Raw genomic sequence first — 57,671 nt, 5'->3', positions numbered from 1 at the left:
TTGCCTTCCGCATCCATCTGATTGATTTCATAACAGAAGTTGCCGGAATGCAGCGTATCCGTCTTGTGCATGAAGCTTAACTGGTAACGTTCGTTCGGCTGTACTTCAACAGTCTGTTCGAGCGAAGCATCGCCGGCATCCGCGCCGGTCTTCGTGATCTTCGCCGCTTTGTTTCCAGCTTCCGCTTCTTCATAAGTCAGCGCGAATTCCGCATTGCCTTCTTCTGTTGCATTGGTTAAGGTCCAGCCTTCTTCGCTTTCCATATCGCCGTTAACCAGCAGGCTTGCATCACTGCCGGCTGTCGGCGTGATCCAATCACCATAGAAGCTTAACGTTGCGATCTGGCTTCCGCCTTCAACTGCGTCCAGAACGAGCTTCACATATTTGACTTCGCCGTTCAAAGCGATTTCTGCCGTGTCTTTTGTACCGCTGGCAACCGCGACGTAATCCGTGCCGTTGACCGAAGTTTCAACGCTGAAGTTTTCCGGTGCTTTTTCGCCCCACTGGATTCCCAGTTTCTTCGCGTTATACGGACGATCCAGCGTCAGAATGACTTCCTGTTCGCCTTCCCCGGACTGCCAGACTGTTTTTTCATCGCAGTCAACCATGTTGTAAGGATGGGAATCGTCAGCTGTGCTGGTCGCCGTGACATCCTGGCCCAGCGCGCGGTCATGCTCGATCATCGGCGCCGCTTCGTCCAGCAACTCGATATCCGCAAACATCAGATCATGGTCAGCCATATCGGAGTGGTAAGTTTCGACATGTGTAATGTTGATGTTTTTCGTCGTGATGATGTTGTCCACGGTCATGACCTTCATCGAATCGTCAGTGCCGTTGAACGAATCAAACCAAACACCGTCTTTACCGTTGGACACATTATAATTATCTTTGAAGATATCGTATTCATACAGACTCTGGTCGGCGTTGAAGTCCGCGACTAAGATCTTGTACGGAATCGGATCGGCAGCCAGTCGTTCGATGATTTCTGTGAACTGACGGCGGCGCAGATCGTTGTTTTCCCAGCTGGTATGCGTGACATAGAAAGCAATCTGCTTGCCTTCTTTTTCAACAACGACGCGTTCCAGCGTTTTGGTGGCTTTACTGCCCGTGCTCTCAATTGGAACTGAGCTGATTTCCTGGAATTCTAAAGAAGAAGTCGTGCCGACGCCGAAATAGCCGTCAGCGAAGTCACGTCCCTTGGCGAAGTGGACGTAGGGGTAATTGTCATTGACAAAGTCCTGAGCCATGTCGTAGTCGTTGCGGGTGTTCAGGATATCGATTTCCTGGAAGCCCATGATTTCGATTCCCCGTTCATGAATGATGTTGGACATTTCCTTGATGTCCGGATGCGCCTTGGAATCGATGTTCCATGTCGCGACACGCATCGTTGTGACGTCGGAAGATGGCGTCGGAGTCGCTTCTTTTTCCGGAGCGGCCGGTGTTTGAGAACAGCCGGTGACTGCGGTCAAACAGAGCAAACCAGCTGCCAGAAGTGCAGAGAGTTTCTTCAGTTTCATTTTTCTTTCTCCTTGTTTCGCGCCTGATAGCGCTTCCACACCAGATATCTTAGCGCAGTTGGTAAAAATTGTCCAATAATCAATTCTAATCTATAAGCTATTATTCATTATATATAAGTATGTTTTATAGATCATCCTGCAGCCGTTTTTTCACTGGTGTTCCAGTTCTTGTCCCTGAGTCTCCCGTCAGCCAAGAATTCCGCCAGATTACGCTGTTTTTTCCACTTGTTTTTTTCCACTATTCTTACGGCTTAACAGAAAAAATGACGAACGCTGAACTTGACTTGATGCGTTGGTTCTGCGCTCTTCGCTTTAAACTTGGACAGAGAGGATCGCTGAACTGGTTGTCCGGTCGCCGCTAATCACGATCCATCTCAAGAAACTAAATACCAAAAACGCAGAAAAAGACCGGTCGGCAGTGGATTCCTCCCTCTCTGCCTGATAGTTCGCCGGTCTTTTTCTGTTTATTTACATGTTATTTCTGCCGGACTTCAAAAGGGAAGCTCCGCAGTTATTCTTTTATTCCTGGAATAAGGAAGCCATCGGCTCCAGCTTATATTCCGCCGGTTGTTCGTCAGTCATCACCTGAATCAGCTGCAAAGCCAGATCCAGCGCCCGCTCATCAGTTCTGAGGATTCTCCCGTTCAGCTCGTCGAACACCGCATACGTCGCCTCCATCAGCGCTTCGTCTTCCATGTTGACATCCGTGGTGGAATACTGTCCCGTACTTGGATTGTAGGTTGTATTCAGCCAGACCTGAAGCTCAGGGAAATACGCATTGCATTCATAATTCGTATGGTTGCCCATCGTTGGGCTGCGGTCCAGAGTCACGTTGATCAGGAAATTCCCGTCCGCGCCCGGAATCACATCGCGCACCGTTTCATCCAACCGGTAGCCGCGGTCGATATACAGCTTGTTCGTTCCGACCTCCTGCGAAATATTCAACGTCGGAAAATCGGTAGCCTGCGCTGTCAGCGAAATCCCTTTCTGTTGAGCATACGTCCGCTCAATGACAGCGCGCCGGCCGGCATATTCGGAATAAGCGTCCGATTCAGCGACGATCGCATCCATAAGCGCCAGCTTTTCCTCATCGATCTCAAACGTGAGATCCAGAATTTCAAAAACGTTGATCTTCACCGGCGAAGCCATCGCGTATTGCAGATAAGGTACCAGATCGCCCAGCGTTTCGCCGCCGGACATCACCGCGAAATGCAGCGCCGGCCGCTGATCCTCAGGCAGGTTGTCCGTCGACAGATAGCCTAACAGCTGACCCGGATTATAGATTTCTTCGCCTTCCGTGCGGTATATTCTGTCATTCAAGCCGCCGTAGAACGCACTGATCCCCAAGCTCGGATGATCAACCACGAGGTACCGCCGGCCCTGTTCATCCTCGCCGATCTCCCGGATCGTACCGCCGGCCATGGCCAAAACCGGAATTTGTGTGCGGTCTTCAGTCTGATCGTCGATCAGATCCCAGCCGATCACGCCGTAATCTTCGCTGAGTTCATGGGTTTCATTCCAGGCCACTAACGGTGCGACTTGCTGCGCACCCAGCGGCAGAGAACTGAAGCTTTCCGGACAGCTGAACCGTCCGTCTTCCAACACCGCGCACGTGGAATTCTGGACAATTTCCTGCTGATCATAAAGCAGGACATAATCGACAAACTCATCCCAGAACGATTCAGGAAGTCCCAGCTGATCCGCCGCACTGTTGATCCAATACCGGCCCGAGTTCTTATCGTAAACAAGCTGACCGGAATCCGTCCCGCCGATCTTCGTGAACTGCGCTACCAGCTGATCGGAATTCGATCCATAGCTCAGCGAAATCGGTCCTAACGGCTCGAATATCGTGCAGTAACTCAGCGTTGTCAAATGATCCCCCAGCGCCAGATTGACGTTGTTCAGCGCCTCCGGAATCACTGATTCATCGACATATAAATGGTAAAACAGATCGCCTAAACCCGCGCATTGCTCCGCACCCCAGGCTGCGGTTTCCAGCACTGCCGCCTTTACTTCCGCGTTTTTAAAATTATACGCCACAGTGACTTTGCGCTCCAAATTCTGCTCGCCGATCACTATCACAAGATCCTGATCCATCATCGGAATAATCGACCATTGATACTCGTTATACGGTTCGTTCAGGTTGACCGTCATGAGCACGTTTTCAATATGCGCGTCTTCCGCTTCCTTCAGCAGAGCGTTGATCTCCCGCTGATCCTTGCCGAAAGCCGGATTGCTCAATAACGGCACCGCTAAAAGCAGGCATGCCACAATCCCGGCCGCCAGCACCCAGAACGTTGGTTTCTTATAATTCAGGATATTCTTGATCCTGAGCTTTGTGTTGCTTTCGCTGAACGACAGCGCGGTGATCGTCGGCTTCGACGCAAACTGCAATAAAGTCATGCCGTAATTCACCCGGCCGCCGCTTCCCAGCCGGCCCAGCACCGCTTCATCGCAAGCCATTTCCATATCCTTGCTCATCAGGATATAGGCATACCACAGAAGCGGATTGAACCAGTGGAACATCAGCAGCAGCGAACCGATCATTTTAAACACATAGTCATGCCGCCGCAGATGCACGCGTTCATGTGTCAGCACATATTTGCGCTGGCGGGAATCCAGATCCATCGGCAGATAAATTTTCGGATGGATCAGACCGTAGATAAACGGTGAGCTGATGGCCTCGCATTCGTAAATATTCTGCCTGACCCGCATCGCATAGCGCAGCCGGCGGCGCAGCGTTAAACTGTTGGCGATCAATAAGCCGGCATAAGCGATCATGCCGATCACCCAGATCACGCTGCCAACTTGTAAAATGGGGGAAATCGGCGATGCCGGGGCAGACGTCATCGCTTCCGTCCCGGTCTGACTGCCGGACTGCGGCAAAGCTGCGCCGGAAGACACCGGTTCCTGACCACCGTGAACGCTGGTTTCAGAATTTATGCCTGTTCCGGACAGATTCGCCGCCGGATCCCCAGTCTTGATCACCGGCCGCGGAACAGCCGATACCGGCTGATTGGCGGAAGGTACGACAAACTGCACCCCGCCCCGCTCGGAAACGGAGGGATTCGCCACCGTCAATACGCTGACCCGGCTGGTAAAGGAAAACGGCAGCACCAACCGGATTAAAACGAACGTCCACAGAGCATAGGAGAAAATCTTCGGCGCTTTCTTAAGCAGAAGACGCGCGATCATGACCGCGACAGCGACGATACTGGCGGCCAGACTCATGTTGAGAATTGTCTGAAAAAGAGTCGTCAGCGTGTTCATTTTTGCTTTTTCTGACGGTCCAGCAATTCTTTCAGTTCGTCGATTTCTTTTTCAGACAGCTTGCGGTCCTGCAAAAAGGCGGTGACAAACTGCGGCAGCGAGCCTTTAAACACCTGATCGACCACTTCGCCGCTTTCCTCGCGTTCACATTCGTCACGTTTGTAAAGCGCCCGGACGATCGATTTTTCATTGGCGATCACGCCCTTTTCCTGCAGTCGCTTGATGAAGGTATAGGTCGTCGATTTTTTCCATCCGAACTTCTGATCGCACACAGCGACCAGCTCTCCAGATGAAACCGGCTCCCGATCCCACAACAGATCCATAAATCGAAATTCCGCGGATGTTAATCTCATGTCTGATCCTCGCTTTCTGTCTATTTCTACCCAAAGTCTACATTTGTAGGCTTTAATTGTCAAGTCTTCTTTTAACCCCGTTTGCGTTCCCGGCTGGATTTTGAAGAAAATGCAAATCCGCGGAGATGGCCGCTAATAAAAAAGAAATGGCAAAACACCCGGGAAGTGATTTTTTCTCCTTCACGGATCTGAAAGTACGCCTGATCGGATCTTTCTGGTTTGCACGCTGAAGCGCTGACCGGCACAGCCTGATAAAATTCAGGATGGATATCCATTTCCAATTCACGGAAAAACTTTAACAAATTCATCACACCCGGCGCAGCTGAAATTTCCCCAAAAACGCCCAATCTCCCGCCAGAGGAAAGGAATGAACCGGGATCCGCTTTTCCTGAGCGAAGAACTCCCTGCCCTTTTTTCCCAGCGTCGTCCCATGATTGCCGGGTTGCCCTTCCTCTTGTTCTTTCTTATAATATAGGTTAAAGGACAACGATATCACTATGGAAATCACAGAACGGGAAGCAAAGCTTCTCAAAACTTTAAAAACACATAAAAAACCGGTCAGCTGTGATAAACTGGCTGATCTTTGCGGACTGTCCGCCGACACTGTCCGGCGTGAGCTGGGTTTTCTGAGCACCAGTCTGAAATCCGACACAGGCTGCCGGATTACCGGCCAGCGGGGGCATGGATATCAGCTGATCGTCGTAGAACCGCAGCTGGCCGAAACCTTTTTCAACCGCCTGGCGCAGCAGTATCAGTGGGATGAACAAAGCGACGTACGGATACTGACAGCGTTGCTTTTATGCCGGATTCTCGCTTCGCCCAAGTCGTTGACATGGCCGGGACTGATTGAAGAATTCCAGATTTCAGAGGATTGGCTTCCGGAAATCATTCTGATCGCAAAGACGCAGCTGGCCACGTTTGAACTGGCGCTGCAGCCGGAAGGCGAAGGCAAAAACGTCCGTTTTACCGTGCGCGGAAGTGAATTGCAAAAACGGTACTGCCTGATCTGGCAGTCGCTGCTGCTCGCCAGCAAGCCGGAAGCGGGACTGAACCGGATTCCTGTGCTGCCCGGCGATTTCCAGCGGGAGCAGCGAACGGTTTCCGCCTTATGGCCAATCATTCAAGAATGTCTGAAAGCGGTGCCTTCGCTGACGTTATCGTATTCCGACTGCCAGGCTTTAATCGCCGGGCTGATTCTCTGTCATTGCCGGCGGGATCCAATGCTGCGGCTGACGCTGACTGACGAACAATGGAAAATGCCGCGTGATCGCCAGGCGGCCGCTTTTGTCGACGCCTTATTTCAACGGCTGGATCCAACCGTTTATCTCGATTCCGAAGAAAACCGGCGTTTTTTAGAAGTCCTGACGACGGCGCTTCGGGATCTGAGCATTTCAATCGTGGAAGCCGCCGCAGCTTCATCGACAATTGCCGCGCCGATTCTCAACCATCTGGCACGGCGTTATCCCTTCAAGTTTCTCAAGAATCCAGCATTCCAGAAGAACGTGTCCGGCTGGCTGACCCAGCTGGATATCCGTCGGGCGTTTGCGATGCCGCCGTTTCCCCTGATCGTTAATGATTGGCTTTGCGATCCCTTAAGCGAGGGGCTGGCGCTGGAACTGACCCGCTGTATTGAGGACTGCTTCCATGCTCCGCTGTCCTATGACTTTAAGCAGCAGGCGGCTAAATGTCTGCTTCCTTATCTTAAACCTTTGAGTACTGAACCGATGTTTACCGTCTGGATTGTCGCCCGCCAGGGGCTGGGGGCGGCGCAAAAATGGCTGGATCGGATCAATACCCATTTTCCGACGCTGTCCGGCACCGCTCCGCTCTTTCTGTTCAAGCCGGTAGAATTTACCGTGTTGTTTCAGCAGTCCAGCAACGCTTCTGATCTGATCTGGACGGATATCCCGAATTTGCCGGGAATTCCGCCGGAAAATGTTTTCTACTTCCCAGCCCTTGCGCAAAAGCGATACACTGAAGCCAGCTTTGATCCATACACGCCGCTGCGCGACTGGCTGAACCGCAACTTCAGAGTCATTGCCGGTACGACGCGGATCCGTCAGAAAAAAGAACTCAACAAGGTTCTGGATGACATGCCGGTCTCATTAGCAAGGCGGGTCAATCCTGCTTCCAAAATCAACCGCATTCCCACCGCCAATCATATTGCGTTTCTCGGCGGGGAAACGGCGGCGCTAGAAAAAAGTGAAATCTATTTCTGGATCAACGACAAATCTGTGGTTTGGGACGAACAGGATGTCCGCTTCTTCTTCTATTACCGCTGCGCTGCGCCGCTGGAAAAAAGCTGGCGTCAGCTGCAATGGCTATGCGAACGCTGGCTGCGGCTGCCGCCGTCCAAGCTGGTCAAAGCGGCTTCGATGACGACGTCGAGTTTATATGATCTGTTGATCGACACTTCCCGGAAACGTTAGAGTGATGGCGAAGGGGGAGTGTGGATATCCCCTTTTATACCTTCTGAAGGCCAGGCTTCCTTTAAGCCCAAGAATTTACCAAATTAAAAAACAGACGATGTTCCTTGGCAGAAAACGATCTGTTCCCACAGCGTCAGCTTGGTCTGACCCGAAGGAACATCGTGAAGGAATCCTGTCTGTTTTTTTCCATTATTTTCCACAGAGGGGGAAGAAAGAAAAGCTGATAACGACTCTATTCTTATTCCGGATTCTGGAAAGATTCATGGGATAAAAATATCGGCTGATCCCTCAACTAAAAAGTTTAAGTTTATTCGTCCGGCAGAATCCAGTTCGGGAACTGGAAGCGCAGCAATTCCATTACCGACTCCACCTGACCTGGATCCTCGATTGAAAGAACAAGCCGTGGAAATTGAGCCCTGCCCGATGATTGTTCAGTGAATTCCGGCTGCCAGATCTTGATGAAAAATGGAATTTCACTCAGTTCTTCAATCGTGGGATCCCGGTCTAACGCATCCAGCATAGCCAACAGCGAAGCGTCCCATTGCAAATTCACATTCACAGAGGAAATAGCGGTTTCTCCCTCATTCTTAAAATAAGTTTCAAGGACACGCTGCACCCGCACGGTGTCGACGTTGCCGCGCATGCCTTGATTATGGAAGAAGTAATCCCGGTAGAAGTATCCGGGATAGCTGAAATAAATCGGATAATCAGGATAGTCTTCCTCCGCGACGTAACCATCGCAGCCTCGTTCCGAGCATGTCATCTGCTGGATGACAAACCGGCGCTTAAACTGTCTGGATAAATTGCGCAGAACACTGCGTTCAATCTGTTGAGGCCGGGTGAAATCCATTCGTTCAAAATGATCGATCAGAAGCAGCGTTCCAGCCACAGCCGTCAGGATCATCAAGATTCTGATGCTTTTTGATTTCTTTTTCATTGTTTTCCAGCTTTTCTAACCCGTTTCAGCGTCCCAGCACTTCATAAAGCGAACTGTGGTCCCATGCCGCAGCTTGTCCCTGCGTGATGATCTGAATGATCTGCTCGCTGAGATCCAGCGCTTTTTCATCAATCCGCTGCGTCTTTTCCAGCAGTTCCTCGATCTGAGCCGTGACTGCGCTGCGCATCTCCTCGCTTGCATCCATATAACTCATCGTAACGTCATTTTGAATCAGAATTCGTTTCTCAGGATTATAAATCCCTTCCGCATAATATAGATGATAGCTCAGATCGACGTTCGCTGTGATCGCCACCGACGACTTGCCTGCCTCCTGTTTAATTGTGACATTCAAGATCAATTCCAGCGGTACGTCAGGAAGGACTTCGTCCATCTTTTCCTTAAATAAGTAGCTCCGGCTGACTTCCACTTCCCCCGTCGAAGCGTTCTGAACAATCGTCACGGTGGAAAAATCGTTCGGCTGCGCGGTAATCATGATCTCCGAAATAACCGAGCCATAGTTATGTTCTGCCTTCGGTGTAAAGCCCGGCATATATTCCTCGAACGCGTCGCTTTTTTTAACCACCTGTTCAATTTCCTCCCATTGCGTCTTGTCAATCGCATAGGTGGCGCTGACACGGATTGGCACTTCGATATGCTTGGCCTGAAGCATCGAATATTCCAGATAAGGCCGGCTGTCGGCAGCGGCATGATTGTTTTCCAGCATGGCAAAATGCACATGCGCCGTTGCCGTGCCGTCATCCTTCATAAAGCCGATGACCTGTCCCGGCTCCACCTCCCGCCGCGTTCCCAGCCAGACTTCATCGCTTAATCCGCCATAGAAAGTTTTGCGATGGCCGTGATTGATAATCATATACGTTCCCCATGGCTCATTATGACCGATTTTCTCAACCCGGCCGGCGGCCGCTGCCAGCACTTCCAGATTTCCTGTCTGACTCGCCATGTCCAGTCCCTGAACTCCATAATCCAGCGAATCAGAGAGAATTTCCGGCTGCGTAACCGGATAGACGTACGGGATCGCCTCAGGAATGCGATAATAATCATTAGGACAGAGAATCGTGTGATCGTCGCGGATATAACAGAGCTGCGTCTGATCGACGGACTGTTCATAAAAGCCTGCCGTCTGGGCCGCAATTTCCGCAAGCCGCTGATCGCTGATCGCAGTCTGGCTGAACGCCCCCGATTTTAAATCCAGCTGGTGATTGTCCCGGTCCCAGAGAAGCTTGTAATCCGGTCCCATTTCGATATAGAACTGACGTTCGTCCACAGGGCCATAGCGAAGCTGAAAAGGCTCAAATTCCGGAAAGGCCTGACATTCGTTAATCGCGATCAATTCGCCGCCGGAGGTTTCCAGCGCTTTATCCCGGGCTTGTTTCAAAACTCTTTCATCGGCATAGAAACGACCGGCGATCTGTGCTGCCTGCAAGCACAATTCTTCGCTCAGCGCACTGTCCGCGTCAGGCAGATAGGCCTTTACCAGTTGATCCCGCGCCAGATCATAGACTAGCTGTGCCTGCGGCAGGCCGTCCTGATCTAAAAACACGATGATTTCCTGGCGGTTGTTCAGCGGCAGCAGTGAGCATTCGTAGGCGTTCAACGCTTCCGGCAGGTTCGCCAGCACCGTGACTTCCCGTCCCGCCCGCGGATTGGCTTCCAGCAGTTTTTCCAGCGCTGCCTGGTCATGGCCGAAGCTCTTGGGTGTTCCCAGGATGAAGGACATCGCCGCCGCGCCGGTCAAGAGGAAACCAAGCAGAACGACAGCCGCCAGAACGATGAGCTTCTTATCGCTCCGCGGCTTTTCACCTGCGGCGTTTTCGTTTTCCGTTTCCGAAGGAGTCCCGGAGGGCTGCGGTGAATCACTGAAGCCGATGGCCCAAAGATTCTGCGGCGCATGAAGCTGGCGCTGAAGGCGGCGGTACGCGATTCTCTCAGCGAATGTCAGCTGACTTTCAACCGCGGTATTGCAGCGATGTTCCAAGCGCTGAATCCCTAGACGGTAAAGCAGCCAGGCCCCGGGATTAAACCAGAACACAAGTCGGAATACAACCAGGACTTGTTTTATGAACAGATGATGATGCCGGAGGTGATATCGTTCATGCGCAAGAATCCAGCGGCGCTGATCGTCCTGAATCTTGGCCGGTATGTAAATGCGCGGATCATTGCCTCCCGCCGCAAAAGCTGTCGGCGTGTTCAGGATAAACACATCGGATTGCGCTGTCGATTGAACCGGAATCTTCCGGAGCTTCATCCGATCACGAAGATAGAAAACGAAAGATACCGCGATCCCCAGCATCCACAGGCCGAAAACCTGCTTTAAAAATAGACAAGGCAAAAAGCAAAGGAAGATCGCGATGCTGAGCATGAACATCCGACAGGCCGCTTTTCCATGTGAATTGGCAGAGCGTGTGATTCTTGATTTGATCCCGAAGAAGGCGGCAAGGCCTAAACCTGCCGCGATAATAGCGAACTGCTTCATTTCTACACCCTCGTTTCTGCTTATTTTCCTTCCATGTTCAGCGCCTGGTTTACCGCCTCAATTAAGGCTTCTGAACTGATGGTCGCACCGCCGAGGGTATCCACCGCGGTTGTCTGCGATTCAATGATCCGCTTGACCATCCGATCACAAGCGTCATCGCCTAAGCCTGGGGTTTCGTATTGATCGACTCCGATTGCCGTGATCAGGCCATTTTCAATTGTCACTGCGACCTCGATTTCACCCCAGCGCCCATCAGCCGAGCCATAGTAAATCCCATCCTCTGGAAGCTTCGATACCATGCGGTTGATTTCCGCCTCCGTCATGACCGGGCGTTCTTCCTTGGCTGCCGAATTTTCGCTGACCTCAGAATTCACCGGAATGGGCGTCGGCGTCATCTCTGGGTCAGGCTGTGACTTTTCCCCCAGCCCTTCATGTCCGGTATTGTTGAAAGCGCAGCCGCCGATCAGAATTAAAATCAGGATGAAGATCCCCGTCTTTCTCATTCCCATGTGAATTTTATTTTTCTTTGTCATGAAAACACCCCCTGTTTCTCTGTGGTTACTCCTTGATCTATCTTAAGTCTATAATCGTAGACCTGGAATGTCAACTTCTTATTTTGGTAAAGAATGGGATCTCCATTTTTATAGAATCGATATTTCTTCCTGCATCTTTTACCAGCTTTATTTTAGAAAGGAAAAAAATGAGGCAGGCATTTTATCCATTTCGAATATTTTGTTAATTCATTTCTTTTTCTGATATAATTTTTTAGAGGTGATTTCATGTTCATTCTCAATAAATTTTGTCGCTTTTTATGTATTCTTCTCATCATATTCACTTCACTTTTTAACGTATTTATCTCTGTTCCTCGAATTTATATGACTTATTATTATTGGAATTCTGAAAATATCCTTTATTCTTTCAATGAACCTTCTGATTGTTATTTCAATCAGACTCTCCCCATCGCGCTTTGTTCATATAAAAAACACACGAATACGGATATTGGCAAAATACCTTATTATTACTATACGCATCATCCTACCTGGAGCTTATTTGATTTTCTGTCTAACACGCCTATTGAATGCACACAGGAAAATATGATTCCAATTCAGTCCAAAATTCTTTCCTACGCCTATTGTCAGGAGATAACTTCGGGGTACCCGGATATCGGCTGTTTTATAAGGCGGATTGGCGATTCCGGTGAGAAAAAAAACTTAAACCCCTCGCACATCGATAAAAATAGATCTGGGATTTATGAAGTTAAACTCGTTGTCCATGAAGATACTTTTGATGAAAAAGATGAAATTATTATGATGGAAAGAATCATCAAAATTTTCCCAAACCACTTTCAAACAAAGGGCTGTTTCATCGATTATGTTGATGACAATACAATCATTGAGCCTAATTTAGAAGAATTTGGATCTTATAAAGAAAAGACTATAAGAAGCTCAACTCTTAGTTCCCGTGATTCCTATTTTACGAATCAGCAATATTGAGCACAAAAACTCTCAATTGCAGCATAAGAATAGAAATTTATAGTTTCTCTCATAGATTGCCTTACATCCTTGGAATAAGCAGATGAAACACTAGAATCATCTTTCTATTCTTGGTAGAAGAAATGTCATGGAAGCTAATTCTATTATTACGTTCTATGCAAAAAAATGAGAACAGAACTGAGAAAGATGAAAAGGCATAACAAAAATAAGGAATCCGAAAGCTGAACGATTTCTTTAAGGTCATAACTTATTGATATAGATCCTGAATTTATTTCTAAATCCGGTATCTCTCCGGATGCTTTATTTTGATTCGTATAGATTGTTATCAGAAAAGAGGGTTTTCCATGAAAAGAATTCTTTTGATCCTTATCCCTGCTTCGGTTTTTTTACTTTTTATTCTCATGATCAACACTTGTGATTTTTCAAGTCCTTCTGATACTATAAGCAGCTCTATTTCACCAGACAATTTACAAACAGTATATGAAGTGCCTTGTCTTAACTGTTCCGAAGACGATCTTAAGAAACTTGTTGACTTAAGACCTTATTTCGATCATGCAATAAAATCCTATTATCATGATGCGATACAACCTTTATTCTTCAAAAAATCGTCTTATAATTCAGAATTATATTTAGAGTATACCGACAAAAAGCATCAATTTTATGAAGGTATTATTTCCTTAGATTATTTATTATCTCCTGAACAATATGCCTTGTATTACCCGATTGAAGAAAGTCTTTTTGACGAGGATTATGGAACCATTACAGGAAAAGAGCTTGCACCTTATTTTTTTTGCAGTAGCTTAAACCAATTTTTCATAAACTTGTCAATTTACGAATATTTGGAACCAAAATTAGATGCCATGTTCCCTTTTCCTTATATTTTCACTCACACGATTCAATTTGCTGGTCTAGGTCAGTATAAACCTGATTTGAATGCTACAATTGACTCTTGCGAAGTTTATTATCCTGTTTTTACAAAAGAACAAGCTATTCACTATTTCCTTTTTAAAAATGATAGCACAATATATATCGGGATAAATGAAGAAAATATCAAGGACTTTGACATCGAAAAAGTAAAATTGGGATTAAGACAAATGGTTCTTCCGGAAAATAATCACTTTTTCTCAATCGATATCAAACTTTATACTTTTGAAGATATAACCAAGATTCAACCTTACGAATTGTATCAAACTCCGAAAGATCAACTATATCAACACTATCATATAACTCGTGATGATCTTTGCAAAGTTCTCCCATGTACCCCAAACCATCTTATCAGTGACAGAAGTTTTTAAGATGATTTTTACCAGGCTCGATAAACAAGGCCTTTACTCATAATACTTATATTTTATTGACTTTCAGTATTGTACCTTCTATTTCAGTATCCTACAATTTCTCTTGTTTCCAACCTTAATTATTCAAGGAAGTCTCCCTCACTTTGCGATCGTTTCATCCTAGAGTATTCACATTGATCTTTTTCGGAACATTTTGATCTATTTCAAATCCTGCTTCCACGGATTCTCTTTAGGCTGCAAGAAGAATAAAAAAAGCCGCAACCAGGCTGCTGACACAAATCAGAAACCTTGGTTATGGCTTTTTTATTAAATCTATGAAGTCTGTAACTTATTTCGCAATCGCTGCGGAAGCGGCGTTGCCTGCGTTATATCCGCTGGTTACTGCCCAGCCGAACAGCGTAGCGCCCATGTAGACGTCGCCTTCCAGTCCGCCGACAACTTCACCAGCTGCGTATAAGCCTTCAACCGGCTGTTTTTCCGTGTTCAGCACCTGCATCCCGTCGTTGATGCGCAGTCCGCCCAGCGTCGCATAGTAACGGATATACTGCTGCAATGCGTAATATGGACCTTCTTCACTTAACGGTGCGGTCAGTTCGCGGCCGAATTCATCTTTTTCACCCTTGGCTGCCGTTTCGTTGAACTTCGCCGCCGCTTCGGTTAATGCGCCTTCCGGCAGGTTCATTTTCTTCGCCAGATCTTCTAACGAATCCGCTTTGACCATGAACGGATTGCCTTCGCCGTCGTTGGCCAGCCACTTTTCAACATCTTCATCCGAATAGATCTTCGATCCCGTCATGCCCTTGTTGAAAGCGTCGAAGGATGTCTGATCCATGATCAGATACTGAGTTGAGTTCTTCTTCATTTCCTGCATCAGATCCCAGGCGTTGCCCTTTTCATTTGCGAAGCGCACGCCGTCCTGATTGACCAGGAACGCTCCGGAAGCGGAATAAGCTGCACCGACACCCGGGTTGCAATACTGGCCTAAGCCGCTTGGCAGAATCATCGAGTTGGGCTGCGTATTGACGAATTCCATGTTGAAGGTATCCGCGTTCACCGCTTCTGCCATCTTCAGGCCATCACCCGTTGCGCCCGCATGACCGGCGTAAACGAACTGCTTATAGGCTTCCGGAACCATTGCATCATTAGCGCCGAAGCCGCCGGTGGCCAGGATCACCGCTTTGGCGTTGATCGTATAGTTCTTTGCGTCGTCGCTGGCTTTTACCCCCTTGACTACGCCGTTGTCCACGATCAGTTCGGTAGCCGGCGTATTCGTCATCACCGTGCCGCCCGCTGTTTTAAAGGTATCCGCTAAGCTGGAAACCACACCTGCGCCGCGGCCGGTGCCGGAATAACTGCGGGTTGGCTTGCCATCTCTTTCATACGGAACATTCGCGCCGTCTTCGGAAACCAGCCAGTCGAACGCCGCGCCGGTCGTATTGACATAAATATCCAACGTCGCTTCATCATTGTTATTATGACCATTTTTCAACATATCCGCTTTCAGCTGTTCCGGTGAATCTTCAAAACCGTCTTCCTTCTGCCACTGGCTGCCTGTGGCCATCGTGCCTGCACCTGCCATGGCGCTCGCGCCGCCGACAACGCCCGTCTTTTCCAACAGGATAACATTATTGCCGTTCTGCTGCGAAGACAAGGCCGCGGTCAGACCGGCTGCCCCGCCGCCCACGACGACGATATCCGCGTCCAGCGTCACTTCTTCTTTTGTCGCCGAAGAAGATTCGGCGGATTTTGTCATTTTATCCATATCCGCGCCTGCCTGGGTTAACGCATCTTCCATCGCTGCTTTAAAACCATTCGACGTGACCGTCGCGCCGGATACGCCGTCGATGCCGATGGACTGGCTGTCCAGAACCTTCGTGACTAACTCCGGTAACGCTGCCGCGCCGATTCCTTCTGTTTCTGAATGCTCGATCACCTGGATATCCGTGATCTTTTCCGCGTCTACCGTGACTTCCAGCGTAATATCGCCGTGGAAGCCGGCTGCCGAAGCTTTATAGGTTCCCGCTTTCATGCCGCCGGCGGCTTCCGGCGCTTGGGTTGAGCACCCCGTTGTCAGCAGCATCGCCGCCAGAACGAGGGCAACTAATTTCTTCATTTCTTCTTTCCTCCTTTATAGACGATCGTCTACCTTTATCTATTTTATGGATTCCGAAGCGGATGTCAATCCTTTTTTGTGAAATTTTTATATTTTTCAAGGATTTTTTGACATTAAAAAAGCATTGGATTTCAGCGTTCTCCAATGCTTTTGGGAAGTTCACCTTTCTTGTCTGATCTGGAATCAACATCGATTAACAGGGATTTTCATCCTGATTTTCAGCATCAAGTAAAGTTTCCAGAAATCGTGGCAGGAAGCAGATTAAGGCATTGCGGATCCGACTTGCCGTTTCCATTTCCGAGCGGGCCCGGACGTGGAAGCGGGCAGCGTTTAGTTGAATATCCTTGAAGCCTTCCACTTCTTCTTTTAAGAGAAGCTGAACATCCCATTCCCGGCTCCAGGCCAACTGATGCACTAAGCGCTGTGTTTCTTTCAAGCTGCTTTTCATCGCTTCACCCAGTTCGCGCATTCTTGGCAGATCGTAAGGAATCTGAACGTTAGGGGCATACCCGACATAGCCGGTAAACGGAACTCGTTGTCCTTCCGCCTCACGCGTATCATAGCTTTGCGAGATCACAGCGTCGTAGTCCTCCGCCAGGGCTTCCAGCTTCAACGCCTGTTCAATCAATTCAGCACCGGTCTGGGCTGATCGGTTCTCTGACTGTTTCGCGTCCCTCAAAAACTGTGCCGCAATCTCCAGGCATGCCTGTGACGACAGGGAAATCGGATGTTTTTCAATTTCGCTTAATTCCCGACGCACAGCCTGCACATCGACTTTCGGTTTCTTCTTCCAGGAAAAAATATGCTGCCGCGGGAGGATCACCAGCGGACTGCCCTGGGCTTCTGCCAAAACCAACGTTTGTTCCAGCTCCGCCTTCCGCTGCCGCTGCTGCAGAAAACGAAGCAGAAGCAGGGCTTGCTCATGATGGGTTAGCGTCATTGTACTCCTCCCTTCTGACTTTTTTACACTCCGTTAAAACCTTTCTGTCCGGACCCATGGCTTCCGGGCTAATTCCAAATCAATCGTATCGACCAGCTCAATTCTGCCGCCGAAGCATTCGATCTTATTTTGAATTGCGGCGTAGAAATCCGCTCTCAACGCTTTGTCTAAAATAATATGATCCGACTGCGTGGCGATCAGTGAAACATAATCCTGCGCTGAATAAGATCGTTTTCTTGAATACATCCTGATTTTCTGATCCACAAAGCCATACCGCAGACTGATCTCAGATCTTCTTTTCGCGTCCACTTCAGTGAACGGCGGCGTTGGCGCGGAATACGCCATATATTGAGCGTAAACCTTCTGAATTTCTTCATACAGTGCTTCATTGCTTTGCCGATAATTTCCATGCTTGGCAAACCGCGCGAACACACCGCCCGGTTTTAACAACGCATACACCTTCGGATAACCGATTTCTTCTGGGATCCAATGAAAAGCCGCAGCGGAGTAAATCAAATCGAAGCGATTCTCCGGACTTTCATAATCCTGAAATGCACTCGTCACAACGGTAAAATCAGGATAGTCGCTGAATTTCTTCCGCGTCAGCGCTGCCAGCTGATCGCCCAGCTCCACCGCAGTCAGGCGGCAGCCGGTTTTCAATATCGGCGTTGTGGCCTGGCCGGTGCCGATCCCAATTTCCAGAACTTCGCTGTCTGAACTCAATGGCTGATAAGCAAACAAATCCTCATACAACTCCGGCACATATTCGGGACTCCACTTGTCATATTCTTCCGCAACGGTGTTGAAGGTCCATTCCAAGCCTTGAATGATCGCCATGCTTTCCTCCTTAGCCGGTATCCGGCTTTTCCATAAGTTCCTGCCTGATGATCCGCGGACGTGAATGTTGGATCAGAGCAACAGAAAAACGCGCTGTTTCCAGGCTTATTCCGCATTATTCAATTCAATTTCCCTTATGACATTTTCAAACTCCTGCCCGTTTTTCCTGATCGCAGTCATGCCGTCGTCGGTTCAAAAGTGCTGAGTTATGGATTGTCTTTATTATACATCAGTTTATGCCATTGCGTCCGTGTTTTTTAGGAACCGGCCGCGACTTGCTTCCTTGTTATTGTCCAAATTTCCGACAAGCAAAGTCAGACGCAGGACTTGAATCGAGAGTCGACGGTTTACGCGTGCAAGTCTTTTATACAACATACTTTCGATCTGCTTCAGCGTTAAACAGCTTCTGTTCTTCAAACATCGCAGTGATGACTTGACTCTTCGCTTCCGTAAACGCAATCGGCTGATCATAGTTGAACGAGATCATCCTGTTGGATTTCAGAAGATAGATCGTATTTCTGTAATCTGCTTGGAACAGCTGCAGGTCAGTGCCGGGATCGTGCTCCGGGGCCGCAAATTTCGCGTTCCAGACTGCCGCATTCAGCGTAACCAGACCTTCCAGCGCTGCCAGTGAACAATTCTTCGTGGAACAAGGGTGACCCGTTTCCCGGCTAAACCTAGCGATCAGATTTTCCGCGCCTTCCCGCTTCTTTGTAAATTCTACTGCATCCAAGTTTCGTCCCTTTGAATGAAAAAAATCCCGCTGAATTTCTCAACGGGATATTACATTCTCATGGTGCCGACTATAGGACTTGAACCTACCACCTACGCGTTACGAGTGCGTTGCTCTACCGGATGAGCTAAGTCGGCGTAAATATAGTTTATAAAAACTGTGTCCTTCTGTCAAGTTTTTTTAGCATTTTATCCGCAACTTTTGTTACTCCTCGCAGAAAAAAACGGTAAGAAAATTTGTTCGCTGTAAAAATTGGATATAAAAACGTGTTATGAGCTTAGAGTCTACGCTGAATCACGATCAGAATCAACAAACTTCTGATCCTTCTCCCATTCAAGCGACAATTTTTGACTTGTTAAAGGATTAAAAAGAACGCAGCGAAAATGGAAACTGAACCCAAAATGAAACTGTAATTACTTTGCGAAAAATTATTTCATCATTTTTTTAGTGGGGTATTTTTACTTTTCCGCAATATTAAGAGTGTAGGGTTTTGTTGAGCCGCGGATGCCCGTCCGGATAAAGTCGACTTTTGGCCGTTTCAAATTCGATTCAAACCGACAGATTTTTGTCGCCTGTCTTCAAAGGAGGGCAATTCTATGGAACATTTCCTGGAACTTTTTATCACTGTGATTTTAAAAGTCGCACTGCCCTTGATCGAATGCACGATCAAGGTGATTAAATGCCGTCTAAAAATTATAGAGGCCAAAAAGAAAAGCGCTGCTTCAACACCCAAGAAGCACCAGCGCTCATCTGTCCGACGCCACCGTAAAAGGTAGCTCATGACGGGTGCCGCGTTTCAGCAACACCTTACACCTTTAGTATAGGCATTCCGAATGGAATTTCAACCTTTTTCTTCTCTTTTTGAGTTAATTTATTTAATTCAGCTATGCGATTGGCATACTCCCTATTATTCTGTTAAGCCTGTCTATTCTTACCGGCTGAAACAAGGAAATCATGAGGTGGACAAAGCTGAAAGGGGAGTTCATCGTTCCCCTTCCGTCACCCTATTTATCCAGCTCATACAACAGCGGCAGATCGGCGACTGTGATGATCCCGATCGGTTTCTGATGGGCACTTCCAGACTCCGTGATCAAAATCGCCGAGATGCTGACGCCGCGATGCAGGCTTGCCTCAAACAAATCCTGCGCTTCGGTCACGTCCGCCGTGCGGGGCAGAAACAGTACCCGTTCTTTCTTATCCTTAAAATACAGACAATCGCTGACCACACCGGAAAGCGGTTGATTCGTGCGGCTCTGGTGCAGCGTCCAGCGGGCGATCATCTCCATCGTTAACAGTGCGTGAAATCCCCCCTGGGCATAAACCGGAAGCTTGGAGGACCCCATCGTTTCCATGATGTCTACCGCTTCCCGGATTTTCGTCTGGGGATCGCAGATTTTCACCGGCTTGAGAAAATGCGCGCTGACCTTCGGCGGTTCGCAGATTTTCCGTGCCAGCTCCTCAATTTCCGCGACAACCTCGTCGATGGGAATCGCGATGATATGTCCCTCGTCAGAGCGCTGATGCACGATGGCATTGCGCAGATCGGCATACTCCTGCAGCTCCATTTCGTATTTACGGACAAGCCCGCTGCTGCGGGACGCCTGGTTTAATAATTGATAAAAGCGCGAATACCGCGTGACGCCGGTGATCTGCTTCAACTGCTTTTCGATCATCGCGAACGCGTTCAGAAACCGCTGTGCATTATCCATGGAAAACCCTCCTGATGAACTCTATTATATCAGGTTTTCCGTTTTCACCGCGAACTATCCCTCAGTTTTTCCACAATTTCAGTTTTTTTCCGGGTTTGTTCGTCTTTCCGCTTAATCAGGCGGGCGGGGACGCCGGCCGCCAGCCATCCCGGCGGCACGTCTTCCGTAACGACTGCGCCGGCGGCGATCACCGCGGACTTACCGATCCGCACCCCTTCCAGAATCACGGCATTGGCGCCGATCAAAACATCGTCCTCGATCACCACGGGTTCCGCACTGGCCGGCTCCAGCACCCCCGCCACAACCGCCCCGGCGCCGATATGGCAGCGCTGGCCAATTTCTGCCCGTGCGCCGACAACCGCGTTCATGTCGACCATCGTTTCCGCGCCGATCTGCGCGCCGACATTGATGACCGCGCCTGTCAGAATAACCGCGTTTTTCCCGATCTCCACCGCGTCCCGGATCCAGGCTCCCGGTTCAATCCGGCAAGGCAGATCCTGAATCGCAAGCAAAGGCCAGGCGCTCTGACGCTGCGGGCAGACTAACCGAACATCACGCAGCCGGTCTTTTTGAGCCTGCAGCTGGGGACGCAGACTGTCCCATTCGCCGATCACCAGCTTGAACGTTTGACCATAGACCGCAGCGTCCGTCCAGTGGGTCGGGGAGTCCTCATTAAACATCAGAAGCACTTCCGTACTGCGCGGATGATCATGCAGCTTCTGAATCAGTTCCTCCGTTTTCATCCGCATACTTTGACCTCCGCCTTTCCAATATACACCGACGGGCCGGTTAATAAGCACTGTTTGTCCGGCGCTTGTTTCACTTGAAGCAGACCGCCAGGACAGCGAACCTTACACGGCAGCGGACAAATACCGAAAATCGCCGCCGCGACCGCGCTGGCGCACGCGCCCGTCCCGCAGGCCAGGGTCCAGCCGACACCTCGCTCCCATGTCCTGACCTGCAGCTCGCCGTTTTCCTTCAGGCGAACGAAATCCACATTCGTGCCTTCCTTAAAAAACGGATGTCTGCCGATGGTGCGGGCCTGTTCCGCGCTGATGACTTCCGGATCGGCCGTAAAGAGTACAGTGTGGGGAACGCCTAGCCAGAAGCTGCACGACTGCTGCTGAGAAAGAAAAGGCGCGTGAAGCAACCCTGGAAGCAGCGGTTGATTCGTCATCCGTTTTGCATCAAAATCCGGAATGCCCGCTTCCACCTGACAGATAAACGGCTCGGTTGAACAAATCCACACGCTCCGCAAACCATCGCCGGTGCCGATCCGATACGGACGATCCGCTTGGATCCAACCCTTGCGGTAGGCATGATGCACAAAGCAGCGCAGACCGTTGCCGCACATCCCGGCCCGTGTTCCGTCCTGGTTCCACAATTCCATGCTGAGCGGATCCCGCCGGGCGATGATCAGACCATCCGCTCCGAAACCACGATGCCGGTCGCACAGCGCAGCGATCTGTTGGGGATCGATCACCGGCGTCCGGCTGCCGTCGGCAATCAGAAAATCATTGCCGCAGCCCTGATATTTTTCCAGGATCAAACGCTACACCCCTTTCTTCAACAATCCATTCTGCCAGGCCCATTCGCCGATCTGCACGGCATTGGTCGCCGCTCCCTTGCGCAGCTGATCGCAGCAGCACCACAGATGCAATCCGTGCGGACATGCCTCATCCCGGCGCAGCCGGCCGATCACCACAGCGTCGCTGTCGGTGCATTCCTTCGGCGTCGGATAGGGTGCTTCGTTGAGCACTAGCCCCGGGCATTCCTCTGCAGCCTGACGGATTGCGTCCAGACTGACTTCCGTTTCAGTTTCCACATAAATCGACTCCGAATGACAGCGGTACACCGGCACCCGCACGCAGGTGCAGCTGACCTGCAGCGCTTCATCATGCAGGATCCGGCGGCCTTCGTTCTGCATTTTCCATTCCTCCGCACTGATCCCGTTTTCATCGAAATCGCCGATCTGCGGGATGACGTTGAACGCGATAGGAAACGGGAATACCTCCGGGGCTGCGGACGGATCGCGGATCTGGCGTTCCAGCTCGTCCATCCCCTTCATGCCTGCGCCGCTGACGGCCTGATAGGTGCTGACGATCATCCGCTTTACGCGCGTCAGCTTCAGGATCGGCGAGAGCGCCATCATCGCCAGGATCGTCGCACAGTTGGGATTCGCCACGATGCCATGATGCCAGCGGATATCCCGGGCATTGATCTCGGGGATGACTAACGGCACATCCTCCTCCAGCCGGAAAGCACTGCTGTTGTCGACAAACAAAGCCCCGCTGCGCTGGATCAACGGCGCGTATTCTTCTACCAGATCGTTATCCACCGCCCCGAACACCAGATCGACATCCTTGAGGGCCGCCGGGGAAAATTCCTCGACAATCCCCGTCTTCGCGCCCAGATCGATCACCTTGCCGGCGCTGTGGGGACTGGCTAAAAGCTTTAACGAACGCATCGGAAACCGGCGTTCCTGTAAAATCCGGATCATCGTCCGGCCGACCGCGCCGGTTGCGCCCAGAACGGCGACATTCACTTTTTCCACATTCTCACTCCTGTCTATTCACTCTAAGATAGTAAAAAGCCCGGGAACGGCCTGGGCTTTTATCTTGAATCTGGGTGAATTTCACGAAAGGGCTGCCGTGATGGGCACGGCTGGAAAAGAACGGCTTCGCTCGAAGAATTCACTTTCCAAGCTGTTACGCGTTTTCCTCGTCTTGGGGCAGTGAATCGTACACGTCATCGGCGACAGCTTCCAGCCATTCGTTGTGAGTTTCTTCGCCGGGCACCTCGATCGCCAGATGGGTAAACCAGCTGTCCGCCGCCGCGCCGTGCCAGTGCTTCACGCCGGCAGGAATAACGACCACGTCGCCTGGATTGAGCGCACGGGCTGGCTTTCCCCATTCCTGATACCAGCCTTGGCCATCAACACACAACAGGAGCTGTCCGCCGCCGCTGAGCGCATGATGGACATGCCAGTTGTTGCGGCAGCCTGGCTCAAAGGTTACATTGGCAATCGGAATGCCTGTCGTTGTCAGCATTTTTAAATAGCTGTTACCGATGAAATACGGAGCAAAGGCAGTATTGGGCTCGCCCAGCCCGAAAAGTCCGCCATGGCCGGCAGGCTCCTCGTTCTCATTCCAGACTTCCTTGGCCATCCGGAACGCGGCCCAGGCCTTCGGCCAGCCGGCATAAAATGCCGCATGGGTCAGAATCTCCGCAATTTCCGTGCGGGTGATGCCGTTGTTCTTCGCAGTCTGCAGGTGATATTGGAAGGATGAATCCACCAAGCCCTGTGCCATCAAGGTGGTCACGGTGACTAACGAACGATCCCGCAGCGACAGCGCTGTTGTCCGGTTCCATACTTCACCAAAGAGAATATCGTCGTTGAGATGCGCGAATTCAGGCGCAAACTCGCCTAAATCCCGTCGTCCTGCCGTTTGTTTTACTGTCATATTTCTATCTCTCCTTTACTTATTTTCTTCACAGCCCAGCTTGCTTTCTGACGGGCTGTACTGTCTGACTTCCATGTCCGTGCTTGTTCAGCGCAGCGGACTTCCGATCAACGTCCGCCGTTGTCCGCCATGACGCCGACCAGGCGATGCGGTTGATAGAGTTCTTCCAGATAGCGGATTTCCGCTTCCATCAACTCCAGTTCGACAGCCCGGGCCGCGCCTTCGATCTGACTGGAGTTCGTGGCGCCGACGATTGGCGCGCTGACCTTACTCAGCAGCCAGGCCAGTGCGATTTCCGTCATCGACACGCCGCGCTGTTCTGCCAGCTCCGCCACCCGGCGGATGATCCTTGCATCCTGTTCGACGGTGGAATCATATTTGGATTTCGCGTAGAGATCTTCCTGCAGCCGCCGCGAAGTCTCGCCTGGATGTTTCGCCAGCCGGCCGCCGGCCAGAGAGCTGTACGGGGTCAGCGCAAGGTTGTCCTCAGCGCACAGCCGCATCATTTCGCGTTCTTCTTCCCGGAAGATCAGATTATAATGTCCCTGCACGGAAATGAATTTCGCAACCCCGAGCTGTTCCGCCACCGCGTTCGCCTTTGCCAGCTGATAGGCGTAACAGTTGGAAATTCCCAGATAGCGGACCTTTCCGGAAGTCACGGCACGGTTCAGTCCGGCCATGATCTCTTCCAGCGGCGCGCTCGCATCCCAGCGGTGCAGAATATACAAATCGACGTAATCCATGCCGAGATTTTCCAGGCTTTGATTCAGCATTTGTTCAATATGGCCGCTGACCGTGATTCCCGCCTGAATCTGTTCCGGCGTGCGCGGCAGAAACTTCGTCGCGACGACCACGTCTTCACGTTTGGCCAGTGTTTTAAGCGCCCGGCCGACATATTGTTCGCTGGTGCCGCCCTGATATGCCAGTGCGGTATCAAAGAAATTGATTCCCTGGCGCAGCGCCTGTTCCAGAATGTCGCGGGTCTGATCGGCATCCAGTGTCCAGCGGTGCTGACCCTGACGGGGATCGCCGAAGCCCATACACCCCAAACAGATTCTTGAAACCTGCAAGTCTGAATTTCCCAGCTGGATGGTCTTCATTAAGCTACCTCCGCGCCTGTTTCGGCGCAAAACAACCGGACGCCGCGGATCAGACGATCCAGGCCATCGTTAAGCCGCTCAGAGGAAACGGCGACGTTCATGCGCAAAAACGTCCTGCCGGCCTGACCATATTCCTTTCCTTCATTGAGAAGCAGCCCCGCTTTTTCAGCCAGAAAATCTGCCAGCTCAGCGCTGTCGGCGCAGATTTTTCCGCAGTCAATCCAAAGCAGATAGGTAGCCGGCGATGAAATTACATGCAGCTGCGGCAGTTCCTGTTTCACGGTGTTGATGACCGTCTGTTTATTCTCAAAAATCTTACACCGCAGCGCCTCCAACCATGAATCACCATAAGTCAACGCCGCCACCGCGGCTTCCGCCGCAAAAACATTCGGCTCGGCAATTTCATCGGTGTTGATCGCCCGCCAGACCTTATGCCGCAATGCGGGATTGACCACGACTAACGCCGCAGACTGCAGCCCGGCTAAATTGAACGTTTTCGTCGGGGCGATGCAAACGACCGACAGCTCGGCACAGGTGGGCGAGACCGAGGCAAACGGCGTATATTCATAACCCGGATCCGTCAGGTCGCAGTGGATTTCATCCGCGATCACCAACACATGATGTTTCCTGCACAGCTCGCCGATCCGCGCCAGTTCTTCTGCGTCATATAATTTGCCGATCGGATTGTGCGGATTGCACAGAATCAACAGCGAAGTCTGCGGATCCGCCAGCGCCGCCTCCAAGGCCGGCCAGTCCACCGTGTAGCCGTTTTCGTCATAGTGAAGCGGACACTCCTGCACCTGCCGGCCGTTATTCACCACGGAATTAAAGAAGATATTGTAGACCGGCGTCATCAATACGACCTTTTCCGCCGGCGTCGTCAGCTTGCGGACCAGGCTGGAAATCGCCGGAACCACGCCGGTGCAAAACAACAGCCAGTTCGCCTCAATCGGCCAGTGATGCCGCCGCAGCCACCAGTTCTGATAGGCCGGCTTCCAGGCCTCAGACACCAGCGTATAACCATATGCCCCGTGCTGTGCCCGGCGCAGAATTGCTTCCTTGACCTCCGGAACGGTTTCAAAATCCATATCGGCCAGCCCCATTGGCAGCTGTCCCTCGGCAACCTCCCATTTCATTGAATCAGTTCCGCGCCGATCCAGCGTCTGATCAAAATTCATCCTATTTTCCTCCTTCACTCACTGACGACCGCAAATTCAACCTCAACCGGACCGGAGCCTACCGCTTCCGCCAGACCTTCCGGGTTTTCAATTGCGCCCAGCACCGTATAATCATACGCCGTCGTAAACGACTTGTAGAATAAGACCAGACAGCTGCCGCCGAACAACATCAGATCGCCCGCTGCGATGGTGTTCGGATATACTGAGCGGGTCGGCAGATTTTCCTTTAAATAACAGTATTTCTCATTGCCGTTCAGCTCATCCATCACCACGGTCATCGGCATTTGATAACATAACGCCTGCGCCGCCGCACAATGATTGAGCCGGGCCTTAAATTCCCGGCCGCGGATTGTGATTTTAATTTCACTCATGCTTGTCCTCCGCTTCTTTCTTTCGCTGTTCCTTTTCCATCTGATATAACAGATAATCAAGACAGTCGATTTGTTTCTGGCCTTCGTGAATTTTATCGAGCAGGCAGCGCCGATGTTTTTTCAGAACTTTCACCTGATCCTGGCCGCAGCCGCAGCAGCCGATATAACAGCCGATCGTCGTTTCATCGCAGCCGGCGTCTTTTAAATTCTGCAGGATTTCTTCACTGACGTTTTCAGTCTGGATATTCTCCGGATTGGTTTTCCCGTTTTCTCTGTTCATCGCTCAATCCTTTCCGCTCCGCCTGAAATGGACGCGGGTCTGAATTTTGAACACTTCCGCTGCGGTGCAGGAAGCCAGTTCCGCGTCGATCACCTGCGCCGCTGACTGGACTAAGCGCAGACGGTCTGATGTTTTCATACGCAGTCCTCCTTCTTGATCTCATCTTTCATTTTCGTCCGCTTAACGATTTTGCAGCGTCTTTAGAAACTGCCGTGTGCGTTCCTTCTGCGGCGCGCCGAAGAACAGCTCTGGTGTATTTTCTTCCACGATGACGCCTTCGTCCATCAACAGCACACGGCTGGCCACCTGGCGGGCAAAGGTCATTTCATGCGTCACGATCAGCATCGTCATGCCTTCCTGCGCCAGCGTCCGCATCACACTCAGCACTTCGCCGATCCATTCCGGATCGAGCGCGGACGTCGGTTCGTCAAACAAAATCACCTCCGGCTGGGTCGCGATCGCACGGGCAATCCCCACCCGCTGCTGCTGACCGCCGGACAGCTCATGCGGGTACGCATTGTACCGGGCCTGCAGCCCGACCTTGTCTAACGCCTGAGTGCCGATGCTTATCGCTTCCGCCTTCGGCATTTTCCGTCCGATGATCAGCCCTTCCATCACGTTTTCCAAGGCTGTTTTATTACGGAACAGATTGTAGTTCTGAAAGACGAACGCCGTCTTCTTGCGCAGCCGGATTTTGTCTTTCTTCTTAACCGCGTTCAACTGCAGCCGCTCGCCGTCAAATTCCATCGTTCCCCGGTCGGCCTGTTCAAGGAAATTGATACACCGCAGCAGCGTTGTTTTCCCGGAACCGCTAGGGCCGAGGATCGTGATGACGTCGCCCTTTTCCACATTGATGGAAACGCCCTTCAGCACCTCTGTCGGGCCGAACGACTTGTGAACATCCATAATTTTCAGCATTTGATCTTCCTCTCTAATACTGCGGCATTTTCTTTTCCAGCCGCCGCTGCAGGGCTGTCAGCACGGTGCAGAAAAGCAGGTAGATCAAACCGACCTCGCAATACAAAGCAAACGGCTCATAGGTTCGGGCGGCAATCCGCTGTGAAGCCATGAACATTTCTAAAATGGTGATATTCGCCGCCAGCGACGTATCTTTCACCAAACTGATCAGCGAGTTGCTTAACGGGGCAAACGCGGTCCGCATCGCTTGCGGCAGGATGATCCGGCGCATTGTCTGGGCGTAGGTCAGGCCTGCGCAGTAGCCGGCTTCCAGCTGTCCGCGGGGCACCGACTCCATCGCCGCGCGGATCGTTTCCGCGGCATACGCTCCGGTATTGACGGAAAACACGATCACCGCCGAAGGAAATGCATCGAGTATAATTCCCAAACTGGGCAGACCGTAAAAGATCACAAACAGCTGCACTAAAAGCGGCGTACCGCGGATCACCCAGATGTAAAACCGGGCAATCGGCTTCAGCACGCGGATTTCAGCCACCTGCACAAGCGCGGCGAGCAGCGCCAGGATCAGGCCGAAGGTAAACGACAGAATTGTCAGCGGGATCGTCATCGTCAGTCCGGGAAGCAGAATCTGCCAGAAGGACTCGATCAGAATCCGCAGGATGCGCTCATTCATAGACCCGCCTTCCTTCTAGTCGGCATTCGTAATATCCGAACCGAAATATTTTTCTGAAAGCCGCGCCAGCTCGCCGGAATCGCGCATCGCCTGCAGCGCGTTGTTGATCGCTTCCACCAGCTCCGGATTGTTTTTCTTCACCGGAATCAGGGAAGAGGTCGTTGAATCGGTCATCGCCACGATCGTTACCGGCGCTTCCGGATGCTGCTTGAGATAATCATAGAACGCTGTTTCCGCGTTGAGCGTCGCGTCGGCCCGGCCGCTGGTCAGCAGCTCCACGCATTGGGTCAGGGTATCGACGCTGACAACTTCCGCGCCATAGCTTTCCGCCATCCGGCCCCAGCTGCTCGTCATGTTCTGCGCCGAGCGCCTGCCCTTTAAATCGTCAAAGCCGGCGATCTCCGGATGGTCCGCAGCGACTAACAGCGCCCCGTGAACATAGGTATAGGGATCGGAGAAATCATACTTTTCAGCACGTTCCTCGGAATATTCAACCTCGTTGATGACCGTATCGATGCGGCCGGCATCCATGCTCGCAAACAGTGAATCCCATTCCGCTTCTACAAATTCCGCTTTCACGCCCAGCTGCTCGGCAACGCCGCGCGCCACCTCGACGTCAAAGCCGACCAGCTCGCCGCTCTCGTCGTGATAGCTGTTGGGGGAATAGGTACCTTCCGTTCCGATCCGCAGCACCCCGCGCTGCTGGATCTGGCTCAGCAGATCCACACCCTCTTGACCCTGAATTGAACCGCCGCTTTGGCAGCCGGATAGAATGAATACTACGGCCGCCGCGATAAGTCCGGCTCGTCCCCTCAAACTTTTATATTTCATCCGATTGGTCCTCCTTTAATTTTCGTCTTCATTGTACTGCTCGCTTTTTTCAATAACAAATACTTATATCTAATACATTATCATGCTTGAAAAGCATAGAACTTCCATGGTATAGTGACAAAAAAGGAGGAATGAGGGATGGAACTTCGCGTACTGCATTATTTTTTGACGGTTGCCCGGGAACAAAGCATCACCCGCGCTGCACAGTCCCTGCATTTATCCCAGCCGACGCTCTCGCGCCAGCTGATGGATCTGGAAGCGGAAATCGGCAAGCCGCTGCTGATCCGGGGCAGCCGGCAAATTGCCCTGACGGAGGAAGGGATGCTGCTGCGCAAACGGGCCCAGGAAATCCTGGACCTGGTGACGAAAACTGAAAATGAACTGGCCGCCGAGGAGACCGTCGCCGGAGATATTTACATCGGTGCCGGGGAAACCGACGGATTGCGGATTTTGCTTCAGACCGCGAAGTCGCTGCGGCGGGAGTATCCTGGTATTCGGCTGCATATCATCAGCGGCGACGCGCCGGATATTGTGGAAAAACTGGACAAAGGTCTGATCGATTTCGCGCTGATTTTAGGCGATCGCGATTTTTCCGCTTATTCAACGCTGGCGCTGCCTGCCCGGGATCACTGGGGCGTGTTATTGCGCCGCGATCATCCGCTGGCCGCTTACCCGGCAGTCGAAGCGGAGATGTTAGCGGATCAGCCCTTGCTTCTATCCCGCCAGGTTGATAACAAGCACGCGCTTTTGCGATGGCTGAAAAAAGATCTTTCCCAGCTGACGATCGCCGCGACCTATAATTTGATTTATAATGCTTCATTAATGGTTGACGAGGGCATGGGCTGTGCGCTGACGCTGAATAAACTGATCAACACCGAAGGCAGTTCCCTGTGCTTCCGGCCTTGTTCGCCGACAGTGGAGATGGAAATGACGCTGGTCTGGAAAAAGTATCAGATTTTTTCCCGTCCCGCCCAGATATTCCTGGATGCCCTGCGTCGTCAGATAGAACTCCCGGCTGAAAACTGAGACGCTCCTGAAACTGTCAGTTTTCAACTCTCAGACTGATGAAGACAGGCAAAAAAATCCGGCAGATGTCGGATCTTTTTATGAGATTCATCGCCTGATTTTCAGATCAGTCACGTTCTTATTTTGAGATTTATGCCTGCTTTCTGCGGGGTAAATCACAGCTTGGCAATTCTATCCCGGATTCTGCGCTTTGCCTTAAACAGGAAACGTGCGGCATATTGTTCATTTTTCACCAGAATCTCATAGGCTTCGATTGTGCCCAGCAGTCTCATCGCCAACTGATTTTCAAAGCATACTATTCATTTGATATTCCCCGACATATAAAAAACGCGCTGCTGCTAAACTCTGATAGTCCGTATGTTTAAAGACTGGCAATCGCGATCTATTATCTTCTATTATTGAATAACGAAACGTCGAAAATAAGAGCATTTCTATTTCAAATCAAGACACAAATCAATTACTGGTCAAGCAACGAACTGTCTCGTTTCAGCAACTCATTCTAAAAAGAAGGCACTTTCATAAAAAACATTTTAACTCTCATATCCAGCTTTCGTCCAAACAGTCAGTTCAATGCGCTGGCCACGGAATCCACCCGCACCGCGGCGAAGGCCGATCATTCTGTAATAAAAGCTTCAACTGAATCTCTTCACTGACTGTCTAAGCTGCTGACGTAAACTATGCTTCATTTTCCAGGATATAGCTATGGAAATCGCTGATAAAATAGTAAAGGACGATGTAAAAAAGAAATTTATCTAACAATTCAATTATATCAAAACAATTTATAATTAAACAGACTATAGATAAAACTCATTTTACATTATACTTTCATTGTAAAATGAAAGGATAACCTAACTGGATAATAGGTAGCAATCAATGGACTAGTTTACTATGTTTTGATTCATGATCTTAGCCAGCTTAGGGAGAAATGTTGTTAAAAAACGTATTATGACTTTGGTAATTTTCAGTATGCTAAGCCTTTCATTGATCCCGGTTAAAGTACAATTTCTTAATATAAATTATTATAAAATTAAAGATAAAAAATTACGCTTGAACTTATAGAAAGAGTGGTGAATAAAGTGAAAAAGCTACTTATTAGCATTGTGATATTCTTCTTAGCCTCCTGCACTTTAACTAAAACAGATCAAGTAATGCGTAAAGAAATTGAAATGCCGGAATCTTTACACATTCCATATAAAAACTTGTTGGAAAACTTTAATATTTATGAATATTCTGATTTTGATGAGTTATACATAGATTGTTTTAGCTGCCAAGGAGACATTAAGAATTCATTCTGTGATAAAATAGAAAAATTTACTAATCAAATTCAGTTTTATCTTATGGCTTCTTATAAGCCATCAGAAGATACTATTAAACAAGGTGATTTATATACTAAGCTAATTGGTTTTTTAGGAGTTTATGAGAAACGATCTTTTTCAAAGAATAGTTATATTGACTTTGCAGAGGATGTAAAACTTACCTATACAGAATTAGAAGATAAAATTGTATATAGTGATGATAATATAGTCATTATAAATTTTATAGAATATCTAAACGAAGATTCTATCGAAATTTATTTCAGCGATTTCCAAGGAAAAGAAAGTGTATTTAAAGATTTGTTACTTGATTTTGTGAAAAATCATTTAGTGGGGAAATAAATTGTAATTTGTGAAGACGCTGATCGGTTTTATATCATTGCTTTTTGTGTATATCCTCCTTTTTGACCTTAGGATATCGTTTTTTGCCTATAATTTACTCAGATTCCATTTCTTTATCCTTAACATGGTATACACTTCAGTGCTGGCCTTGGCGACATCAATCTATTTTTACGAGCTGAGCGGGCAGTCTTAAAACGTGTTGGATCTGACGAATTCACTGTATACCCGGGATTACGCATTCCTCGAGGTATATTTGATCGCCGCTGTGGCTGAGGACGGCGAAGACCATCCGACGGTCTGCAGAGTTGGATCGGCAGCTTTGAAAAGGCTCCTTTCGCTGGCATGTTGTTTGCCGTAGACGCAGCGGACTATTCTAATCCTGCCGCACATTCAACGATAAAAACCACTTATTAGGACAGGCAGTATGTTGATACATTGCCTGCCGATCCTAACGCAACGCTGCTCATGCTTGCCGGCTGCGCAACTCCACAGCAAACCGATCCCGGAAGGCCTTTCCCCAACCAGAACGACCTTTTCAAAGCCGCCGGCTTCCGTCTTTGCTGGAATAGCGGTCAAAACACAGAAGCGGCAGAGCTGGAAAGCATCCTGGGTTCTCCTGTCAATCATAAGGCAAGCATAACAGATAGATTCGACAGCAAGAGAACTCAAAATATCAAACAACATGCCTACTGGCGACAAAAGAGAGACTAGGTATTGAAGCAGAAGGTCCCCCAGACTACAGCTTGGCAATTTTATCCCGAATTCTGCGCTTTGCCTTAAACAGGAAACGTGCGGCATATTGTTCGTTTTTCACCAGAATCTCATAAGCTTCGATTGTGCCCAGTGAGATAACAAAACCGAACATTCCTAACCCCAGTCCCAGAAAAATCAACCCGGAGAGGGATGACCAGGGAAAAATTCCGCGGACGGAAAAGACCAGCGCCAAAAGTCCCAGCACAAACAGAATTGTAGATGGCACCGCGATCAGCATCGCTTTCTTTTTCAAGGTTTTGTATTCATCATTCAAGGTTCTGCGCACCTCCGGATCGAACAGCAGCGGTTCTTCCTTCAGCACCTTGTATTGTTCCTGTTCCGCAAACATCGCGACGATCAGCGCGCTGACGCCCAATGCTCCGATCCCCGCTGCTCCCACCAGTCTCATCGTCGGCTGATTTTCAAACAGGATGATCGGAATCCCGGTCAACGCTCCGCATAAGAACCCCCATGCCAGAAATCGATTGACTCGTTTCTCGCTGGCCAAAAATCCATTCGCCATTTCCCGGCTGACATAATACCCTTTTTCATCAGCGGTTCTCTCCAACTTTTCAGCTTTAAGCAGATAGTCGGTCGATACGCCGAAAAGCTGGGAAAGCTGCAGGATTTTCTCAGTTTCCGGATAGCCCTGATTATTCTCCCATTTACTGACAGCCTGACGGGTTGTACCTAACTGATCGGCCAGCGCTTCCTGCGACAGGCCTTTTTCTTTCCGCAGCTTGAATAGTTTTTCTCCAAAATTCATTTTTATTTCCTCCTCAGTTTTTGGATATCCTCATTCTATCCAATTCCGGATATCCAATCTATCTCTCTAAAAATGCACTTCGTCAACTTTGCGTTGCGTTTGTGTTTTCAGGACTGCTTTTCCCTGTTTTTCAATCTTTCGCAGGATTCAAAAAGGTCCCTGCAGAGTGCAGGGATTTCTTATGATCGCTGGTTTGACATTAAGCAAACGGGAAAAAACAAGAACATCTCGCCGTTTTTCTGCGGACAGTAGAATTCCTGGATGGCGCCCGCGAGCGTCAGCCCCTGCTTCTTTATTTCATCCAGACCCGCACGCAGGACTTCAGAGGGATCGCTCTCGACTGGAACATAGAGATAATCAAACGCGGGAATGATCCACTTTGTCCAGCCTTCCGGTGCTTCTGTTTCAATCGGTACCTGCACGCCTGCCAGGTAATAACCTTCCGTCAAATGATTCCCCCAGGGTTGGAATGTCCGGTCAAAGTTCGTCATCGCGCCCCAGAACCCTGCCAGATTTCCCTGTTCATCCCGCAAAGCCAGCTGCGAAATTTCAGCGGAATGTTCATTGAAATCTTTCCACAATCGTTGAATCCAGTCCTTATTCGTGTTTTGGGTGCTGTCCTCTTTTCCCAGAACGGCAAAAGCGGACATCGTGCAGCGTAAGAATTCCATCATGTTTTCTCCTCCTGATTTAATCCTCGTTCAAAGTTCTGATCAATCTTCGATCACACTTCCTGCATTGTATACATTGTTATTGTTTTACTCAGTAAATCGCCCATCAAGATCCGGACACCCATGAAAACGGGCAAAGCGTTCCAACGTCCGGTTCAAAGTCCGGCGCAAGGCCCGGCTATCCCGAACCTTCGCTTCTCTCCAGAATTGCTTGACGATTAATTTTCCTTCGTTGGTTTTCGTTTCCAGCGCGATCCGGCCGACAAACCGATCGCCCCATAACACCGGCAGCACGTAACTGTCATATTGACGCTGTACCTTCGGCGTGTAAATCTCCCATTTATATTGGAAATCAAACAACGCTTCAATCAGACGGCGATCCCACAGCGCATTATCCAGCGGGCCTAAGAATTCCATGCGTTTGCGGAACGGTTCTTTCCGCATGACCTTCTCCAGCCAGGGCAGTGCTTCCGGTACGGTAAACAATGGCTGATCCACCCCTTCCACCGTTACGGGAATGATCCGATTTTGCTTCATCAACAAGGCAAAGGCAGCCTGACGTTCAGGCGACTTCATTTTTTCAATCCCCAGCCAGGCGTCGGAAGGCCGGTTCCAGCACAAGCCCAGCGCCCGGATTCTGCGCTCTATGCGCCATCCGTAATATTCCGCATCGCTCGCAAACGGGTCCGCCAGCGGATCCAGTCCGGGAAACCGCTCGGAAGTCAGATTGTAATAGCGGATTGTGCCGCGCCGGTGATGGATCACGACGTCCCCGCGGTACAACATCACTTCCAGCGCGACCGCTGCCAGCGAAGCCGTCCGTCCCCATACCCAGACGAGATTTTCATCCCATTGTAAATCCTGCGAACAAATAACCGGGTGCGTCCGCATGAACTGTTTGATCTGTGCCGCGGCGTTTTCGATCTGTTCACTCACCCGATGATAGCCCATGGTGTGAAGCCGGTTCCGCGCAAACTTGGGATAATCCTGTTCCGCATAGATCGCCATATTTTTATCCAGCGCGTCGATCAGCTTCCGTTCCTTATACAACAATGTTTCCAGCTGACTTTTCCGATAGCCGCCCACCCGCGCCTGCAGTACCAGATCGGCGTTGCGGCCGCAGATGTCAATCGGATCAAACTGTAAACATCCCAGCTGATGAACCAATCCCACAATCTCGGCGTTGGTACGCCAGCGGTAAGGGCCGGATAAGCCCTGCCATAAGACGATAAACTGCCGGGCCTGGCTGCGGGTCAATGTGAATTCCATGATCAGATCCCCATTTCTTTCATTACTTCCAGTTAATCATAGAATAGAATTATTTTCAAGTTGTTTATCAAATTAAAACGGCTTCAGGCTGATTTCTCCCAAAGCAGTTTCTGTTTACTAGGTCCCCCAAGGCGGAGGCGTCATGAGCTTTTCTTCCACCTCGACGACTTTGTTAAAAGCTCCGACCACAATTCCATTCGCGATGATTCCGACGGTGTCTTCTAAGCAGACATTCGCAACCTGAATATTTTCGTTGATTTTCCGAACCTCCTGAACTTCAACGTAATCCTTCCCCCATTGCTCTTGATAGCCCACAGAATCTCCCGGCTTTACACTGACAGCCGCCTTCCAGCCTTCGCTCGTCTGAATTGGCAGCCCTTCCGTACAAATCAATACCGTTCCATTGATGAGCGATAGCTGAATCCCGCAGGCTTCCCTGCCAACTATAATATCTAATATCTGACTCCGGGAGCCATCCTCAGAATAACATGGCTCGCCAATACGAGCCGAGTCCACAGGTTTCTGCGCACCGTCAATCATCCGGATTAAGGACGTTTTTTCTAATAATCCATTGATCTGCATTTTATTTCTCCTTCGGCTGTTCTTTTTTCATCAGCCGTTCCATCTGAATCCGGGCTTCAGTGTAATCGATAATGCTTTTCACAATCTTGTCCAGTTCCCGGTTCTCGCTGTAATCCGCCGGTGCAATAAAATCTGCCCGGTGATCTGCGATCAGCTGCTGCGCCGTCGCTTTTTTCTTCTCTGAATCCTTGCCGTACACCGCGATCGACTTTCCGCCGTTGACGGTAACCAGCTTCATGCACGGCACGTCCGTAAGTCCGTCGCCGATATAAATCATATTGGTAAACGGGATATCGCGCAGCTGATCCGGTGTGTAGCGGTTCAGATCGTTATCGTTGTTTTCATCCAAAACGCCTTTGTTGATACGGAAAATATACTGCGTTTTTGTTGTGTAGTTCACGACGGTTGCCGGCCAGACCGCAACCCCGCTGGCGTTGTAACAATACTTGCAGGCATAGATTTTCTTAAATTCCCCGGCGATCGTTGTGCCTTCGATGATCTCAGTCAGACCGGAGGAAATGATGAAATGCTCGATTTCAATATTATGCTGCCGGCCGTATTCGTTGATTCGGCGAAACCATTTTTCCACTCCCGGATACAGCTTGACATTTTTCCCCAGTGCAACAAAATCGCTGCGGCGGATCGGCTGTCCCGTCAGGTTGGCCTTGTTGAGCATCATATACATATACGTCAGGATGCCGTCCATTTTCTGACTTTCCGCCAGCGCGGTCACCTCGCTCCAGAACTGCGCCGGTTCGATACCCAGAGAAGGAATAAAACTGAATTCCTGCATATCCTTCGGCGACAGTGTTTTATCAAAATCATACATGATCGCCAGCTTCGTTGTTTTCAAAGGTCATCCCTCGTTTCTTTTCTGATTTCTATTGTAACATTTTTTTGAGATCCTTTTCATTGAAACGCATTTTCTTTTCACTGCCGTAACTTATTATCCGACCCTGATAAGGATTCAAGTTTGATTTTAACATTTCGTAAGTAACAATCATATTTACGCCTCATACTAACACAATATGTAAGTATGAGGTGTAAATCAAGGATTAAACCATCAAGAATAGAAATACCTGAGCGTTTTTTCAACTTATATGTCTAACTTAATATGCCTAAGTTAAACAAAAGAAAAGAACCGGGTTCACAAACTGAATCCGGCTCATTGATATTCAATAAGTTGGTCTTCTTTTACGCTTCCAGCAGCTTCATCAGCGCATGGACGTAGATCTCCGCCTGCTGAAGCAGACAGTCGATCCGCACAAACTCGTTGGCGTCGTGAATATGGCAGTCTTCGCCCATGAATTCACAGCCGAAGGCGATGCAGTTATGAATTCCCTTCGCATAGGTGCCGCCGCCCATCGTGATCGGCTTGGATTCCAGATCGCCGGTGACTTCCTGATAGGCCTGAAGCAGACGCGAAACCAGCGGTGAATCGATTGGGAAGAACAGTGGTTCCATCCGGCTGCGGACGGTGATTTTCCCTTGCGTTTCTCCGGCCAGCGCAGCTTCAATCCGGCTGGCGATCTGCCTGGAATTCATCGTGACCGGAAACCGGATGTCGATGGTTCCGCGGATGACGCCGTTTTCCATTTTAATGATGCCGTTGCTGAAGGTCAGCGGGCCATATTCATCCTCAACCTGACAATCACAGCCAGCTCCATCGCAGCTCGTACCGATCCGGCGGTTGTAGAATTCAACGAAATCATCCTGCATTCCCGCTTCCGCCAAAGCCGCCATCAGTTCGCCGATCGCGTTGACGCCCAGCTTCGGAGTGCTGGCATGCGCCGCCGTTCCGTAAACATCGACGATCAGATCGCCCTGTTCCGGTTTGATTTCAAAGGTCACCGGATGTTTTTCCAGCGCTAGGCGCAGCGCTTCTTCCGATACGGCTTCGTTGGCGACGATCATCGTGCAGTGGTTGCAGACAACATTGGAAGCCACGCCCCCGCGGATTTCCTTGATCTGCGTGCGGACGCTTTCAAAGTCCAGTCCCAGCGCGCCTTTTTCTCCATGCACGCCCGGGAATGTGCCGTCCGGCGTAAAGCCCATATCGATATGGCCTTCTTTTTCCACATAATGCGCCAGACATTTTGAACCCGTTTCTTCGTTGGTGCCGAGGATCAGACGGATCCGCTTGGTCAGCGGCACGTTCATATCCTTTAATACTTTCATCGCGATCATCGAAGCGACCACCGCGCCCTTATCGTCGCTGGTGCCGCGGCCGTAAACCCGGTCGCCGTCGCGGGTCAGCGTAAACGGATCGGTCTTCCAGCCCTCGCCTGCCGGTACGACGTCCAGATGCGCCAGCACACCGATCACCTGTTCACCCTCGCCGATTTCAGCGTAGCCGGCATAATGATCGACATTCTTGACCGTAAAACCATAACCCTCCGCAATTTCCAGCGCTTTATCCAGACAGGCCGCCGGCACCTCGCCAAACGGCGCGTCCGGCTGCGGCTCGCCCTGGACTGAATTATACGAAACCAGCGTCGCCAGATCGTTCAGCATCGCTTCTTCATAGCTTTTTACCCGTTCTTGAATCTCCATTGTGTTCTATTCCTCCTGTTTACTGCTTTTCAGTTTAGCACGTTTCCCGGCATTCGCCAATGTTTCAGCTTGAATCTCAGACCGGCCTGTCCCGTTCTCATCATTATTGAATCCGTTTTTGATAGACCAGGCGGTAAGGCTGGGAAGCGTCGGTATTCGGTTCGCAGGCCATTTCCCAGATCATCAGCGGAGAATCCGGATCCTGCGCGGTTTCCCGGATCGCCGGAATATAGTATTCGTTGCCCTGCTCATCCCGGATAAAACTTGTATTTTCAATTTCCTCGCCCCGGACATAGCGGACAATCTGGCGCTCGCCTTCCGTTTGCCGCTCGGTCACAATCGTCATCGGCTCGGCCTTTGTTTCAGAAGTTTCCGGAGCCCCCTGGGTATTGCGGATCAGAATACAATCCGCAGCCGTATCCGCGTCATAAAGAATCCCTTCATATTCAAAGGTGTCCAGCGGTAGCGTCCGGCCTAAGAGGGCAGTTGACACCGCGTTTACATCCGCAACGCGCACCACTGCCAGCAATTCTTCTGCAATCGCTTCCGGCAGATTCAGTAAAAGCGGATCTCCGCCCATGCCGCTGGCCGGACAGATCAGCTGATCCGGTTCGCCTTCGCAAAGATAGGTCTTCGACGCCGCCATCAGATTCAGAAGCAGCGTTTCGTTGGCCTGAAGCTGATCAGGACGAGTGAATTCCTGACCGGTCAGCGCAGCGAAATAAAACGCGATCTCCTCGCCGGACAGTGTCGGATTCAGCTCGCCGATATAGAATTGATACGTCTGCGGATCCTCTTGCTTCGCAAACCCGCCGCTCGTCCGGGAATAGGGTTTCAGCTTCGCGTATTCGTAATCCTGCGTATTCAGAATCACCGTGCGCAGCTCAAACAAGGCCTTTTCGGCCTGTTCCCGGCTTCTTTCCACTTCCGCCTGATGCGTCTGGGCCGCTTGCTGCACCGCTTCAGCCACAGCCGGAGTTACCTGTTCGTCGGGAGCGTCGACCGGCCAGCGCGTCGTCTTGGAGGACGTCGTCACCGCCGCTGTGCACGTACTCTGATAACCATCGCAGATCAGCTCCACATAAGCCTGCTTTGTTACGCCATCTTCCTGAAATGAAACCACATCCTGACAGGTGTAATTCAGCTCCACGGTATCATTGACCGGATCCCAGATCAACAGCGGATGATCGCGCTGGCCGACATACAGCACGACCAGATTGTTCGCGTTGCGCCACAGCTCAAACGGCTGAGCCTCGCCTTGTTCATCAGTGAAGATTTCCGCCTCTTTCAGCCGCTTGAACATTGCGCTGATCGTATCGTCAGTCAGCTTTGTTCCGGTTATGCGCTCCGTTTCCGGACTTGCGGTGGGCACGGCCGTCGGCGCCGCCGGCATCTGCGTACATCCGGTTAACAAAAAACCGGCCGCCAGCGCTAAGATTCGTTTGTTTCTCATCGCGGATACTCCTTTCTCGCTTTCACGTTCTCCTTGTTTATCCTTTTTCGTTGATTTAGTTCATCTCTATTATATCAGATGAAACGTTGAAAACGAAATGTCGTCTGCATTGTCAAAAACTTGAAAGGAAATGGATCGGCTTGCACCGCGGATACCGGAAACCATCCCCAACGACAGAAAGACCGCCAACCCCGCGCAAACTCACCTTCGATCAGTTCGGCAAAGAAAAACTCTGAGTCTTATTCCTGAAACCAGTACAGGAAGAAAAACTCAGAGCGAAAATATCAACCGTCAGAAACGGATTCTTATTTTGATGCCAGCTGCTTCGCGACGTTGTAGCCGAACGTAATGCAGCGGCTGTGGGAAATACAGTTCAGATTGTGCGGATAGGTTCCGTGGAACATCGAACCGGAAACATTGCCAATTGCGTATAAACCCGGGATGACGTTGAATTCCGTATCCAGAACTTCTGAATTCGGCGTGATCTGCAGCCCGCCGGCCGTGCACAGCGCCGCGGCGCCTTCCAGATTCGCATAGAACGGCGCGGTCTTGATCGGATGCATCATACTTGGAAGCATGTGGAAATCGGTATCCTCACCGGCTTCGCACATGGCGTTCCAATGATTAATCGTTTCGACAAACGCGTCGGCGGGCACGCCCATCAGGCCCGCCAGTTCTTCCAGTGTATCGGCTTTCAACGCATTTTCGCTCGTCGCCGCGCCGACCCAGACTTCCTTCGGCCCATAGCAGGAAGACGACGGCGTCCACATCTTGTCGATCGCGCCCGCGGCATCGCCGTCAGTGATGTACCAGTTGATCGCGCCCGGCTGGTTCTGCATCGCCAGCGCCAGATGATTGTATGGTTCATATTCCGGCGTAAACCGCTTGCCCAGCTTGTTGACGCGCAGATACGGCATCAGCTGCGCCGGATCAAGCATCAGCGGATGCGGATATTCGTCCTCAATCGCGCCGATTGCTTTGCCCATCTCATGACCGTCGCCGGTGTTGGAGGCCGTGCCGTTCATCCAGTGATTCAATGCCAGATCGCGCGGGCGGCAGCATTCCTTCAGCTTGGTTGGGTTGAATTCATACCCGCCGGTCGCCAGAACGACACCCTTGGCGCACAGATATTTCACATAGCCTTCCGCCGTCTTGGCGATCACGCCGACAACTTTCCCGTCTTCTTTAATCAGCTGGCAGGCTGGAGTTTCCATCAGCACTTCCGCGCCGGCCTCCTTGACCTTGCTCGTTAACAGCTCGACGATTTCCGCCGGAGCCAGCGGGATATTGATCGACGTGTTCCAGGAACGGCTCAACGATGTAGGATCGTAAGGTTCGTAGAAATCCGGGAAATCCCCGGCCGCAAAGGTCAGCTTGAAATCCTCATCCGGCAGACCGAACAGATCGAGGAACCAGTTGATCGCTTCCTCCTGCGTGTCGATCCACCGCTGATAGATCGCCTGATTGCCATAGAACATGGAATTGACCATTGCGTCGTCCAGCCACTGCTTCGCGTCGAACTCAACGCCGTATTTTTTATGAATCCGGTCGGTTAATCCGCCGATCGTCGCCGAACGATACGTGCCGACCTGGCCTTTTTCCAGAACAACCGTTTTTAACCCCTGCTGCGCGCTGGCGATGGACGCCGCGAAACCGGCCGGCCCCATACCGCACACCACGACATCGACATTTTCAGTCTTAACAATTTCAGAATCCGCGATCGGCTCCTTCACGAAGGCCACGACGCCTTCCATCGGAACCTTCGGTTCCAGTGCTTCAACTGCCGGCCAGCCTGCAGAAGAAGCGGACGGTGTTGGTTCACATGGCGGACATTCCTGTTTTTCCGGGGTGGAAGCGCAGCCCCCTAACAGCCCTGCAGCCGCGACGCCCAGCGCTCCGGCAGCCGTGCCTTTTAAGAAGTCCCGGCGGCTGATGCCTTTGATCTTGTTTGAATTTGACATACTTTCCCTCCTGTTTGTCTTTTCTTTCTTCATTATAAAAGACTTGTTTGTGAATTGACAAACAGATAAAAGTTAAGGGATACAATTAAAAGTTGTATCCCCTGTTAAGACATGATAAGCTGATGACAAAGGAAAGGAGAAACCGCCATGAATCCCAAACAGCTGCATTGTTTTATCACCGCCGCCCAGGAGGGCAGCTTTTCCAAAGCCGCGAAAAAACTTTACCTTTCCCAGCAGGCGTTAAGCAAAACGATCGACAAGCTGGAGGAAGAACTGGACGTGCCGCTGTTTATCCGCGGCGTGGCCGGGCTGCAGCTGACCCGTTATGGTGAAGCCCTGCGTCAGTCAGCCTTTCCTTATTTACAGATGCATGACAACATCATCGCCGATCTGCAGGCCATGAAAAACGAAAGTCCGCAGACGTTGTCGCTGGGCTATCCGACGGGTCTGTTGATTAACTTCCCGGATGATTTTCTGACCCGTTTCATCACTGCACATCCGGAGGTTGATTTCCAGATTTACAGCGCGCCGGATGATTCCTACAACCGCTCGCTGCAATCCAGCGAAATTGATATTTATTTCTGCACGATGTTGTATAACGCGCCGATGGTTCAGGTCCAGTATCATTACCGGCATCCCGTCTTCGCCGTGTTAAGTCAGGATCATCCGCTTGCTGCCAAGCCGGTGTTGTCGCTGGCGGACTTCCGCGGTCAGAAGCTGATCGGTTTAAACACCGAGAATGCTCTGAACGCCCGGATGGAACAAGTATGTCAAAAACAGGGATTAAAGGCAACGATGGTCTTTTCTCCGGCAGAAATGGGCTTGATTTTCAAGCTGATTGAAAGCACCCGCTGCGTCAGCTTCTTCGGCAGCGACTCGATCCCGCTTCCGCCCTCAATCGTGAAGCGCCCGATCGACGATCTGGATCTGGATTATGAATTCCTGATCATTACGCATAAGAACGCGCCGGTTACGCCGATCATGGAAGAATTCATCCGCTACACCCGCAGCTTCTTTTAAGTTTTCCCTGATCCCTGGACTTTTTCCCGCATGATACTTCAATAAGAATTCCTCTGCTTTTCTGATTTTGCTTAGCAGAATGCGATTTCCTGATGATCCTTTTTTGATATTCTCCCTTTATAATTTTCAGTCCTTGCCTGCGGTTTGGACAGGAAATCAAAAAGCTGCCTCATCAGCAGCTTGATCCGTCTTTATCCTATGAATTAAGCCCATCAAAACTCGATTTCAACTCCCACCGGGCAGTGATCCGAACCCAGGATATCCCCATAGATAACACTGTCCTTCACCTGGTTCATCAACCGCTGGGAAACGATGAAATAGTCAATCCGCCACCCGACGTTTTTCGCGCGGGAATTGAAACGATAGGACCACCAGGAGTATTCAACCTTTTCCGGATACAAGGTTCTGAACGTATCCGCAAACCCCAGGCCCAGCAAATCACGCATCTTCTGGCGCTCTTGATCGGAGAAGCCCGGGTTAAAATGATTCGTCTTCGGATTCTTCAGATCGATCTCCTCCACGGCCACATTCAAATCGCCTGTGTAAACGACCGGCTTGGTTTCGTTCAGCTTTGTCAGATGCCGCGCCATCGCGTCTTCCCACTGCATCCGGTAATCCAGTCGGGCCAGTTCTTCCTTGGAGTTCGGCACATAGGCGGTAACAAAATAGAATTGCTCAAATTCCAGCGTGATCACGCGGCCTTCCTTCGGATGCTCCCCTTCCGCTTCGTCAAAATCATAGCGCACGGACAGCGGCTTTTGTTTTGTGAACACTGCGGTGCCCGAATACCCTTTTCTTTCCGCGCTGTGCCAGTATTGATGATAACCCGGCAGTTCTAATTCGATCTGATGGGGCTGCAGCTTGGTTTCCTGCAGCGCGAAAATATCCGCGTCCTGTTCGTTAAAAAAATCCATAAAGCCTTTTTGAATGCAGGCTCGTAATCCGTTAACATTCCATGATATCAGTTTCATAAAGCACCTCATTTTTCTGATTTCATTTAACCAGATTTCGACAGATTTTTCTACTCCTTTGATTCATTATCCTGCAGGATTCCATTTTTCGATGGAAATGGCTTCGCAAAGCAAACGGAAAAGAGAGCTGATCGCCCAGCTCTTCCCATCCCTCTGATCTTTCCCACAATAACGCCATTCGCTGAAGGAATCTTCAAAACGCTTAACCAAGCCGAACCTGAAATGAGACGTTGATCTTCTCATTCTGTCAGTCAGGATTCAATGTTCCTGGTCCTGAATTAAACTTTCCACCTTGTTTTTTCATCATTTCAGAACTTAGCCCTGCGAATTAGTTTTGGATTCTACTTTCACTACATTGGTTTCCTTGGCCACGACAATCAAACGCAGATCATCCCGGTCTCTGACACAGGTTTGCAAAGTAAGCATGCGTTCACCCTCAGCGAGATCAAGGCCCGTGTTATAAAACTGTTTCTCTTTTACATTCGCAATATAATTTTCAAACTGCTCTGGTTCATAATTCGGATGGAAATATTCAAGATTTTCATTGCCCATTTCATAATAATAAACATAAGCAATCTCATATTCCCGGCACTCATTTTCTAATTGCAGCCTGATCTTTTTATTGTTCTCATAATTACTTTCTTCTTTCAGCTGATGCAGCGGGGAAAAGACCAAGCTTTCATCCGCGTAGACATAATGGCCGTAAAAGATGAGGTTCTGATCATCCAGCGTATTTCGATAATCCAGATATACCGCTCCATGACTATCGTATTCTTTATTTACTGTATAATTCAGATAATATTCATTATCCGTTCCCTGTACGGTCAGTTCATCGACCAGTCCGCTCTCAAAGTACAGATGTCCCAGGTAATCCTGATTCAACGCTTTCTGAGCTGCATAGTCCACCTGATCTGATGTCGGTGTTTCGTCGATCACCGATGGAGTTTCTGCCGGATTTGTTGAAGCCTGAGACTGCGGTTGAATAAAGAAGCAGACAGCCGCAACAACCAGAACGGCGATGATGCCGCCGGCTATAATTTTAAACCGATTATGCTTGTCTTGATCATGAGTCATGATTTCCATCTCCCTTCTGAAAAACCAGGTCTGCATTGCTGCAGACCCTGATTCCCAATTTCAATCTTGTATCTGTCAGATTATCTTACACCTGTATTCGGTACCTGATAACCGCCAGACACAACGCACGCCGGCGCACTGTAAATCTTGTTGCCCCAACGATCAAATACATTGCCGCAGACATCCTTTATAAACGGTCCGCCATCGTCATACGAAGGGGTATTGTCAGAGGATTCCGGCGGTGTTGTCGGTTCCGGAATTTTGGTAAATTCCGCGGTAATCGTTACATCTTCATTTGGCATTTCAAAAGTTAAACCCTGAATTACCTGTCCATTCATTTTCAAACTATCTGTTTTCAACTGATATCCAGTATTAGGAATAACTGTCAAAGTCACTATTTCGCCAGCTTTGGCAATCGTCTTATCTACCGAAATTGTACCGTTTTCAGTATGATCAAGAACAATCGCATGATCTTCATCGATTTCTTCCGTTAACAGATTATAAATCTCGATTTCCATCACATGGCTAAAGGTAGGATTTCCACTTGTCGGATCATCGCTCGCAAGATTAGCAATTCTCATGTATTTGCCGGTTGCCGGAACATCGAGTTTAATTTCCATGGTTTTGCTCTGCGTACCTGCGGATGAATTATCAATATTAAACTTCTGGACAGACTTCCAGGTTACTCCATCGTCAGAAACTTCAACAGTCAGTTCTTTTAAGAAGGCACCCGCATTGTATCGTTCTGTGATAATCAAGGTGTTCAATGTTACTTCCTCATCAAATTTGACTCCGATCCAAGGATTTTGATCGTCCGCTTTTGGCGTCCAGATATCATTTAATCCTGTGCCGTAATTTCCATCAAATACGTTTTTCGGATAACAAATTACAGTACCCGGATTATTTCTATGATAGCTGCTGGCCAAATAATGATCTTCTGTCAAATCCAGCGCCAGATTTTCGGCAATCGCGATATTGGCTGCTGCAAACTTTGAACTGTCCTCTTTAGAACTCGCTCTGATCACCAAATCCTTCGCTTTTTCATCCTTCGCTATCGTCAAAAAACCATCTTTTGAAATTGTTGTAGATTGTGAAGAAGCATTCTCAAGTTTCCAGGTTACGCTGCCTTCTGCATTGTCACTGCCCTTCACTTCCGCTATAAATTGCTGTGTTGCCCCCGGATATAAGCTTATTTTCTCAGGTGTAATCTTGACACTGTCGATCGTCACCGGTTCACCACTCTTAAATTCAGCTGTGATCGTGACGTCACCGGCTGGCATAATGAAACATAATTTTCCATTCACCCGTTCTACTTCTGGAGAACATGGGCGTCCTAATGCATCGGTACCATAAATCTTGATGGAATCCTCAACCAAAACAAATCCAGTTTCGGGTCTCACCTCAAAATAAACATCGTCAAATTGTTCAGCCTGGGTTATATCGTTTTCGAGATGAATCGTGCCGTTTTTCATTTTATCGTCAACAGAAACTTGATGCTCAGGCAAATCATTAATTTTAAATGTATAGGATTGCGCTACATTATTGCCATTTAAATCGACTGAATTTGTTCCCGTAAAATATGTCGGTTCTCCATTCTCAAAAACAAGATATGGACGTTCGATTCTTACCGTTCCTGAATAAGAGCCAGTATAACCGGAAGGTAACTTAACATAATCATTTAACATTCCGGAAGTAATCTGCGCATCCTTAAAAGAGAAGAAATGCGGATCACGGGAAGGGATCATCATGCCAACGGATTGCCCGGCGCCGGAAATCCCATTGCCTAAATCATAGGTCAGCATAAAGTATTTATCTTTCCATTCAAATACGCTTGGATCTTCAATGGTTGTCGCAGCATCCGTATACTTTCCCTGTACGGTATAAGGACCTTCCAGCTTGTTCGATGTTGCATAGTACAAATAATAAGGTTGTTTTTCAATATTTGCATCCGCGTTCCCCTTAAATAACAAGATATACTCATCTTCAGCATCCGTCTTTCCTTCTACCTTTAACATATCCGGATTCACCGCTTTAATGCCATATTCTAAAACTACACCATTTCCATTAACCAGGTTCCACTGATCAATCGTATCTGTTCCTGCCCCAGTTGGCAAATCATCGATAATCGCCATACAGGTTTTCTGAGTTCCCTGATTAGTGTTATCTTTGTAATCATATCTTACGATATACAGAAGCACATAATGACCATCGATATACTTGATTCTTGGATTATGCGCGGACATTTGTCCGTCTGGCAGCGTTGTTGGAGAAAACGGTGTACCAACTTCGGTGAACGGCCCTTCAGGGCCTTCGCCTACAAAATGTACAATTTCACTGTTTGTTTTCCACCCAGGAGCAAATTGGATATCACGTGGAACTCTGGACATAAATACATGATAAAGTCCTTCTTCATCACGAATGGATGTGTAACACCAGTAATGATACTGTTCATCCTGAATAGTCGGCCCCAGATATTCAAGACTTTCCGCCAAATCACCGACTGGCAATTTTAACGAATCTTTCTTACTTTCCAGGCTATTGACACCCTCGTTTTTCACATCAATATTTTCTGTAATTCCCACATTTCGAACATTAGCAGTACCAAATTCATTTCCATCCTTATCTACAGCCTTTACCGTTAAGGTATGAACTTTGTTTAAATCCAGCTCTGTCAGTACATATTGAGTTTCCTTGAGCAGTTCTGTGTTTTTCTTACTCATTGCTCCGCCATATGGCAAGTCATATACGTTATATCCAGCTGCATTTTCCTGCGCTGTCCACGACAATCTGACTGTATTGTCCGGTGTTCTGTAAATATTCAGATTCAGTTTGCCGTCCGCGGTCATTGCTTTTTCAAATTCCGCGGTAATCGTTACATTCTCGTCTGGCATAACGAAACTGTTTCCAGTGATAACTTGACCATTGAATTTCAGACTGCCTTCCTTCAGCTGAAAGCCTTCGTCAGGTTTTACCGTAAGCGTAATCACATCACCTTTCTGGGCTATCTTCGTATTCGCCTGAACAGAACCGCCCGGAGTATCGGCAATCGTAATCTTGAAACCATCTTCCACTGGATTGTTAATGGTAATTTTTACCTGGCTGTACTGACTGCGCAAAGTCTGCGTACTTTCATAGCTTTCACAAACTCCTGGAAGTACCGCGATGAAATTCACGGTTGTCGTCTTGTTAATTTCAATCGGTCCTTCATATAACCGGGTACTTGGGTTTGGATGATATTGATCGACAGTAGGCAGAGAACCATCCGTTGTGTAATAGAATTGATAATTATCCGTTCTGCCCGGAACTTCATAAAATCTCTGTTTCGATTCCGGCATGGATAATTCCAGAGTTACCGGATCGTCATACGTCAGTTTAGTCGTATCCAATTTTCCATTTTTCATAATTGAACTGCCGTTGATCGCAGCGTCTGGATGCGCTACGACCTGAGGTGTGAGCGGGATGACCGTATAGAGGAAATCCGCAACCGGACTTGTTTTTCCATCAGCCGCCGCAATCGCTTTGATATTGGTACTTTTCTCAATGCGGATCGTTTCTCCGCCATATTTTCTGGAAGCGGTCGTCGGCGTTGATCCGTCCATCGTATAATAAATATCGGCGTTCTGAGGATGGAATAACTGAACATCTCTATATTTCACCATGCTGCCTGATGCAAAGTTAGACAGCGGAGCAGCAAGCTCAGAATTGCCTTTTACAGAGAAATTCAGATGATAGGTCTTTGTAACGGATAAATCACTGGACGTTACGTAAACCGTCGTTGCGCCAGGAAGTGTTTCCGGCGAAGTAACGGTCACGATCGAGAACTGATTATTCGCTTTTGCCTCAACTTTCGGCGCCTTCTTTGTTCCTTCCGGCAATTCAATCAAATATTCTGTGTTCTCGTTATTGAACCCTTCCAACGCTTGACCATCAACTGTGATCGAATTCAGTGTAATATCCGGGGAAGCAATATCATCAAATACGTGGATATCCGCGTTCTTCATTCCCGTTACAATTTCTTCAACCTCTGCCGTCGTCGTGTTGGTGTCCGGCGTGTAATAAACCCAGTCGACATCTTCCCAATAGGTCCGTGAATGACCGTTGTATTTTGAATCCTGGCCGCCGCCGATAAACCATAAATTAAACGCAATGGACTGAGGACCGGCAATTTCATCTTTATTCGCATGCGACGCTTTTTGCTGACCATCAATATAATAGGTCGTCCTGCCATCTTCATCCAGCTTGATCGTTAGAATTGACCACCGGCCATCTAAACTTCCGACTGCCGAAGGACCGGTTGAGGACGATTGATCCCGCTGGGCTTCTGAAGACGTTTCCAAGGAATAAGAATTCCAGGACGTAAACCACATCGTCTTCGGTCCCATTCCCCATCCGCCGTTAAACAGATATTCAAAATCGCTTTCATGATAAGGTTTCCATTTCGGGCCTTCAATCCGATTGATCGTAAAGAAGGTCGACAAGGCCTGATCTTTTGCGTTCCAAGCTCCGGTACCTACCGGATCTTCGGATTCCATGACATTATCATATAGCCACACTCTCGCGACATAGGTGCCGGCGCCGAATTTCTCTTCATAATACCGGATCTGCGACTGTGTCGTATTTTCTCCGCCGGTGCCGTCGGTCTTGGCTTTTAAACGGACAATCGTATTTTCAGGATCTTCCGTATCCTTCATGAGTACAACGTTATCCGCGCTCCATCCCCACGTTCTATTACCCGGTCTTCTTCCAGTGCCTTCCTGTACGTCCCAATTTCCTCTTTTTTCAAGATCTTCCGGATCGGTATACGAAAAATCATCAAAGAAGGCTTCTTTCAACATTTCAAAATGAACGGTATACATCTGCTTGTTTACCTTATCTTTTGCCGTAACCTCAATGGTCGTTGTTCCCGGGATCTCTGAGGTTTCAGTAATGGTGACCACCGCTTCTTTTTGATGGGCAACCGCCGTGACTGTCGGAACCTGAGTGTCGACAACCGTTACCGTATAATCCAGCTGTTCCGGCTTAAAAGAACTCAGTTCTTTTCCATCAATCAAGATCGAGGCCAGGGTCGCGTCCTGTTCCGCCGACATCGTCGTATGAATTACGCAGGAAGCCGTGTAATTTCCTTTTTTCGTTGTCGCGGTAATCGTGGCTTCCCCCAGGATTTCCTTGGCCGTGACCAGACCGTTTTCATCCACCGTCGCAATTTTTTCATTGCTTGAAGTCCAGAGGATTTCCGACGTTGTGCCGATCGGGAGTACCGTAGCATTTAACTGCAGGGTTTCGCCGCAGACAATATCCGCTTCTTCCTGATCCAGTCTTATTCCAGAAACACCTAAACTGATCTCTGTGATTTTAACGTCGTCATAATAAGCAGTCGCTCCGCTTGTTGACCAGATATCGCCCATCTGCAAAGCGCCGATGGAGGTAATGGCATCGGTAGTGTGAACCAAGGTGCCGTCAATATAAAATTTCGCATCGCTGCCGGAGGTTAAGTCAAAGACAAATTCGTGCCAGCCTTGAGTCCGCTTCACTGTTGATTGCGTATAACCGGAAGAGGTCCCTAACCGAATCGCATAATTTGTCTTTCCATCCGTTCCAAGTCCGGTAATTGCGGGCTGTTCTGACACCTTGCTAAACGGTGCCCAGATGTTAACCTGCTGGAAAGATTCCTTTCCCTTATCGCCCATCGTATCATAAAACCAGACGCTGACTTTGCCATTCACCGCTGAATCAAACTTCTTGAAGATCCAGGACTTTTTCGCAGCTTCCCCGCGGGTCACGAAGCTATGCTTCCCATCATGCGCCTGTTCATCGGTTACTTCAAAATATTGTCCGCGGCTGTCCAGCAATTCCCATTTCGTTTTCGGATCGTCTTCGTCAAAAGTCGCGGACCACTCTTTTTCAATTTCCTGGGCTGCTTCTTTAAACGTGATCGTATAGGTTCTGACCGTCGATCCGTCGATCGCTGTAATCGTAATTGTTGCGTTGTGCGTCGCTTCCGTAGCCTGTTCAATTTCAACTTTGGCTTTTTCATTGTTCGCTTCCGCGGCCACTTCTGGCAAAGCGCTCCCTGCCGGATATTCCCAAAGGTATTCGAGTGTTTCAGCGTCGAATTCAGGAATGCTGATGCCGCCGACTTTAATCGTCCTTGCTGAAGCGTCGTGCTTTGCAGCTTCTTCCTCATCCACATCTACGATGGTCATATTTTCAAGACGGATATTGTCAAAATAGGTTTCGCCGCCTTTAGCCCACTTATCGCCTAATTGAATTGCGTTAAACGAAGTGACTAAGTCCTTCCCCGGAATCCCGCTGGTGTCCACGGCTGTCCCGTCAATCGACAGCTCAGTCCCCTGCTCGGATACTTCCATGGTAAACGTATGCCAGCCTTCCGTTCTGGCAATCTGCGTATCAATAAATCGGCCGTCATCCGCAATTCTGGCACAATAATTCGAATTGCTCCAGCCTTGAGTCGCTTGATTCTGGTTGATCCCTAGCCCGATAATAAACGGTTTATCCGCATTATTCTTATTGGCGATCCCCGTCAGATTCACCTGCGCCATCCGGCCTGTCTGATCCGTACCATCATCATAAAAATCGACAGTTATTTTTCCGCGAATGTTATTTTCAAACTTATGTTCGATGAACAGCTTATTGGTTCCATCCGTATAAAAGCTGTAGCCTTTGCCATTCTGAGCGTCGGTCGCTTCCGGATCGCGTTGAACAATTGCCTTGTCCCCTGCCAGGTATCCCCAATAATTGCGATTAATTTCACTGCCTGCGGTATCTCCAAAATCATCAAAGAAGTCAGCGTCAGCCTGCGGCGCTGGTTCGTTGTTGACCTGTTTCTCTGTTATTGCCGCCTTTGGCTGCACTGGTATTTTATTCTCGGGGACGGGTTCCGTAGGAAGCGGAGTCGGCGTGCTTTCTCCTGCTTCTGGCGGCAGCGGCGTTTCCATGCCTTCCGACGGTTCAGTCGGGGAGGATTCTTCCAACTTTTCATCCGGTTCTGCGGATCCCGGAGTTTCAGTCTCTTCCGTTTTTTCCTGCGGCTGTTCTTCATCAACATTCTGAACCTGAGTTTCGTTCTGCCTTGTCGGCGAATTCAATGACTCCGCATGAATCACCCCTGATGAAGATGGAATCATCACCGTAAATATCATGACTGCGGCGGTCAGTAAACTGATCAATTTTTTCATCTGTTTTTCTATTCCCTTCCTGCTTTCAACTTGTTCTGATACTGGCGTTTACATCCTTAAGTGTTCTCATCGCCCACGTTAATTTAAGCGCTTACATTCAGGTGTTGCAACCTTGGCTTCTTCTATTCATTCTCTCCCTCCCACATAACCAGTATTCTATTCATTATTTCGCCACAAAAAAACGGAGAACTGTAAGAATGGTTTTGCAACGTTATTCTTACAATTCCCCCACGTTTACTAAAACAGCACAGAAACATCCGTGATTCCCTGCCCTAGCAAATGTTCCCGGATTTTTTCCGCTTCCTGAATTTCCGCTTCATTCCGAACTAAAAGTTCTGCCCGCCATCGTGTCAACGGAGTGTGGCCAAACCGCAGAAGTGACTGTGTGACAAACGATTCGATGGTGACCGCATGACATTGTTTAGCCTGCTCCGTTTCTTTAAGAAACGAAAGCGGCAGCCGAATCCGCAGTTCTAATTCATAAAGAACCACAAAGCGCAGTAACTGATCATAGCCAAACAACATCAACGGCTGGATTGTGTCTTGCTCAGACAATAAAGTTTCAGACAAATCCACCGTAACGATAAGCTTTCTCAGATCCAGTCCTTTCTGCCGCATTTTCTTCAATTGCTTAACCTTGCGGTATATCATGGAATCCATCGGTTTCTCGAACAAACCAAACTTCTTACGAAATTCAGGAAGTAAGACTTCAACCGCCTCCCGGCTCAATTCTTCCGCATATCGTTTCGCGGGTTTCCAGCGCTTGCGCCAAACTAACGGCGTACAGCCAAAAGCCTCGTGAAAGCAGCGATAAAAATACTTTCTGTCGCTGAATCCGCATTCCATGATAATTTCCGTAATGCTCAGATTGCTTTTAAACAATAACGTTTCCGCCCGTTCCAAGCGCATTTTCATAATCACATCAGTGAATGACTGAAGAAATATTTCCTTAAACAGAGTGCTGAGATGCTGCGGTGTGATTTTAGCCTGCTTTGCGGTCTGATGCAGCGTTAAGCGATCCTGAAGATGTTCCTGGATATAATTCAAAATCTGAAGCAGCCGTTCTTTTTTCTCCTGCGACATGAATTGATATTGCCCCTGGCGGTTATTGAAAATCGTATATTCCAGACACAAAAGAGAAAGAATGAAGTCGCCCTGAACGCTCAGCGGACTTTCCGGGTTTTCTTCCACAATTAAATTCAGGCAGTCCGATAGAAAAATTCGATCCCGGTCTGATGTAAAAGCATCGCTGTGGTCTTCTTTACGAAGGGACGCTGCCTGAAAGATCATATCGTTCATTTCCGGATAAACCCGGGAAGCCTTTTCTACATCAATCTCGATCACCTGAACAATGCTGCCCTCCGTACTAAAACAGTTGCACAACTTATGCCGATTGATAATCAGCAACTGCCCTTCCTGAACTATTTCCATTTCAGTTCCGATCTTAGCGGTCATCGTTCCTTTTAAAACGAAGAGAAGCGTAAGATAGATATCCGATACAAAAAGCGCCGTGCTTTTCATTCTCCACACTTTTGTTTTCACCCATTGTTCCATGTTCTTTTCCTCTAGCTTTATTATACCGATTTTTGTTTATTAAATTAAACGTTATTTTAGTGAAATGGTTTATTTTATATAGACTGACCTGAGCCTGATTTCTGATCCCTCCGCGCTTATAAAGTCCGGAATCATGGAGATTCCAACATTTCATGATTTTCAAAAATAAATAAAAAAAGCACGATTTCTGAATGAGAAACCCTGCTTTACTCTCAAATCCGATCAGCTTTAAATCTGATCCTCACCCGCGATCACATTGACCGCTTTCAAGGCAAAGGTCAGTGTCCGTCCGCAAGCCAGGCCCGGGAACAGTTCCGGATAGTTGTTCGCAAAGAAGCTGCCGGAAACGTTGCCGATTGCATACAGTCCCGGAATGACGTTCTTTTCTTTATCCAGAACCTGCATCTTATTGTTGATCTTCAGGCCGTCGCCGGTGCACAACAGACTGGCGCCCAGCCATACGCCGTAGAATGGCGCCTTGCGCAGCTGTGAAAGATAATGACTCGACTTAAAGAATTCATCGTCTTCTCCCTGATCATAGATTGCGTTGTAGCGATCACACTGAGCTAAGAACTGAACCTTGGCCTCGCCTTCAAAGCCCAGCTTGTCCGCCAGCTCGTCCAGCGTATCCGCTTTCATGATAATGCCTTCCTCGACATACTTCTCCATCTGTTCCGCCATCCGCTCCGGCATCACGCGAGTCAGCGAGGAACAACCCAGTGTATGGAACTTCTGCCAGTCTGCCTGGAAATCTCCATCATAGACCTGGCAGTATACGCCGCCTTTCTGGTTCGCCGCTGCGAAAACGATATCGTTATACGGGCAGCCTTCGTTGGCAAAACGGACGCCGTCGCGATTGACTTTCATAAACGGCTGCGTGCCCGGATTCCATTGATAGATCGTGCCCGGGAACTGCTTGGATCCGTTGGAGGCTTCAACATATCCGGCGTTCACGCCCGGCGCTACTGCGCCGCGGTCAAATAACATCGGAGCGGATTCCTTGTCCATATCCGCACCGGCCCACAATCCCGCTTTGATTCCATCGCCGTGATTCATCGCGAAATAGCTGCTTGCGGTTGTGCAGGATACCGCCAGCGGAGACAAGGCCTCCATCATATCCGGATTGCCTTCATACCCGCCTGTCGCCAGGATTACGCCTTTGCTTGCGGTGATTTTAATGTATTCGCCGCTTCCGTTTTGAACGATCGCCCCGGTCACCGCGCCGTTTTCCTTGATCAATTCAATCAATGCATGTTCAAAATCAACATGATAGCCCTTTTTCTCAATGTAATCCACAAACAACTTGTTCCGCGGTGTATCCGCCCACTCACTGTCTGGGCGTGGATTGTAATTATGCTGGGTCGGTGCGTGGTAATAATCGGTGCCTTCCTCCGCTTCGCCGGTATCGGCTTCAAAGTAGCAGTCATAGCCATAGGAATCCATGATGGCCTTGACATAATCGTGCATGGCCGCAGATTCATCCAGCCAGACCCGAACGACGCTCTGATCCAGTTTTCCGGAAGCATACCGCGACAGCTCCGTCATCGCACGCTGCCGGTCAATTGGTTTGCCCACGGCTAACGCATCTGCGGAATCCGCCGCCGCATACCAGTTGCGGGTATCGCAGACAAAGCTGTTCTGTTCGACAACCCGGAAGTCCAGTCCCAGATCCGCCGCTTTGACCGCCGCCATCATGCCGCCGTTGCCCGCGCCGACGATCAGCACTTCGGTCTGCCACGTTTCTTTAATGTCGCCGTCCTGTATCTGCGGCTGCTGGCCCAGCCAGTTTTCCGATGTGGATTCCGGCTTGGCCGTCGGCGTCGCTGCCGGCTGTTTCTCCGCCGTTTCTCCACACGCGCTCAACAAACCCAGTGCTGCCAGCGATACGGCGCCCGCCGCGCTGCCCTTCAGGAATTCCCGTCTTGAAATCCCGTTTTTCTTCATCTTTCTTTCCTCCTGTTTGTGTAAATTCACACATTCACATTATAAAAGAAAGTCATGACTTTTCTGATAGGAGTATCGAATAGGCTTATGCTGATTTCAAATAACGAAGCAGCTGTCTCAATACCGGATTCGTCGCGTCTTTGCGGTACACTAATCCCAGATGCACGGTTTCCGGTGTCTGCGAGCGGATCGGCACCGCTTTGATCAGCGGACTGTCTGCCAGGATACCGCCCTCCGGCGCCAGAATGACACCCTGATTCAGTTCCAGCAGCCGCCGGGAAGCAGGTACATCCTTAACCGGTGTCAAGACAATGGAAGCCCGCAGCGAGGGACTGAATTTTTCCAGATAAGCGCTGTACCGCCAGCTCTGCCGCCCGCGCGCAAACACGATCTGCGGCCAGGCGGCCAGTTCGTCATACGTTACGCTGGATTGCGAAGCCAACGGATGACGGAGATTAAGATAAGCCTTCAATTCTCCGCAAAACAGCTCGCGATAAACCAGCGATGGGGAATCGACGTCCTTGCGCCAGTTCATGCAGCAGTCGATTTCACCGCTTTCAACCTGGCTTAGTCCGCGCGTAAAATCGACTGGAATCATATCCAGCCGTACCTGCGGCATTGCCTGCGTCAATTTTTCCAACGCCCTCATGAGCGGCGCTTCCGCGAACCCGATCACGCCGACTTTCAATGTCAGCGTCGCCTGATGGGCCTTCCGCGCTTCCTCCACGGCTGCCTGATATTGATGGAGCAATTGCCGGGCCTGAGGATAGAAAACAGCTCCGGCCGGTGTCAAAGCGACCTGATTTCGATCCCGTTCAAACAATTCAAATCCCAGCTCCTGTTCCAGCAGATGAATAACCCGGCTGATGGAGGGCTGCGAACAGTGCAGCGCCTGAGCGCTCTTAGAGAAATTCAACGTTTCGGCTACATGCACAAAACATTCCAAACGATCCACTTTCATTTTTGTTTTTCCTTTCTGTTGATTCATCGTACCCTGTGAACGTAAAAAGATAAGCTGTAATTTTATTGATATAGCGCTGATCTTTATCTTTGATTCTATAATTATACTCGCTTGATTGTTAACATTCTAATTAAAAATACAGCGGGCTATTCCAGCTCAACTGTATTCTTTCTCCACTATTTTATTGTACCAGCTGCCGCAGGGCCTCGCCGACCCCATCCTCGTCGTTGGTCAGCGTGATGTAATCCGCGCGTGCTTTTACCGGTTCGACGGCATTGCCCATCGCCACGCGCAGGCCGCAGCCTTCAAACATCGGCAGGTCGTTGACGCTGTCGCCGATGCCCAGAATCTGCGCCGGGTCGATCCCCAGCTGATCGGCCGCCTTGCGGATCGCGATGCCTTTGTCCGCCTTAGCGCTGATCACTTCGATATCGCCGTATGGATAAATGAAGACCCGGATACCGGAAAGCGGCCGCAGCTGCCGCGCGATCGCTTCCGTCCGGCCCCGCGCCCGGATCAACAATTTATATACCGGATCCGGATTCTGCCGCGCAATGGCGGGCAGATCCTGATTGGAATGCACCACAATCCGATGCTGCGGCGGCTGATCGGCTGTATAAGCCACATAATCGCCGGATAGCGGGACGTCGTGACTGCACCAGATCGTGTTCAGCTGTTTCATAAACGCCGGACAATCTTCACGTTTCAATAGGGTCAGCACCTCGTTGAGCGCCGTCCGGGGAATCGGTTCCCCCTGAGCCTGGCCATGAAAGGACCGGTAAGCACCGACAAAGCCGATCACCGATAACCGCGGATCGATCATCTGCGCCGTCTTGTAGGCGAACTGATAAGCACGGCCGGACACCACGGCCACTTCCACGCCCTGATCCAGACAACGCCGGATCTGCTGGCGGCTCAGCGAGCCGACTTCCTTTTTTCCATTGAATAACGTTCCATCCAGATCCAGACAAACCATTCGGATCGGACGGGGACTGACAGACTGCTCCCTTAAATCGACCGGGTTGCGGTTTTCAGCCATTGCGCTTCCTCCTCATTAAGATACGGCGTTAAAGCCTCGCGAACACGCAGATGATAGCGGTTCAGTGCCTCGCGGGCAGCCGGCGTCAGAACCTGCGGGTCAACCGCGTCCAGATCGATCGGCGCCAAGGTCGTCGTTTCAAATTCCATAAACTGACCGTAGAAGTTCTTTTCGCCGCGGCGGACGATCAGCTCGTTTTCAATCCGGATGCCAAATTTTCCTTCGATGTAAACGCCCGGTTCATCGGTGACCACCATTCCCGCTTCCAGCCGTTCCATTTCGTTCAGC

General features: G+C 49.6%; 46 protein-coding genes and 1 tRNA gene (2 of these 47 cut by a window edge). 7 read left to right on the top strand and 40 right to left on the bottom strand.

Annotation, left to right across the window (positions count from 1 at the left end; all coding sequences use genetic code 11):
* From DWY25_RS10760 to DWY25_RS10750, 3 genes are all read right to left on the bottom strand, one after another.
* Positions 1 to 1,517, bottom strand: partial view of an Ig-like domain-containing protein gene (locus DWY25_RS10760; RefSeq protein WP_117895229.1) — the 5' portion only. 433 nt of this gene lie to the left of the window's left edge; only the first 1,517 of its 1,950 coding nucleotides appear in the window; the start codon lies at positions 1,515 to 1,517; its stop codon lies off the left edge, out of view.
* A 519-nt stretch (positions 1,518 to 2,036) separates the two neighbouring features.
* Positions 2,037 to 4,787: a M56 family metallopeptidase gene (locus DWY25_RS10755; RefSeq protein WP_117895228.1), complete on the bottom strand. Its 2,751-nt coding sequence runs from the start codon at positions 4,785 to 4,787 to the stop codon at positions 2,037 to 2,039.
* Entirely contained in the window at positions 4,784 to 5,140 is a 357-nt protein-coding gene (locus DWY25_RS10750) for a BlaI/MecI/CopY family transcriptional regulator (protein ID WP_083787604.1), read from the bottom strand. The genes DWY25_RS10755 and DWY25_RS10750 overlap by 4 nt, the downstream gene beginning before the upstream one ends.
* Positions 5,141 to 5,637: 497 nt before the next feature.
* Here DWY25_RS10750 and DWY25_RS10740 point away from each other — a divergent pair, with 497 nt between their 5' ends.
* Entirely contained in the window at positions 5,638 to 7,569 is a 1,932-nt protein-coding gene (locus DWY25_RS10740; protein ID WP_117895226.1) for an HTH domain-containing protein, read from the top strand.
* A 307-nt stretch (positions 7,570 to 7,876) separates the two neighbouring features.
* Here DWY25_RS10740 and DWY25_RS10730 read toward each other — a convergent pair whose 3' ends face one another.
* Genes DWY25_RS10730 through DWY25_RS10720 form a run of 3 tightly spaced genes read right to left on the bottom strand, consistent with a single transcriptional unit; the run spans position 7,877 to position 11,533 of the window.
* On the bottom strand, positions 7,877 to 8,506 hold the full coding sequence (locus tag DWY25_RS10730; RefSeq protein ID WP_117895224.1) for a hypothetical protein: 630 nt from the start codon (positions 8,504 to 8,506) through the stop codon (positions 7,877 to 7,879).
* Between the two features lie 25 nt (positions 8,507 to 8,531).
* A complete protein-coding gene (locus DWY25_RS10725; RefSeq protein ID WP_117895223.1) occupies positions 8,532 to 11,000 on the bottom strand; it encodes a M56 family metallopeptidase in 2,469 nt (822 codons plus the stop codon).
* A 20-nt stretch (positions 11,001 to 11,020) separates the two neighbouring features.
* Positions 11,021 to 11,533, bottom strand: coding sequence for an FMN-binding protein (locus tag DWY25_RS10720; RefSeq protein WP_117895222.1), 513 nt, complete (start codon positions 11,531 to 11,533; stop codon positions 11,021 to 11,023).
* Between the two features lie 246 nt (positions 11,534 to 11,779).
* On the opposite strand from DWY25_RS10720, the gene DWY25_RS10715 reads away from it, so the two are divergent.
* Both DWY25_RS10715 and DWY25_RS10710 read left to right on the top strand, forming a co-directional pair.
* The gene (locus tag DWY25_RS10715; protein WP_117895221.1) at positions 11,780 to 12,493 is read left to right on the top strand and encodes a hypothetical protein; all 714 of its coding nucleotides are present in this window, start codon (positions 11,780 to 11,782) and stop codon (positions 12,491 to 12,493) included.
* 344 nt (positions 12,494 to 12,837) lie between these two features.
* Positions 12,838 to 13,788: a hypothetical protein gene (locus DWY25_RS10710; RefSeq protein WP_117895220.1), complete on the top strand. Its 951-nt coding sequence runs from the start codon at positions 12,838 to 12,840 to the stop codon at positions 13,786 to 13,788.
* A gap of 328 nt (positions 13,789 to 14,116) precedes the next feature.
* On the opposite strand, the gene DWY25_RS10705 is transcribed toward DWY25_RS10710, so the two are convergent.
* The 5 genes from DWY25_RS10705 to DWY25_RS10685 form a co-directional block, all read right to left on the bottom strand.
* Positions 14,117 to 15,901 (bottom strand): FAD-dependent oxidoreductase, encoded by a 1,785-nt coding sequence (locus tag DWY25_RS10705; RefSeq protein WP_117895219.1) that lies wholly within the window; start codon positions 15,899 to 15,901, stop codon positions 14,117 to 14,119.
* 193 nt (positions 15,902 to 16,094) lie between these two features.
* Positions 16,095 to 16,841 carry a hypothetical protein gene (locus DWY25_RS10700; RefSeq protein WP_117895218.1) on the bottom strand — a complete coding sequence of 249 codons (747 nt, stop codon included), beginning with the start codon at positions 16,839 to 16,841 and terminating at the stop codon, positions 16,095 to 16,097.
* 33 nt (positions 16,842 to 16,874) lie between these two features.
* Positions 16,875 to 17,678 carry a class I SAM-dependent methyltransferase gene (locus DWY25_RS10695; RefSeq protein WP_117895217.1) on the bottom strand — a complete coding sequence of 268 codons (804 nt, stop codon included), beginning with the start codon at positions 17,676 to 17,678 and terminating at the stop codon, positions 16,875 to 16,877.
* 364 nt (positions 17,679 to 18,042) lie between these two features.
* Entirely contained in the window at positions 18,043 to 18,411 is a 369-nt protein-coding gene (locus tag DWY25_RS10690; protein WP_117895216.1) for a hypothetical protein, read from the bottom strand.
* Between the two features lie 61 nt (positions 18,412 to 18,472).
* Positions 18,473 to 18,548: transfer RNA gene (locus DWY25_RS10685), tRNA-Thr, on the bottom strand.
* Positions 18,549 to 19,007: 459 nt separating this feature from the next.
* Here DWY25_RS10685 and DWY25_RS10680 point away from each other — a divergent pair.
* Positions 19,008 to 19,187 (top strand): hypothetical protein, encoded by a 180-nt coding sequence (locus DWY25_RS10680; RefSeq protein ID WP_006059679.1) that lies wholly within the window; start codon positions 19,008 to 19,010, stop codon positions 19,185 to 19,187.
* 228 nt (positions 19,188 to 19,415) lie between these two features.
* On the opposite strand, the gene DWY25_RS10675 is transcribed toward DWY25_RS10680, so the two are convergent.
* From DWY25_RS10675 to DWY25_RS10620, 13 genes are all read right to left on the bottom strand, one after another.
* The gene (locus tag DWY25_RS10675; RefSeq protein WP_117895215.1) at positions 19,416 to 20,120 is read right to left on the bottom strand and encodes a CBS domain-containing protein; all 705 of its coding nucleotides are present in this window, start codon (positions 20,118 to 20,120) and stop codon (positions 19,416 to 19,418) included.
* Positions 20,121 to 20,164: 44 nt separating this feature from the next.
* Entirely contained in the window at positions 20,165 to 20,869 is a 705-nt protein-coding gene (gene dapD / locus DWY25_RS10670; protein WP_244925966.1) for a 2,3,4,5-tetrahydropyridine-2,6-dicarboxylate N-acetyltransferase, read from the bottom strand.
* Positions 20,860 to 21,669, bottom strand: a complete 810-nt coding sequence (dapF, locus tag DWY25_RS10665) for a diaminopimelate epimerase (protein ID WP_117895214.1) — start codon at positions 21,667 to 21,669, stop codon at positions 20,860 to 20,862. The genes dapD and dapF overlap by 10 nt, the downstream gene beginning before the upstream one ends.
* 3 nt (positions 21,670 to 21,672) lie before the next feature.
* Entirely contained in the window at positions 21,673 to 22,674 is a 1,002-nt protein-coding gene (locus tag DWY25_RS10660) for an aspartate-semialdehyde dehydrogenase (protein WP_117895213.1), read from the bottom strand.
* A gap of 154 nt (positions 22,675 to 22,828) precedes the next feature.
* The gene (locus DWY25_RS10655) at positions 22,829 to 23,584 is read right to left on the bottom strand and encodes a carboxymuconolactone decarboxylase family protein (RefSeq protein WP_117895212.1); all 756 of its coding nucleotides are present in this window, start codon (positions 23,582 to 23,584) and stop codon (positions 22,829 to 22,831) included.
* A gap of 107 nt (positions 23,585 to 23,691) precedes the next feature.
* On the bottom strand, positions 23,692 to 24,684 hold the full coding sequence (locus DWY25_RS10650) for an aldo/keto reductase (protein ID WP_117895211.1): 993 nt from the start codon (positions 24,682 to 24,684) through the stop codon (positions 23,692 to 23,694).
* Positions 24,684 to 25,862, bottom strand: coding sequence for a MalY/PatB family protein (locus DWY25_RS10645; RefSeq protein WP_117895210.1), 1,179 nt, complete (start codon positions 25,860 to 25,862; stop codon positions 24,684 to 24,686). Before DWY25_RS10645 ends, DWY25_RS10650 begins: the two co-directional genes overlap by 1 nt.
* A gap of 14 nt (positions 25,863 to 25,876) precedes the next feature.
* Positions 25,877 to 26,233, bottom strand: a complete 357-nt coding sequence (locus DWY25_RS10640) for a cyclophilin-like fold protein (RefSeq protein WP_117895209.1) — start codon at positions 26,231 to 26,233, stop codon at positions 25,877 to 25,879.
* Positions 26,226 to 26,513 carry a hypothetical protein gene (locus DWY25_RS10635; protein ID WP_117895208.1) on the bottom strand — a complete coding sequence of 96 codons (288 nt, stop codon included), beginning with the start codon at positions 26,511 to 26,513 and terminating at the stop codon, positions 26,226 to 26,228. The genes DWY25_RS10640 and DWY25_RS10635 overlap by 8 nt, the downstream gene beginning before the upstream one ends.
* 3 nt (positions 26,514 to 26,516) lie before the next feature.
* Positions 26,517 to 26,651 carry a hypothetical protein gene (locus DWY25_RS18040; protein ID WP_261795726.1) on the bottom strand — a complete coding sequence of 45 codons (135 nt, stop codon included), beginning with the start codon at positions 26,649 to 26,651 and terminating at the stop codon, positions 26,517 to 26,519.
* 42 nt (positions 26,652 to 26,693) lie between these two features.
* Positions 26,694 to 27,431, bottom strand: a complete 738-nt coding sequence (locus DWY25_RS10630; protein ID WP_117895207.1) for an amino acid ABC transporter ATP-binding protein — start codon at positions 27,429 to 27,431, stop codon at positions 26,694 to 26,696.
* Positions 27,432 to 27,444: 13 nt separating this feature from the next.
* Complete coding sequence (locus DWY25_RS10625; RefSeq protein WP_117895206.1) at positions 27,445 to 28,104, bottom strand: amino acid ABC transporter permease; 660 nt, start codon at positions 28,102 to 28,104, stop codon at positions 27,445 to 27,447.
* Between the two features lie 15 nt (positions 28,105 to 28,119).
* Positions 28,120 to 28,935 (bottom strand): transporter substrate-binding domain-containing protein, encoded by an 816-nt coding sequence (locus DWY25_RS10620; protein ID WP_117895205.1) that lies wholly within the window; start codon positions 28,933 to 28,935, stop codon positions 28,120 to 28,122.
* 138 nt (positions 28,936 to 29,073) lie between these two features.
* Here DWY25_RS10620 and DWY25_RS10615 point away from each other — a divergent pair, with 138 nt between their 5' ends.
* Entirely contained in the window at positions 29,074 to 29,961 is an 888-nt protein-coding gene (locus tag DWY25_RS10615) for a LysR family transcriptional regulator (protein ID WP_117895204.1), read from the top strand.
* A gap of 1,076 nt (positions 29,962 to 31,037) precedes the next feature.
* Positions 31,038 to 31,616 (top strand): hypothetical protein, encoded by a 579-nt coding sequence (locus tag DWY25_RS10605; protein ID WP_117895203.1) that lies wholly within the window; start codon positions 31,038 to 31,040, stop codon positions 31,614 to 31,616.
* Positions 31,617 to 32,352: 736 nt separating this feature from the next.
* Here the strand turns inward: DWY25_RS10605 and DWY25_RS10600 are convergent.
* The 8 genes from DWY25_RS10600 to DWY25_RS10565 form a co-directional block, all read right to left on the bottom strand.
* On the bottom strand, positions 32,353 to 33,135 hold the full coding sequence (locus tag DWY25_RS10600) for a helix-turn-helix domain-containing protein (protein WP_117895202.1): 783 nt from the start codon (positions 33,133 to 33,135) through the stop codon (positions 32,353 to 32,355).
* A gap of 179 nt (positions 33,136 to 33,314) precedes the next feature.
* The gene (locus tag DWY25_RS10595; RefSeq protein WP_244925965.1) at positions 33,315 to 33,809 is read right to left on the bottom strand and encodes a GyrI-like domain-containing protein; all 495 of its coding nucleotides are present in this window, start codon (positions 33,807 to 33,809) and stop codon (positions 33,315 to 33,317) included.
* 84 nt (positions 33,810 to 33,893) lie between these two features.
* Positions 33,894 to 35,075, bottom strand: coding sequence for a DNA glycosylase AlkZ-like family protein (locus tag DWY25_RS10590; protein WP_117895201.1), 1,182 nt, complete (start codon positions 35,073 to 35,075; stop codon positions 33,894 to 33,896).
* Positions 35,076 to 35,192: 117 nt separating this feature from the next.
* Entirely contained in the window at positions 35,193 to 35,657 is a 465-nt protein-coding gene (locus tag DWY25_RS10585; RefSeq protein WP_117895200.1) for a Hint domain-containing protein, read from the bottom strand.
* A 1-nt stretch (position 35,658) separates the two neighbouring features.
* Entirely contained in the window at positions 35,659 to 36,510 is an 852-nt protein-coding gene (locus DWY25_RS10580; protein WP_244925964.1) for an HAD family hydrolase, read from the bottom strand.
* Positions 36,511 to 36,851: 341 nt separating this feature from the next.
* The gene (locus DWY25_RS10575) at positions 36,852 to 38,210 is read right to left on the bottom strand and encodes a Sapep family Mn(2+)-dependent dipeptidase (protein WP_117895199.1); all 1,359 of its coding nucleotides are present in this window, start codon (positions 38,208 to 38,210) and stop codon (positions 36,852 to 36,854) included.
* A 103-nt stretch (positions 38,211 to 38,313) separates the two neighbouring features.
* Positions 38,314 to 39,663, bottom strand: coding sequence for a hypothetical protein (locus DWY25_RS10570; protein ID WP_117895198.1), 1,350 nt, complete (start codon positions 39,661 to 39,663; stop codon positions 38,314 to 38,316).
* Positions 39,664 to 39,968: 305 nt separating this feature from the next.
* The gene (locus tag DWY25_RS10565) at positions 39,969 to 41,624 is read right to left on the bottom strand and encodes an FAD-dependent oxidoreductase (RefSeq protein ID WP_244925963.1); all 1,656 of its coding nucleotides are present in this window, start codon (positions 41,622 to 41,624) and stop codon (positions 39,969 to 39,971) included.
* 147 nt (positions 41,625 to 41,771) lie between these two features.
* Here DWY25_RS10565 and DWY25_RS10560 point away from each other — a divergent pair, with 147 nt between their 5' ends.
* Entirely contained in the window at positions 41,772 to 42,644 is an 873-nt protein-coding gene (locus tag DWY25_RS10560; protein WP_117895196.1) for a LysR family transcriptional regulator, read from the top strand.
* Between the two features lie 212 nt (positions 42,645 to 42,856).
* Here DWY25_RS10560 and DWY25_RS10555 read toward each other — a convergent pair whose 3' ends face one another.
* The 8 genes from DWY25_RS10555 to DWY25_RS10520 form a co-directional block, all read right to left on the bottom strand.
* Positions 42,857 to 43,615 carry an exodeoxyribonuclease III gene (locus DWY25_RS10555; protein WP_117895195.1) on the bottom strand — a complete coding sequence of 253 codons (759 nt, stop codon included), beginning with the start codon at positions 43,613 to 43,615 and terminating at the stop codon, positions 42,857 to 42,859.
* 315 nt (positions 43,616 to 43,930) lie between these two features.
* Positions 43,931 to 44,689, bottom strand: coding sequence for a class B sortase (locus DWY25_RS10550; RefSeq protein WP_181981789.1), 759 nt, complete (start codon positions 44,687 to 44,689; stop codon positions 43,931 to 43,933).
* An 80-nt stretch (positions 44,690 to 44,769) separates the two neighbouring features.
* Entirely contained in the window at positions 44,770 to 51,885 is a 7,116-nt protein-coding gene (locus DWY25_RS10545) for an InlB B-repeat-containing protein (RefSeq protein ID WP_117895193.1), read from the bottom strand.
* A 237-nt stretch (positions 51,886 to 52,122) separates the two neighbouring features.
* Positions 52,123 to 53,439 (bottom strand): helix-turn-helix domain-containing protein, encoded by a 1,317-nt coding sequence (locus tag DWY25_RS10540; RefSeq protein WP_117895192.1) that lies wholly within the window; start codon positions 53,437 to 53,439, stop codon positions 52,123 to 52,125.
* A 228-nt stretch (positions 53,440 to 53,667) separates the two neighbouring features.
* Positions 53,668 to 55,383, bottom strand: coding sequence for an FAD-dependent oxidoreductase (locus tag DWY25_RS10535; protein ID WP_117895233.1), 1,716 nt, complete (start codon positions 55,381 to 55,383; stop codon positions 53,668 to 53,670).
* Between the two features lie 85 nt (positions 55,384 to 55,468).
* Positions 55,469 to 56,344 carry a LysR family transcriptional regulator gene (locus DWY25_RS10530; RefSeq protein WP_181981788.1) on the bottom strand — a complete coding sequence of 292 codons (876 nt, stop codon included), beginning with the start codon at positions 56,342 to 56,344 and terminating at the stop codon, positions 55,469 to 55,471.
* 181 nt (positions 56,345 to 56,525) lie between these two features.
* Positions 56,526 to 57,383, bottom strand: coding sequence for an HAD family hydrolase (locus DWY25_RS10525; protein ID WP_117895190.1), 858 nt, complete (start codon positions 57,381 to 57,383; stop codon positions 56,526 to 56,528).
* A protein-coding gene (locus DWY25_RS10520; RefSeq protein ID WP_117895189.1) for an aminopeptidase P family protein crosses the window boundary here: on the bottom strand, positions 57,353 to 57,671 show its final stretch. It continues 1,466 nt past the right edge of the window; only the last 319 of its 1,785 coding nucleotides appear in the window; its start codon lies off the right edge, out of view — the gene reads right to left on this strand; the stop codon is at positions 57,353 to 57,355. Before DWY25_RS10520 ends, DWY25_RS10525 begins: the two co-directional genes overlap by 31 nt.

Source organism: Holdemania filiformis (genome assembly GCF_003459085.1).
GTDB lineage: Bacteria > Bacillota_I > Bacilli_A > Erysipelotrichales > Erysipelotrichaceae > Holdemania > Holdemania filiformis.
Note: the sequence above shows the minus strand (reverse complement) of the source record. Positions and strands in the feature narration are given on the sequence as shown.

What these genes read in the sequence shown, in the direction of transcription:
- DWY25_RS10600 (WP_117895202.1), bottom strand. Translation starts at nt 33,135, where the DNA reads ATGAATTTTGGAGAAAAACTATTCAAGCTGCGGAAAGAAAAAGGCCTG.
- DWY25_RS10555 (WP_117895195.1), bottom strand. Translation starts at nt 43,615, where the DNA reads ATGAAACTGATATCATGGAATGTTAACGGATTACGAGCCTGCATTCAA.
- DWY25_RS10545 (WP_117895193.1), bottom strand. Translation starts at nt 51,885, where the DNA reads ATGAAAAAATTGATCAGTTTACTGACCGCCGCAGTCATGATATTTACG.
- DWY25_RS10715 (WP_117895221.1), top strand. Translation starts at nt 11,780, where the DNA reads ATGTTCATTCTCAATAAATTTTGTCGCTTTTTATGTATTCTTCTCATC.
- DWY25_RS10535 (WP_117895233.1), bottom strand. Translation starts at nt 55,383, where the DNA reads ATGAAGAAAAACGGGATTTCAAGACGGGAATTCCTGAAGGGCAGCGCG.
- DWY25_RS10530 (WP_181981788.1), bottom strand. Translation starts at nt 56,344, where the DNA reads ATGAAAGTGGATCGTTTGGAATGTTTTGTGCATGTAGCCGAAACGTTG.
- DWY25_RS10720 (WP_117895222.1), bottom strand. Translation starts at nt 11,533, where the DNA reads ATGACAAAGAAAAATAAAATTCACATGGGAATGAGAAAGACGGGGATC.
- DWY25_RS10575 (WP_117895199.1), bottom strand. Translation starts at nt 38,210, where the DNA reads ATGGAGATTCAAGAACGGGTAAAAAGCTATGAAGAAGCGATGCTGAAC.
- DWY25_RS10585 (WP_117895200.1), bottom strand. Translation starts at nt 35,657, where the DNA reads ATGCAGATCAATGGATTATTAGAAAAAACGTCCTTAATCCGGATGATT.
- DWY25_RS10645 (WP_117895210.1), bottom strand. Translation starts at nt 25,862, where the DNA reads ATGAATTTTGATCAGACGCTGGATCGGCGCGGAACTGATTCAATGAAA.
- DWY25_RS10730 (WP_117895224.1), bottom strand. Translation starts at nt 8,506, where the DNA reads ATGAAAAAGAAATCAAAAAGCATCAGAATCTTGATGATCCTGACGGCT.
- DWY25_RS10590 (WP_117895201.1), bottom strand. Translation starts at nt 35,075, where the DNA reads ATGGAATTCACATTGACCCGCAGCCAGGCCCGGCAGTTTATCGTCTTA.
- DWY25_RS10710 (WP_117895220.1), top strand. Translation starts at nt 12,838, where the DNA reads ATGAAAAGAATTCTTTTGATCCTTATCCCTGCTTCGGTTTTTTTACTT.
- DWY25_RS10560 (WP_117895196.1), top strand. Translation starts at nt 41,772, where the DNA reads ATGAATCCCAAACAGCTGCATTGTTTTATCACCGCCGCCCAGGAGGGC.
- DWY25_RS10630 (WP_117895207.1), bottom strand. Translation starts at nt 27,431, where the DNA reads ATGCTGAAAATTATGGATGTTCACAAGTCGTTCGGCCCGACAGAGGTG.
- DWY25_RS10635 (WP_117895208.1), bottom strand. Translation starts at nt 26,513, where the DNA reads ATGAACAGAGAAAACGGGAAAACCAATCCGGAGAATATCCAGACTGAA.
- DWY25_RS10620 (WP_117895205.1), bottom strand. Translation starts at nt 28,935, where the DNA reads ATGAAATATAAAAGTTTGAGGGGACGAGCCGGACTTATCGCGGCGGCC.
- DWY25_RS10740 (WP_117895226.1), top strand. Translation starts at nt 5,638, where the DNA reads ATGGAAATCACAGAACGGGAAGCAAAGCTTCTCAAAACTTTAAAAACA.
- DWY25_RS10540 (WP_117895192.1), bottom strand. Translation starts at nt 53,439, where the DNA reads ATGGAACAATGGGTGAAAACAAAAGTGTGGAGAATGAAAAGCACGGCG.
- DWY25_RS10695 (WP_117895217.1), bottom strand. Translation starts at nt 17,678, where the DNA reads ATGGCGATCATTCAAGGCTTGGAATGGACCTTCAACACCGTTGCGGAA.
- DWY25_RS10650 (WP_117895211.1), bottom strand. Translation starts at nt 24,684, where the DNA reads ATGAAGACCATCCAGCTGGGAAATTCAGACTTGCAGGTTTCAAGAATC.
- DWY25_RS10675 (WP_117895215.1), bottom strand. Translation starts at nt 20,120, where the DNA reads ATGGATAATGCACAGCGGTTTCTGAACGCGTTCGCGATGATCGAAAAG.
- DWY25_RS18040 (WP_261795726.1), bottom strand. Translation starts at nt 26,651, where the DNA reads ATGAAAACATCAGACCGTCTGCGCTTAGTCCAGTCAGCGGCGCAGGTG.
- DWY25_RS10750 (WP_083787604.1), bottom strand. Translation starts at nt 5,140, where the DNA reads ATGAGATTAACATCCGCGGAATTTCGATTTATGGATCTGTTGTGGGAT.
- DWY25_RS10700 (WP_117895218.1), bottom strand. Translation starts at nt 16,841, where the DNA reads ATGACGCTAACCCATCATGAGCAAGCCCTGCTTCTGCTTCGTTTTCTG.
- DWY25_RS10725 (WP_117895223.1), bottom strand. Translation starts at nt 11,000, where the DNA reads ATGAAGCAGTTCGCTATTATCGCGGCAGGTTTAGGCCTTGCCGCCTTC.
- DWY25_RS10565 (WP_244925963.1), bottom strand. Translation starts at nt 41,624, where the DNA reads ATGTCAAATTCAAACAAGATCAAAGGCATCAGCCGCCGGGACTTCTTA.
- DWY25_RS10550 (WP_181981789.1), bottom strand. Translation starts at nt 44,689, where the DNA reads ATGACTCATGATCAAGACAAGCATAATCGGTTTAAAATTATAGCCGGC.
- DWY25_RS10655 (WP_117895212.1), bottom strand. Translation starts at nt 23,584, where the DNA reads ATGACAGTAAAACAAACGGCAGGACGACGGGATTTAGGCGAGTTTGCG.
- DWY25_RS10615 (WP_117895204.1), top strand. Translation starts at nt 29,074, where the DNA reads ATGGAACTTCGCGTACTGCATTATTTTTTGACGGTTGCCCGGGAACAA.
- DWY25_RS10625 (WP_117895206.1), bottom strand. Translation starts at nt 28,104, where the DNA reads ATGAATGAGCGCATCCTGCGGATTCTGATCGAGTCCTTCTGGCAGATT.
- dapD (WP_244925966.1), bottom strand. Translation starts at nt 20,869, where the DNA reads ATGCGGATGAAAACGGAGGAACTGATTCAGAAGCTGCATGATCATCCG.
- DWY25_RS10705 (WP_117895219.1), bottom strand. Translation starts at nt 15,901, where the DNA reads ATGAAGAAATTAGTTGCCCTCGTTCTGGCGGCGATGCTGCTGACAACG.
- DWY25_RS10570 (WP_117895198.1), bottom strand. Translation starts at nt 39,663, where the DNA reads ATGAGAAACAAACGAATCTTAGCGCTGGCGGCCGGTTTTTTGTTAACC.
- DWY25_RS10595 (WP_244925965.1), bottom strand. Translation starts at nt 33,809, where the DNA reads ATGATGGAATTCTTACGCTGCACGATGTCCGCTTTTGCCGTTCTGGGA.
- DWY25_RS10755 (WP_117895228.1), bottom strand. Translation starts at nt 4,787, where the DNA reads ATGAACACGCTGACGACTCTTTTTCAGACAATTCTCAACATGAGTCTG.
- DWY25_RS10640 (WP_117895209.1), bottom strand. Translation starts at nt 26,233, where the DNA reads ATGAGTGAAATTAAAATCACAATCCGCGGCCGGGAATTTAAGGCCCGG.
- DWY25_RS10525 (WP_117895190.1), bottom strand. Translation starts at nt 57,383, where the DNA reads ATGGCTGAAAACCGCAACCCGGTCGATTTAAGGGAGCAGTCTGTCAGT.
- DWY25_RS10680 (WP_006059679.1), top strand. Translation starts at nt 19,008, where the DNA reads ATGGAACATTTCCTGGAACTTTTTATCACTGTGATTTTAAAAGTCGCA.